General features: G+C 46.9%; 54 protein-coding genes and 1 riboswitch. Of the genes, 40 read left to right on the forward strand and 14 right to left on the reverse strand.

Translation table 11 applies throughout. The features are described from left to right. The 6 genes from JMA39_RS16220 to JMA39_RS16245 all read left to right on the forward strand — a co-directional run. The coding region (locus JMA39_RS16220) for a formate dehydrogenase subunit gamma (RefSeq protein ID WP_202722907.1) at positions 1-432 on the forward strand (432 nt) is incomplete at its 5' end. A gap of 926 nt (positions 433-1,358) precedes the next feature. Beyond that, positions 1,359-1,556 (forward strand): twin-arginine translocation signal domain-containing protein, encoded by a 198-nt coding sequence (locus JMA39_RS16225; protein ID WP_202722908.1) that lies wholly within the window; start codon positions 1,359-1,361, stop codon positions 1,554-1,556. Positions 1,557-1,574: 18 nt separating this feature from the next. Then, on the forward strand, positions 1,575-4,448 hold the full coding sequence (locus tag JMA39_RS16230; RefSeq protein ID WP_202722909.1) for a formate dehydrogenase subunit alpha: 2,874 nt from the start codon (positions 1,575-1,577) through the stop codon (positions 4,446-4,448). 29 nt (positions 4,449-4,477) lie between these two features. Continuing rightward, on the forward strand, positions 4,478-5,047 hold the full coding sequence (gene fdh3B / locus JMA39_RS16235) for a formate dehydrogenase FDH3 subunit beta (protein WP_202722910.1): 570 nt from the start codon (positions 4,478-4,480) through the stop codon (positions 5,045-5,047). Positions 5,048-5,127: 80 nt separating this feature from the next. Next, the gene (locus JMA39_RS16240; protein ID WP_202722911.1) at positions 5,128-6,111 is read left to right on the forward strand and encodes a formate dehydrogenase subunit gamma; all 984 of its coding nucleotides are present in this window, start codon (positions 5,128-5,130) and stop codon (positions 6,109-6,111) included. 258 nt (positions 6,112-6,369) lie between these two features. Further along, on the forward strand, positions 6,370-7,698 hold the full coding sequence (locus tag JMA39_RS16245) for a coproporphyrinogen III oxidase family protein (RefSeq protein ID WP_202722912.1): 1,329 nt from the start codon (positions 6,370-6,372) through the stop codon (positions 7,696-7,698). A 58-nt stretch (positions 7,699-7,756) separates the two neighbouring features. Here the strand turns inward: JMA39_RS16245 and JMA39_RS16250 are convergent, their stop codons facing one another. Then, positions 7,757-7,945: a hypothetical protein gene (locus JMA39_RS16250; protein WP_202722913.1), complete on the reverse strand. Its 189-nt coding sequence runs from the start codon at positions 7,943-7,945 to the stop codon at positions 7,757-7,759. Between the two features lie 316 nt (positions 7,946-8,261). Here JMA39_RS16250 and JMA39_RS16255 point away from each other — a divergent pair, with 316 nt between their 5' ends. From JMA39_RS16255 to JMA39_RS16270, 4 genes are all read left to right on the forward strand, one after another. Continuing rightward, complete coding sequence (locus JMA39_RS16255; RefSeq protein ID WP_202722914.1) at positions 8,262-9,104, forward strand: PfkB family carbohydrate kinase; 843 nt, start codon at positions 8,262-8,264, stop codon at positions 9,102-9,104. Positions 9,105-9,410: 306 nt separating this feature from the next. Beyond that, entirely contained in the window at positions 9,411-10,868 is a 1,458-nt protein-coding gene (locus tag JMA39_RS16260) for a sensor domain-containing diguanylate cyclase (protein WP_202722915.1), read from the forward strand. Positions 10,869-10,967: 99 nt separating this feature from the next. Continuing rightward, a complete protein-coding gene (locus tag JMA39_RS16265; protein ID WP_202723040.1) occupies positions 10,968-11,666 on the forward strand; it encodes an MOSC domain-containing protein in 699 nt (232 codons plus the stop codon). Positions 11,667-11,709: 43 nt separating this feature from the next. Then, positions 11,710-12,060 carry a DUF4870 domain-containing protein gene (locus JMA39_RS16270; RefSeq protein ID WP_202722916.1) on the forward strand — a complete coding sequence of 117 codons (351 nt, stop codon included), beginning with the start codon at positions 11,710-11,712 and terminating at the stop codon, positions 12,058-12,060. Positions 12,061-12,155: 95 nt separating this feature from the next. On the opposite strand, the gene JMA39_RS16275 is transcribed toward JMA39_RS16270, so the two are convergent. Next, entirely contained in the window at positions 12,156-13,805 is a 1,650-nt protein-coding gene (locus JMA39_RS16275) for an electron transfer flavoprotein-ubiquinone oxidoreductase (RefSeq protein ID WP_202722917.1), read from the reverse strand. Between the two features lie 257 nt (positions 13,806-14,062). Beyond that, positions 14,063-14,199, forward strand: a riboswitch (molybdenum cofactor riboswitch). On the opposite strand from JMA39_RS16275, the gene moaA (JMA39_RS16280) reads away from it, so the two are divergent. From moaA (JMA39_RS16280) to JMA39_RS16365, 18 genes are all read left to right on the forward strand, one after another. Then, complete coding sequence (moaA, locus tag JMA39_RS16280; protein ID WP_202722918.1) at positions 14,187-15,167, forward strand: GTP 3',8-cyclase MoaA; 981 nt, start codon at positions 14,187-14,189, stop codon at positions 15,165-15,167. It overlaps the preceding riboswitch by 13 nt. A gap of 82 nt (positions 15,168-15,249) precedes the next feature. After that, positions 15,250-15,774, forward strand: coding sequence for a molybdenum cofactor biosynthesis protein B (gene moaB, locus JMA39_RS16285; RefSeq protein ID WP_202722919.1), 525 nt, complete (start codon positions 15,250-15,252; stop codon positions 15,772-15,774). 74 nt (positions 15,775-15,848) lie between these two features. Continuing rightward, on the forward strand, positions 15,849-16,325 hold the full coding sequence (moaC, locus tag JMA39_RS16290; RefSeq protein ID WP_041411171.1) for a cyclic pyranopterin monophosphate synthase MoaC: 477 nt from the start codon (positions 15,849-15,851) through the stop codon (positions 16,323-16,325). Between the two features lie 8 nt (positions 16,326-16,333). Continuing rightward, the gene (gene moaD, locus JMA39_RS16295; protein WP_202722920.1) at positions 16,334-16,585 is read left to right on the forward strand and encodes a molybdopterin synthase sulfur carrier subunit; all 252 of its coding nucleotides are present in this window, start codon (positions 16,334-16,336) and stop codon (positions 16,583-16,585) included. Between the two features lies 1 nt (position 16,586). After that, positions 16,587-17,039 (forward strand): molybdopterin synthase catalytic subunit MoaE, encoded by a 453-nt coding sequence (moaE, locus tag JMA39_RS16300; RefSeq protein ID WP_202722921.1) that lies wholly within the window; start codon positions 16,587-16,589, stop codon positions 17,037-17,039. Positions 17,040-17,072: 33 nt separating this feature from the next. Further along, complete coding sequence (modA, locus tag JMA39_RS16305; protein WP_202722922.1) at positions 17,073-17,852, forward strand: molybdate ABC transporter substrate-binding protein; 780 nt, start codon at positions 17,073-17,075, stop codon at positions 17,850-17,852. Continuing rightward, entirely contained in the window at positions 17,852-18,532 is a 681-nt protein-coding gene (gene modB, locus JMA39_RS16310; RefSeq protein WP_202722923.1) for a molybdate ABC transporter permease subunit, read from the forward strand. Before modA ends, modB begins: the two co-directional genes overlap by 1 nt. Next, positions 18,513-19,628, forward strand: a complete 1,116-nt coding sequence (locus tag JMA39_RS16315) for an ABC transporter ATP-binding protein (protein ID WP_202722924.1) — start codon at positions 18,513-18,515, stop codon at positions 19,626-19,628. The genes modB and JMA39_RS16315 overlap by 20 nt, the downstream gene beginning before the upstream one ends. 121 nt (positions 19,629-19,749) lie before the next feature. Further along, complete coding sequence (locus tag JMA39_RS16320; RefSeq protein ID WP_202722925.1) at positions 19,750-20,100, forward strand: NirD/YgiW/YdeI family stress tolerance protein; 351 nt, start codon at positions 19,750-19,752, stop codon at positions 20,098-20,100. Positions 20,101-20,143: 43 nt separating this feature from the next. Beyond that, positions 20,144-20,665, forward strand: a complete 522-nt coding sequence (locus JMA39_RS16325; RefSeq protein WP_202722926.1) for a hypothetical protein — start codon at positions 20,144-20,146, stop codon at positions 20,663-20,665. Between the two features lie 3 nt (positions 20,666-20,668). Then, entirely contained in the window at positions 20,669-21,346 is a 678-nt protein-coding gene (locus JMA39_RS16330; protein WP_028766736.1) for a response regulator transcription factor, read from the forward strand. Positions 21,347-21,428: 82 nt separating this feature from the next. Next, positions 21,429-22,652: a sensor histidine kinase gene (locus JMA39_RS16335; protein ID WP_202723041.1), complete on the forward strand. Its 1,224-nt coding sequence runs from the start codon at positions 21,429-21,431 to the stop codon at positions 22,650-22,652. A 49-nt stretch (positions 22,653-22,701) separates the two neighbouring features. Continuing rightward, complete coding sequence (locus JMA39_RS16340; protein ID WP_202723042.1) at positions 22,702-23,391, forward strand: TIGR01621 family pseudouridine synthase; 690 nt, start codon at positions 22,702-22,704, stop codon at positions 23,389-23,391. Positions 23,392-23,586: 195 nt separating this feature from the next. Next, positions 23,587-24,066 (forward strand): pantetheine-phosphate adenylyltransferase, encoded by a 480-nt coding sequence (gene coaD / locus JMA39_RS16345; protein WP_202722927.1) that lies wholly within the window; start codon positions 23,587-23,589, stop codon positions 24,064-24,066. 6 nt (positions 24,067-24,072) lie between these two features. Beyond that, positions 24,073-25,572 (forward strand): capsule assembly Wzi family protein, encoded by a 1,500-nt coding sequence (locus JMA39_RS16350; RefSeq protein WP_202722928.1) that lies wholly within the window; start codon positions 24,073-24,075, stop codon positions 25,570-25,572. Positions 25,573-25,894: 322 nt separating this feature from the next. Beyond that, positions 25,895-26,626: a glycosyltransferase family 2 protein gene (locus JMA39_RS16355; RefSeq protein WP_202722929.1), complete on the forward strand. Its 732-nt coding sequence runs from the start codon at positions 25,895-25,897 to the stop codon at positions 26,624-26,626. 2 nt (positions 26,627-26,628) lie between these two features. Continuing rightward, complete coding sequence (locus JMA39_RS16360) at positions 26,629-27,294, forward strand: TVP38/TMEM64 family protein (protein ID WP_202722930.1); 666 nt, start codon at positions 26,629-26,631, stop codon at positions 27,292-27,294. Positions 27,295-27,328: 34 nt separating this feature from the next. Beyond that, entirely contained in the window at positions 27,329-29,050 is a 1,722-nt protein-coding gene (locus JMA39_RS16365) for an ArnT family glycosyltransferase (RefSeq protein WP_202723043.1), read from the forward strand. Positions 29,051-29,800: 750 nt separating this feature from the next. Here the strand turns inward: JMA39_RS16365 and mutM are convergent. After that, on the reverse strand, positions 29,801-30,616 hold the full coding sequence (gene mutM / locus JMA39_RS16370) for a bifunctional DNA-formamidopyrimidine glycosylase/DNA-(apurinic or apyrimidinic site) lyase (RefSeq protein WP_202722931.1): 816 nt from the start codon (positions 30,614-30,616) through the stop codon (positions 29,801-29,803). Between the two features lie 63 nt (positions 30,617-30,679). After that, positions 30,680-31,132 carry a hypothetical protein gene (locus JMA39_RS16375; protein WP_202722932.1) on the reverse strand — a complete coding sequence of 151 codons (453 nt, stop codon included), beginning with the start codon at positions 31,130-31,132 and terminating at the stop codon, positions 30,680-30,682. A 418-nt stretch (positions 31,133-31,550) separates the two neighbouring features. On the opposite strand from JMA39_RS16375, the gene JMA39_RS16380 reads away from it, so the two are divergent. Further along, positions 31,551-33,581: an Ig-like domain-containing protein gene (locus tag JMA39_RS16380; RefSeq protein ID WP_202722933.1), complete on the forward strand. Its 2,031-nt coding sequence runs from the start codon at positions 31,551-31,553 to the stop codon at positions 33,579-33,581. A gap of 652 nt (positions 33,582-34,233) precedes the next feature. Here JMA39_RS16380 and JMA39_RS16385 read toward each other — a convergent pair. Continuing rightward, complete coding sequence (locus JMA39_RS16385; RefSeq protein ID WP_202722934.1) at positions 34,234-34,449, reverse strand: hypothetical protein; 216 nt, start codon at positions 34,447-34,449, stop codon at positions 34,234-34,236. Between the two features lie 581 nt (positions 34,450-35,030). On the opposite strand from JMA39_RS16385, the gene JMA39_RS16390 reads away from it, so the two are divergent. Continuing rightward, positions 35,031-35,396, forward strand: a complete 366-nt coding sequence (locus JMA39_RS16390; protein WP_202722935.1) for a hypothetical protein — start codon at positions 35,031-35,033, stop codon at positions 35,394-35,396. 199 nt (positions 35,397-35,595) lie between these two features. Here JMA39_RS16390 and moaA (JMA39_RS16395) read toward each other — a convergent pair whose 3' ends face one another. From moaA (JMA39_RS16395) to JMA39_RS16420, 6 genes are read right to left on the reverse strand one after another with little or no spacing between them, the layout of a single operon-like run. Beyond that, the gene (moaA, locus tag JMA39_RS16395; RefSeq protein ID WP_202722936.1) at positions 35,596-36,582 is read right to left on the reverse strand and encodes a GTP 3',8-cyclase MoaA; all 987 of its coding nucleotides are present in this window, start codon (positions 36,580-36,582) and stop codon (positions 35,596-35,598) included. Positions 36,583-36,600: 18 nt separating this feature from the next. Further along, on the reverse strand, positions 36,601-38,400 hold the full coding sequence (locus JMA39_RS16400; RefSeq protein ID WP_202722937.1) for a bifunctional molybdopterin-guanine dinucleotide biosynthesis adaptor protein MobB/molybdopterin molybdotransferase MoeA: 1,800 nt from the start codon (positions 38,398-38,400) through the stop codon (positions 36,601-36,603). Positions 38,401-38,408: 8 nt separating this feature from the next. Then, a complete protein-coding gene (gene mobA / locus JMA39_RS16405; RefSeq protein ID WP_202722938.1) occupies positions 38,409-39,011 on the reverse strand; it encodes a molybdenum cofactor guanylyltransferase MobA in 603 nt (200 codons plus the stop codon). 46 nt (positions 39,012-39,057) lie between these two features. Beyond that, a complete protein-coding gene (locus JMA39_RS16410; protein WP_202722939.1) occupies positions 39,058-39,816 on the reverse strand; it encodes an ABC transporter ATP-binding protein in 759 nt (252 codons plus the stop codon). A gap of 5 nt (positions 39,817-39,821) precedes the next feature. Further along, positions 39,822-40,529, reverse strand: coding sequence for an ABC transporter permease (locus JMA39_RS16415; protein WP_202722940.1), 708 nt, complete (start codon positions 40,527-40,529; stop codon positions 39,822-39,824). Then, the gene (locus JMA39_RS16420; RefSeq protein ID WP_202722941.1) at positions 40,526-41,338 is read right to left on the reverse strand and encodes a substrate-binding domain-containing protein; all 813 of its coding nucleotides are present in this window, start codon (positions 41,336-41,338) and stop codon (positions 40,526-40,528) included. The genes JMA39_RS16415 and JMA39_RS16420 overlap by 4 nt, the downstream gene beginning before the upstream one ends. A gap of 280 nt (positions 41,339-41,618) precedes the next feature. Here JMA39_RS16420 and JMA39_RS16425 point away from each other — a divergent pair, with 280 nt between their 5' ends. Next, positions 41,619-43,001, forward strand: coding sequence for a sigma-54-dependent transcriptional regulator (locus JMA39_RS16425; protein ID WP_202723044.1), 1,383 nt, complete (start codon positions 41,619-41,621; stop codon positions 42,999-43,001). A 30-nt stretch (positions 43,002-43,031) separates the two neighbouring features. Next, on the forward strand, positions 43,032-45,170 hold the full coding sequence (locus tag JMA39_RS16430; protein ID WP_202722942.1) for a sensor histidine kinase: 2,139 nt from the start codon (positions 43,032-43,034) through the stop codon (positions 45,168-45,170). Positions 45,171-45,828: 658 nt separating this feature from the next. On the opposite strand, the gene JMA39_RS16435 is transcribed toward JMA39_RS16430, so the two are convergent. From JMA39_RS16435 to JMA39_RS16445, 3 genes are all read right to left on the reverse strand, one after another. Next, entirely contained in the window at positions 45,829-46,287 is a 459-nt protein-coding gene (locus tag JMA39_RS16435; protein ID WP_202722943.1) for a GNAT family N-acetyltransferase, read from the reverse strand. 112 nt (positions 46,288-46,399) lie between these two features. Further along, positions 46,400-47,059: a 7-cyano-7-deazaguanine/7-aminomethyl-7-deazaguanine transporter gene (locus JMA39_RS16440; RefSeq protein WP_202722944.1), complete on the reverse strand. Its 660-nt coding sequence runs from the start codon at positions 47,057-47,059 to the stop codon at positions 46,400-46,402. Between the two features lie 214 nt (positions 47,060-47,273). Beyond that, entirely contained in the window at positions 47,274-48,632 is a 1,359-nt protein-coding gene (locus JMA39_RS16445; RefSeq protein ID WP_202722945.1) for an isochorismate synthase, read from the reverse strand. Between the two features lie 452 nt (positions 48,633-49,084). Here JMA39_RS16445 and JMA39_RS16450 point away from each other — a divergent pair, with 452 nt between their 5' ends. From JMA39_RS16450 to JMA39_RS16485, 8 genes are all read left to right on the forward strand, one after another. Continuing rightward, positions 49,085-51,286, forward strand: a complete 2,202-nt coding sequence (locus JMA39_RS16450; RefSeq protein WP_202722946.1) for a TonB-dependent receptor plug domain-containing protein — start codon at positions 49,085-49,087, stop codon at positions 51,284-51,286. 17 nt (positions 51,287-51,303) lie between these two features. Beyond that, entirely contained in the window at positions 51,304-52,677 is a 1,374-nt protein-coding gene (locus tag JMA39_RS16455) for an ATP-binding cassette domain-containing protein (protein ID WP_202722947.1), read from the forward strand. Continuing rightward, a complete protein-coding gene (locus tag JMA39_RS16460; protein WP_202722948.1) occupies positions 52,667-53,347 on the forward strand; it encodes an energy-coupling factor transporter transmembrane component T in 681 nt (226 codons plus the stop codon). The genes JMA39_RS16455 and JMA39_RS16460 overlap by 11 nt, the downstream gene beginning before the upstream one ends. Next, positions 53,344-53,892, forward strand: a complete 549-nt coding sequence (locus JMA39_RS16465) for a core component of ECF transporter (protein WP_202722949.1) — start codon at positions 53,344-53,346, stop codon at positions 53,890-53,892. Before JMA39_RS16460 ends, JMA39_RS16465 begins: the two co-directional genes overlap by 4 nt. A 43-nt stretch (positions 53,893-53,935) precedes the next feature. Next, the gene (locus tag JMA39_RS16470) at positions 53,936-54,694 is read left to right on the forward strand and encodes a DNA-binding protein (RefSeq protein WP_202722950.1); all 759 of its coding nucleotides are present in this window, start codon (positions 53,936-53,938) and stop codon (positions 54,692-54,694) included. A 31-nt stretch (positions 54,695-54,725) separates the two neighbouring features. Beyond that, positions 54,726-54,944, forward strand: coding sequence for a hypothetical protein (locus JMA39_RS16475; RefSeq protein WP_202722951.1), 219 nt, complete (start codon positions 54,726-54,728; stop codon positions 54,942-54,944). Positions 54,945-55,186: 242 nt separating this feature from the next. Continuing rightward, entirely contained in the window at positions 55,187-56,371 is a 1,185-nt protein-coding gene (locus tag JMA39_RS16480) for an HD-GYP domain-containing protein (RefSeq protein WP_202722952.1), read from the forward strand. A 331-nt stretch (positions 56,372-56,702) separates the two neighbouring features. Beyond that, on the forward strand, positions 56,703-57,410 hold the full coding sequence (locus JMA39_RS16485; RefSeq protein WP_202722953.1) for a DJ-1/PfpI family protein: 708 nt from the start codon (positions 56,703-56,705) through the stop codon (positions 57,408-57,410). The last annotated feature ends 261 nt before the right edge of the window (positions 57,411-57,671 follow it).

Genomic DNA, 57,671 nt, shown 5'->3' on the forward strand with positions numbered 1-57,671 from the left:
CTTTGGGCTAAGAACCAGATGCCTAAGATGTATGACCTTAAGTGGATGATGGTTGTTGGTGGTTACATCAACTTCGGTCCATTTAAAGGTAAGCACCCTGACGCTGGTTTTGCTAACGCGGGTGAGAAGTTATGGTTCTGGGCATTCGCTGTGTTCGGTCTAGTGGTTTCAGCATCGGGTATGTTGTTGCTATTCCCGAACCTATTCGAGCCTAGCCGTACACTAAGCTTAGTGGCGCTAATTCTTCACTCTGTAGGTGCAATCATCATTACCGCTTTCTCAATCGTGCATATCTTTATGGCAACGGTTATGTCTGAAGGTGGTATGGAGTGTATGGTTTCTGGTTACTGTGATGAAACATGGGCAAGCCAGCACCACAATCTTTGGTTCGATGAGATCAAAGAAAACGGCACCCTTAAGTATAAAGATTAATACTCGCTTTATTATTGCCTAAAAAATGCCTCGACTCAGTCGGGGCATTTTTTTACTTAAAACCACGACCTTCTACCGGCTATTAGCGACGCTACGATAGTGCATATATGTTGCAACGCCTTATAGAACATCCAGCTCGCTATCCTTAGCCAACTTAACTTCTACAACCTGTGAATTGCGACTTCCTAGATGCTCATAAGGCATTCACTGAAAATGCTCTCTATCGACGCTCACTGGCTCTACTGTGATAGTGAATAGCAGTGCTGACCCAAGTGTCGGTAAATCCCCTAGAGCGAAGCATTACGCCCTAAGCTGCGCATAAAGAACAGATAGATAAAAGAGCGGCACCAAGAGCGGTAAAAACGATAACACTGCCAAGCGGTATCCACCTTGAAAATACTCAACAGCTTACGTTCGGTACTGTTGGCTGTGATGGTATTTGGTCATTAATTGTCGAGCCTCTTTACTGTTACAGCCAAGCAACAAACTAATGCTGAAAAACACCAAATATAGCTTTAGACGCTGGTTAATAGGTCTTTAGTGGTAACACGTGTTAATTAATGGTGTTATTGATGGTTTTATGTATAAGTTTATGATCACTGGTGGTTTTTAATGTTCGATCTGTTCGTTTTCTTCGGTTTTTTTTGTTGTTGGGCGTAAGTTTGGGTTTGGAAGTATGCGCTAGTTAACACTTTTGCTTTGATTTGGCCAAAATCAGAAGTTTAATCAGATTTGGATCAACTTTTCAGACATTGAAATTCTTTATATTACGCCGGCTATATTGGGGGTAGCTCTAATAAATATACACTTTTTACAATGTTAAGCGTTTGATTAACTAACGATTAACCTGCGTTGCAAGTCGTAGCGTTATTGGATCTATCTTAAGTGTTTATAAACAAAACTATTCCTTCCTACTAGGAGTGAAAATGAAGAAGCAACAGCCTGATCTGAACCGCAGATCTTTGCTGAAAGCATTGACTATTGGTGGCACCGCAAGTGTCGCTATCGCCGCTACTGGCGTAAGTGTTGCTCAAGCAAGTGAAACTAAAGTCAGCACAAAAAATGAAAATGGCTATCATGAAACTGCACATATCCGCAGTTATTACAATAGCTTACGCGGCTAGTCTAGGAGAATTTAAGCGATGAAGTTAACTCGCAAATCTAACGCGGCACCTACTGTAGAGAAAAAGACTCTAGGTATCAGCCGTCGTCAGTTTATGAAGCAAGCAGGTATCACATCTGGTGGTATCGCAGCGGCTTCTTTATTGGGCACAGGCATGATGCGTAAAGCTGAAGCCAAGGTTCAAACTGTTGCGCACGATGCACCAACTGAAATCAAGCGTACTGTATGTAGTGCTTGTGCGGTAGGTTGTGGTTTATACGCTGAAGTTCAAAATGGTGTGTGGACAGGCCAAGAGCCAGCATTTGATCACCCATTCAACTCAGGTGGCCACTGTGCTAAAGGCGCGAGCTTACGTTACCACACGCATTCATATAAGCGTGTTAAGTACCCAATGAAGCTTGAAGGCGGTAAGTGGAAGAAGCTTTCATGGGAACAAGCGGTAAGTGAAATCGGCGATAAGATGCTTGAGATCAATCAAACATCAGGTCCTGACTCAGTTTACTTCATGGGTAGTGCGAAATTCTCAAACGAAGGTGCATACATGTACCGTAAGTTTGCGGCAATGTGGGGCACAAACAACGTTGACCATTCAGCGCGTATTTGTCACTCAACTACAGTTGCCGGTGTTGCGAACACTTGGGGTTACGGTGCACAAACCAACTCTTTCAACGACATTCGTAACGCAAAAAATATCTTCCTGATTGGGGCAAACCCAGCAGAGGCGCATCCAGTTGCGATGCAGCACATCCTGATCGCTAAAGAGCGCGGCGCGACAATTACTGTTGCTGACCCACGTTTCTCTCGCACTATGGCTCACGCTGATATCCACCTACCACTACGTCCAGGTACCGATATTCCTTTGGTTTACGGTCTAATGTGGCACATTTTTGAAAATGGTTGGGAAGATAAAGAGTTCATCCGTACACGTGCTTATGGCATGGACAAGATCCGTGAAGAAGCTGCGCGTTGGACTCCTGAAGAAGTTGAAAACGTAACTGGCGTATCTCGCGATGCAGTTTATGCTGCTGCTAAGCAGATGGCGACTAACCGTCCAGGTACTGTTATTTGGTGTATGGGTGGTACTCAGCATCACGTTGGTAACGCTAACACGCGTATGTACTCTATCCTGCAGCTAGTGCTAGGTAACATGGGTGTATCTGGTGGTGGTACTAACATTTTCCGTGGCCACGACAACGTTCAGGGCGCAACGGATATGGGTCTGCTATTCGACAACTTACCAGGCTACTACGGCGTTGGTGAAGGCGCATGGCACCACTGGTCTCGCGTATGGGATCTACCATTCGAATCAGTTAAAGCACGTTTCGACCAAAAGCCTTACTTAGGTCGTAGCCCAATGACTACTCCAGGTATGCCATGTTCTCGCTGGCAAGATGGTGTGTTAGAAGCTAAAGACAAACTTGCTCAAAAAGATAACTTACGTCTAGCATTCTTCTGGGGTCAATCAGTTAACACTGAAACTCGTCAGATGGAAGTACGTGACGCATTGGACAAGCTAGAAACAGTAGTTGTTGTTGACCCGTACCCAACAATGGCTGGTGTTATGCACCGTCGTAAAGATGGCGTTTACTTACTACCTGCAGCAACTCAGTATGAGTGTGAAGGTTCAGTAAACAACTCTGGTCGTAGTGCACAGTGGCGTCAACAGGTTGTTGAGCCATTATTCGACTCTAAGAATGACCTAGAGATCATGTACCGCTTAGCTAAGCATGTAGGTATTGCTGACGCATGGACCAAGAACATCAAGGTTAATGGCAACATGCCTGACTCTGATGACATCATGCGCGAATACGCTAAAGGTATGCGTTCAGTGGGTTACACAGGTTGGAGCCCAGAGCGTATCCGTGCTCACACCATGAACTGGGGCGATTTCTCTTCTGAAACGCTAGAAGCTGCTGGCGGCGTGAACAAGGGCGAGACTTACGGTCTACCTTGGCCATGTTGGGGTACTCCAGAGCAGAAGCACCCAGGTACACAGATTCTATACCGCACTGGTATGAACGTTAACCAAGGTGGTGGTAACTTCCGTGCTCGTTTTGGTGTTGAACACGAAGGCGTGAGCATCCTAGCTGAAGATTCTGCTTCTGTTGATGCTGACATTCAAGACGGTTACCCACAATTTGATGACAAGATGCTGAAGCAACTTGGCTGGTGGGATGAACTAACTGCTGAAGAGAAAGCACTAGCTGAAAACCGTACTTGGGCTACTGACTTAGGCGGCGGTATCGTACGTGTTGCGCTAGCACACAACATGGTGCCATATGGTAACGCTAAAGCACGTTGTCGCGTTTGGACTTTCCCAGACGAAGTGCCGGTTCACCGTGAGCCAATCTACACTGCACGTCGTGATCTAATTGAGAAATACCCAACTCATAACGACATGCAAGTTCACCGTCTACCAACCTTGTACAAGACGTTACAAGACAAGGTTATTAGCGATGATCTAGACAAGAAGTACCCACTAATCTCTACTTCTGGCCGTTTGGTTGAGTACGAAGGTGGTGGTGAAGAGTCTCGTTCTTGCCCATGGTTGGCTGAACTTCAACAAGAAATGTTCATCGAAATTAACCCAGCTGATGCGGCAGATCGCGGCATTCGTGACGGTGATGACGTTTGGGTTGAAGGTGCTGAAGGCGGACGCATCAAGATCAAGGCGATGGTTACTCCACGTGTTGGCGCTGGTGTAACTTGGATGCCATATCACTTCGCGGGTGTTATGCACGGTGAAGATCTGCAATATCCAGAATCTGGTGGAATTAGCACTAAACCTTACGTAGTTGGTGAATCTTGTAACACGGTAATGACTTACGGTTATGACCCTGTGACTCAGATGCAAGAAACTAAAGCCACACTTTGTCAGATTGCTAAAGCTTAATTGCAGTATTAGCTAGGAGAATTGCCAGAATGGCTACAATGAAATTTTTATGTGATACCAAGCGCTGCATCGAGTGTAACGGTTGTGTCACTGCATGTAAGAACGAAAACGACTCTGCTCTAGAGTGGGGTATTCAACGTCGTCGCGTTGTGACTATCAATGACGGTGAGAAAGGCGAAGCCTCTATCTCTGTTGCTTGTATGCACTGTGATGATGCACCTTGTATGGCAGTTTGTCCTGCAAACTGTTTCTACAAGACAGAAGACGGCATCGTACTTCACGACAAAGATACCTGTATCGGTTGTGGTTACTGCCTATACGCTTGCCCATTTGGCGCGCCACAGTTCCCTAAATCAGGTGCTTTCGGTGCTCGCGGTAAGATGGACAAGTGTACTTTCTGTGCGGGTGGCCCAGAAGAGAACTTCTCTGAGGCAGAGCATCAGAAGTACGGTGCAAACCGTATCGCTGAAGGCAAGCTACCTATGTGTGCTGAGCTGTGTGCAACTAAAGCGCTATTAGCGGGTGATGCTGAGATTGTTTCTTCAATCTTCCGTGAGCGTGTTGCATACCGTGGTTCTAAAAACGCAGCTTGGGCTTAATCAACTTAGGTTGACTAATTTCCAGCGTACCCTGAGTGGCTCATTAACGTGAGCCGCCCAGTGGTAAAAGAGGACGTATTATGAACAAATGGTTAAAACACATAGGCGTTGCAATCGCACTGTTTTTCAGTGTGTCTGTTTTCGCTAATGCGACTGACAAAGTGGGTGACACCATTGAAGTGAACAACGGCCAAATCTGGGCTCAGCTAAAAGCGGGCGAAGAAGGTCGTACAACTTCAACAAGTGAGTTCCACGGTCAAGCAATCAACGTGTACGATTTACGTGTACTTGATTTGCGTAGTGATATTCTTGCTCCAGCAATGATGGCAGCCCTTTTCGGCATGATCATCATCTTTGTACTGTTTATCAAAGTGAACGGCATTTCTAAGCTTCACGGTGGTTACTCAGGCAAGCTGGTTTACCGTTGGTCTAAGTTTGACGTATCGATTCACTGGTTAGGTGCTATTCCTTGCTTGCTATTGATTCTGACAGGCTTAACGCTACTTGCTGGACGTTTCTTCTTCCAGCCGTACATCGGTGAAGGTTTCTGGGCTGGCCTAGTTAACGGTGCGAAGCAGATCCACGACATCATGGCGATCCCGTTCATGATCGGTTGGGCACTTATGACCGTGCTTTGGGCTAAGAACCAGATGCCTAAGATGTATGACCTTAAGTGGATGATGGTTGTTGGTGGTTACATCAACTTCGGTCCATTTAAAGGTAAGCACCCTGACGCTGGTTTTGCTAACGCGGGTGAGAAGTTATGGTTCTGGGCATTCGCTGTGTTCGGTCTAGTGGTTTCAGCATCGGGTATGTTGTTGCTATTCCCGAACCTATTCGAGCCTAGCCGTACACTAAGCTTAGTGGCGCTAATTCTTCACTCTGTAGGTGCAATCATCATTACCGCTTTCTCAATCGTGCATATCTTTATGGCAACGGTTATGTCTGAAGGTGGTATGGAGTGTATGGTTTCTGGTTACTGTGATGAAACATGGGCAAGCCAGCACCACAATCTTTGGTTCGATGAGATCAAAGAAAACGGTACCCTTAAGTACAAAGAGTAATCCTCTTTACACTTAATGCCTAAACACCTCAGCTATTCGTAGCTGGGGTGTTTTTATATGTGGATGGGCTTGTATGTTTTATGCGCAATCGCTAAAGTATGACCCGCTTAACAAAAAATCCTACATTTCATTGATAGGAAACGCTAAGTTATAACCTAATCACGTTTTATGCTTATTTAAAGTGCTAATTTTGCTCTCCGCTAGTGCATTCCAATTTTCCGATTCTTTTGTAATTAGCATTCTTCTATAGGAACTTTTATGTCTTCAATTATTTTGCCTGAAACTGCTCAACCATATAACGCGGATATCACCACACCTAACTGGATGATTAGCGGTATGGAAAAAGTCATGCAGTTTTATGTTGATCGCAATCTAAGACTGGACACAGTTTCGGCTGAGATGATGCCAAATCCAATTGAAGGCAAGAAGTACATGCTTTATGCCCATGTACCTTTCTGTCATACCCTATGCTCATTCTGCACGTTCCATCGCTTCCTGTTTAAAGAAGATAAGGCGCGTGCGTATTTCATCTCTCTGCGTAAAGAGATGGATATGGTTAAGGCGCTAGGTTATGACTTTGAGTCTATGTATATTGGTGGTGGCACTACAACCGTATTAGAAGATGAACTTGCGCGCACTATCGAGCATGCTAAAAAGTTATTCCCAAGTATTAAAGAAGTGTCTTGTGAGTCAGATCCACAGCACTTAGATAGCGATGGCTTTAAACAGCTTGAAGGCTTAGTGGATCGTATGTCTATCGGCGTACAGAGTTTTAACGATGACATTCTGACTATGACAGATCGCATCGAGAAGTTCGGCTCAGGACAGCAGACCTTCGACAAGATCATGGCGGCAAAAGAACTATTTCCGATCATCAACGTTGACCTTATTTTTGGCTTCCGTGGTCAGACAGATGAAGTGATCCAGCACGACTTGGATATGGCGTCACGATTAGACCCACGCCAAATCACCACTTATCCGTTGATGATCACTCACCAGACTCGTAAGAGCGTAAAGGGTAAGTTGGCTGCACCACATGGTGATATGGCGCGTCAGTACCGCCAAATCCTAAACAGTTTGAACGGTCAGTATAACCAGCTATCGGCATGGGCATTTGGTAAGGCGAATAACGAAGGCTTCGATGAATACGTTATCGATTACGACGAGTACTTAGGTGTAGGGTCAGGCTCATTTAGCTTCTTGAATGACACCCTATATGTAAATACCTTCTCACTACGCAAGTATCAAGAGCGTATCGCAAATGGCCAGATGGGAGTGGACCAGCAGAAGAATTATGGTCGTAAGGAAGTGATGCAGTACCGCTTCTTACTGGGTATGTTCTCTGGTCGTCTGTCGCGTAAGTATTTCCGTGAAACCTTTGGTGTTAATCTCGATACCGCCTTGTTCAAAGAGATGACTTCGATGAAAGCCATCGGCGCGATTAAGAATGATCCAACAGACCCAGATAAGCTGATCGTGACCGATAACGGTAAGATGATGGGACTACTGATGATGAAAGAGTTCTATTCGGGTATGGACAACGTTCGTGCTCAGCTACGTAAGCCACTTAAAGCTTGCGATATGTAAGGCTGTTATTAGCAATCGGGTACTCGCTAGCGAGTATTAGAGACTAAAAAGGGTGAAGCTATACAGCTTCACCCTTTTTTGCGATTAATGCTTGTAGCTTTTTGATATCTTGTTTTATCTGCAATATGTACTTATCGGAATATTGCAGCTGTTCAAATTCAATTAAACAAGCTTGGTAACGAGCCAGTTGTGCCTCTGGTGTCGCAGCAAACTCCCTTTGATCATGCATGCCAATAATTGAGTCCATTCAATTACTCCAACATCGATGTTTGACCATATATTACTTTCATAGGTTTAAATTTGGAGTATTTGCTATTGAATACCGAAACCTAATTATGCTGAGGCTTACTCTACCCTGTCAGTTGTTTATTTAACTTTCAGATAGTTAATTAATAAGGCCATACTTTAAAAGCAAGCCATGCCTGTGAGCGCTTACATTAGTTTGAGATATCGCTTACATCAATGACAATAAAGCTCCTTTATGGCACATGTTTAGCCTTGAGCTTGGAACCCGCTCATAAATCTCTTACTATCAGTTTAATTATCTTTCTTATCGAAAAGTTATGGCGAATATACTACTGGTAGCAAACCTCAATTGTGATCGTATTTTTTTGCTTAACCACCCTATTAAAACCGGTGGTCGATTTCACTATAAAGATGGTGGTCAGCGCTTAGGTGGCGGCGGTGCCAATACGGGGATTGGCCTCGTCTGGGCAGGGCATCAGGTATCACTGGTCACAGAGGTTGGTCGCGATGATGTGGGAGACTGGTTACTCGCCGAGGCCAGCACTCAAGGCATTAATTGCAGCCTGATCCAGCGCCGTGCAGGTAATACCTGTGAGATGTTGTTGATGATGACGCCGGATGGTGAGCGAACCATCATCAGACCCGAGCGACCTAAGTTCGAACTGCCATTGCCACCAAACTGGCATGATGTTGATGCTCTCTATATTAACTCCTCAACTGAAGGTGCAGCCAGCTGGTCTAAGACAGCCATGGCTCATTGCTTGGTGGTGGCACAGTTAGCCAAGGATGAGCGAGCGCGTCCCTGCCATGTGCTTATCGCGTCTTTGAGTGATATGCAGGACCGGTGTGACAGAGACCGCTGGACGTTTGCTAAAACCATTGCTGGTGACAATCTCGAGTACTTCGTGGTTACTGACGGTGAGAAGGGGGCGATGGTATATAGCGACGCAGGTTGTGAGCATGTTGCAGCTGTGCCTAGCCAAGTTGTCGACACTACGGGGGCTGGCGATGCTTATGCTGCTGGGCTTATTCATGGTTTAGTTAGCAACAAAGGTATTATCGAGTCCATGGAGGAGGCGGCCATTTGGTCAGGATTTGCGGTGTCTTGTAATAGTTCAATTCCTGGCAAGGGACTCAAAGGGTATTTAATCCCAGAGTAGGCTTTGTCGTGTCATGGCTAAGCCATATTAGAGTCATCAGCATGTCATCTTAGTGACATATAAGTGTCACCTTCTGCGCTTAGGATGTCAGTCAGACAATCTTTGAGTGTAGAGCTTCCGTTCCTAAGTCTTACACTGTGCCTCGCTTCTCCGGCGAGGCTTTTTTTGCTGCATTCGATAAGTATAAATTTCTACAATTACATAAAAGTCGATGCTAGCCACTTAGTTTTTAGTTATCATTCACAAAACGTTAACAATGCTTGCGTACTAATTCGCAATAGTTAGTTGATGTGATAGAGGCTGAGTATGAGCAATGGAGTTTGGAACGATAAAAAGCGCTTTATATGGATTCTCTCTCTATTGTTGCTAGTAGCTTTTGCGGTGACGAGCGGTATCAGTTACCAAGTAGCCCATGACTCATTAAGTGATCAGATTAAAGAGAATAATTTGCCGCTGACGAGCGACAATATTTACTCTGAAATTCAGCAAGATCTGCTTAGACCGATTTTTATCTCCTCATTAATGGCGCAGGACACATTTGTCAGGGATTGGACCATTAACCATGAGCAGACTCCGGAAAAACTGATCCGTTATCTTAAGGAGATCCAAGATAAGTACGGTACTGTCACTAGTTTTTTTGTCTCTGAAGCCTCACGCAAGTATTACCACTCTAGCGGTGTATTAAAACAGATAGAAGATATCGCCCCTGAGGACGCTTGGTATTTTCGTGTACGCTCTCTTCCCAAGCATGAACACTATGAAGTGAATATCGATACAGATACGGCCGATAAGAATCGGACAGTGATTTATGTTAACTACAAGGTGTTTGACTTCGATGGCAACTTTATTGGAGTGACAGGTGTTGGTCTGGCGGTCGAAAGCGTTAAACGTCTGATTGAGCTTTATCAGGCTAGATATAATCGCAGTGTGTACTTTACCGATAGGCAAGGAAACATCACCCTACACAGCGAGCTGTTCAGTGGCGGGGTTAGTCTACAAGTCAGCCCTGGGCTTAAAACCCTCGCCACCCGAATTCTTACGAGCCCAAGTACCTCTTTCTCCTATCAGAAGGCAGGGGAGACAGTCTATCTAAATAGCCGTCTAGTGCCTGAGTTCAAGTGGCATTTGATTGTTGAGCAACAGGAGGCCCAAGGTGAGCAAAAGCTGCTGACGACCTTCTGGGCTAATATAGGTTTAAGCCTGTTTATTACCTTAGGGATCTTGGTTATCGCCAATATGACCCTAGGCAAATATCAACGCAAACTAGAGCTGATGGCCTCAACCGATAAGCTTACTGGTATGGCTAACCGCCAAGCCTTTGAAGAGTACTTTGCCAAGTCTTTAGCTCAATCAGTATTAGAAAGTACGCCTATGTCGGTATTGCTGCTCGATATAGACCATTTTAAGAGGGTTAACGACTCCCACGGTCATAATATTGGAGACTTAGTTATTCAAAGCCTAAGTCAGCAGCTTAAGGCGCAGCTAAGAAGTGACGACCTCTTGTGCCGTTGGGGTGGTGAAGAGTTTTTGATCTTGCTACCCGGCTGTAGCTTAAGTCAGGCCAGTGAGGTTGCACAGAAGCTGAGAAAGCAGGTAGAGGAGCGGTTACTGACCGTGAATGGCTGTGAAATCAATGTCACTATAAGCTGTGGCGTGGCAGAGTGCCAAACATCAGAGAAGACAGAAGAGCTGATTAATCGTGTGGATATCGCGCTCTATCAAGCAAAAGAGCAGGGACGTAATCGAGTGGTCCTCTCCTATTAGTGGCTTGATTGTGGCGCTGACGCCAAGACTTGAGCTACGGGAGTTTTCTGTTGGCGATGATGTTAGGATAGTTTAAGTTTTTCAAGTGAGTAGATATTGATGGTACCTCAAACATTAGTCGAACAGATCTCTGGTTTATACCTAGGTGAAGCGGTAGTTGAGCTTGGAGGCGTGAGCTCTGGAATTAATCATAAGGTTAGAACTCGTGAACTGAGAGTCGCTACTCATGCTGTTGCTGGAGATAGTCAGGCCGATCCTAAGCATCATGGTGGAATGGAGCGAGTATTGCACCATTTCCCACGGGAGCATTATGGCCAGTATCGTCGTTGGGATTTAATGAATAGTTTTAAAGATGCGCCGGCGATGGGGGAAAACATCAGCACAGTTGGGTTAGATGAAACTCAGGTGAATATCGGCGATATCATCAAAATCGGTGAGGTGGAGCTGCAAGTGACTCAGCCGCGCTCCCCATGCTTTAAGCTCAATCTGCAGTTTGGCCATAATGACTTTGCCTTAGCCATGCAGCAGAGTGGCCGTTGTGGCTGGTTTTACCGAGTGCTAAAGCCTGGCACTATCTATGAAACTGATTCCATCGTGCTGAGTCAGCGCATAACCGATATCAGTGTTGCCGAGGCGATGCATCTCTATTTCTTACCTGAATTTAACGCTGAGCAATATCAGCGATTAGCCGATTGTGAAGGGCTTGCGGCTACCTGGGTGAATAGCCTGCAACGTCGCATCGAAAACAGGGTGATCGAAGATTGGCAGATGCGTTTGTACGGCCCCAAAAAACCATAAACTTTTAGCTGCGAATAGTAAGTAATTTCAAGGAGTGGAATGTATGACCCGAGACGAAAAGAATATGGGGGTATTGGTACACCTAGCGAGCTTTTCTGGTTACCTGATCCCACTTGGCAGTATTTTAGGCCCGCTTATCGTTTGGCTGATGAAGCGCGATGAGTATCCATTTGTGGAAAGTTGCGGTAGAAACTGCCTTAACTTCAAAATCAGTATCATTATCTACTTTATTATCAGCGGCATACTCATGTTTGTCGGAGTGGGCTTTATCCTATTCGGCATTTTAGCCATCTTCGATATTATAGTGACCATTGTCGCCGCGATTAAGGCGAGTGACGGCGTGAGTTACAAATACCCGCTAACGATAAACTTTATTAAGCCTAGAGCTTATTAATCATCTCTTTATAGCCATCGCGCTTAAATGAAAATGCCTATTGGAAATATCCGATAGGCATTTTATTTGGCTCTATATTTGGTTCTGCAATTAAACTACATGTTGGGGTAGTTTGGCCCACCGCCGCCCTCTGGCGTGACCCAAGTGATATTCTGACTTGGGTCTTTAATATCACAGGTCTTACAGTGAATGCAGTTCTGTCCATTTATGACAAACTTCTTTTCACCCGCTTCTTCGATGATCTCATACACACCAGCAGGGCAGTAACGCTGCGCAGGTTCATCATATTTCACCAAGTTCACCTCAATCGGGATGCGTGCATCCTTGAGGCGCAGGTGGCATAGCTGATCTTCTTCGTGGAAGGTATTAGATAGATAAACCGAAGAGAGCTTATCGAAGCTCAGCTTGCCATCTGGTTTAGGGTAATCAATCTTGCTGTAGGCGCTAGCCTCAGCCATTTGAGCGTAATCAGGCTTTTCGTCTCTTAGGGTGATAGGCAGCTTACCGTTGAACCAGTTTTGGTCAATAAAGTTAAACGCACCACCTAAGTAAGTGCCAAACTTATGCATAGCCGGACCAAAGTTGCGTGAGCAATATAGCTCCTCTTTGAGCCAGCTTTCATCGAACCTGTCTTGCAGGCAGTCGAGATCTTTACCCGGTTCAACACCGGCCATCATAGCCTGTGCCAGTGTCTCTGCCGCTAGCATGCCGCTTTTCATCGCCGTATGCGTCCCCTTGATCTTGGCAAAGTTCAGCGTGCCAGCATCACAACCGATAATCATACCGCCGGGGAAGGTCAGCTTAGGCAGTGAGTTTAGGCCACCTTTAGTAATCGCCCTTGCACCGTAAGCAATGCGCTCACCGCCAGTTAGCGTCTTGGCAATAACAGGGTGTGTCTTATAGCGTTGGAACTCATCGAATGGGCTTAGGTGTGGGTTTTTATAATTGAGATCGATAATTAAACCAACAGCAACTTGGTTATCTTCCATATGGTACATGAAGCCGCCGCCTGAGGCGCCCTCTGTGAGCGGCCAGCCGCCGGTGTGCACCACCTTGCCAAGCTCATGTTGCTCGCTTGGTACCGTCCAGATCTCCTTAAAGCCTAGACCGTAGTGTTGTGCTGTCTTACCGTTATCTAGGTGATACCTCTCGATAAGCTGTTTACCTAGGTGACCACGGCAGCCCTCACCAAATACGGTATATTTGGCATGTAGCTCCATACCTGGCTCATAGCCATCTTTGGGTTGGCCATCTTCACCGACGCCCATGTCACCAATTTGAATACCTTTAACACTGCCGTCTTCGTTAAACAGTAACTCGCTTGCAGGGAAACCAGGAAAGACTTCGACACCTAACTCTTCGGCGCGCTCGGCAAGCCAGCGACAAAGGTTACCGACACTGATGATATAGTTGCCTTCGTTGTGCATGGTTTTAGGAATAAGTGCATTAGGCATGGCGCGCGCATCGGTTGCAGAGCTGAGCATATGGATTTCATCATGCGTCACAGCTGTGAGCAGCGGAGCACTTTTTTCGCGCCAATCGTCAAACAGTTCATCGAGTACCTTGGGTTCGAATACTGCGCCTGACAAGATATGGGCACCGACTTCAGAGCCTTTTTCGACGACGCAGACCGTAAGCTCTTGGCCAGTGTCTTGAGATATTTGCATTAAACGACATGCGCTTGCTAATCCTGCAGGGCCCGCACCCACGATTACTACATCGAATTCCATCGATTCGCGTTCCATCAGATCACCTTTCCTTCTTATTTCCCCCGATGACAATAGCGGCAGTTGAACCAGCCTGACTATAAACGGGTGTTTTAATGTTATTAGCTCACCTTACCTTAAAATTGGTTAAGGGCACAGCGTTTCCAAGCTTATGCTGCAGATATTTTAAGCATTTTTTGCCGTGATAACTGTCACAAAAACTTTATATGTGTCGATTTTTGACGGCAAATGTTGGTTTTGGGGTATGGTTTGTCACAAAAATACGCCTATAATCAAGGCTGACGGTTCTCCGAGCTTCTTACCCTACGTCGAGACAGATACGGGTTTTTAGCCGTGGCAATAACGCCACCGGGGTGAGAAAAGAAATGATCTCACCTCCCCTTACTTGGAAAGGTGATCATGTCCCAACTACAAGACAACTTTGGTCGACGATTTCATTATCTACGTATGTCAGTTACTGACGTATGTAATTTTAAGTGTACGTATTGTCTCCCCGATGGCTACCGCCCAGACGGTAAGCCTAAATTCCTCGATCTCAACGAAATCGAGCATTTAGTCTCCGCTTTTTCAGAGGTAGGTACACAGAAGATCCGCATTACTGGTGGAGAGCCCTCTCTACGAAAAGATTTCACCGATATCATTCGTATCGTTAAAGACAACGATAAGATTAACACCATTGCTACCACCACTAACGGCTATCGTTTAGCTAAGCACGCTCAAGAGTGGTATGACGCAGGTTTAAGGCGCATTAATATCTCGGTCGATAGTTTAGACCCGAAAATGTTTTACCAGATCACTGGTGAGAATAAGTTTGATGAGGTGATGCGCGGTGTCGATGCGGCCCTAGAGGCGGGATTCGAGCGAGTTAAAATCAATGCAGTGTTGCTTAAGGGTCTTAACGACAAAGACTTACCACGCTTTCTGCACTGGATAAAACATACCCCAATCGATCTGCGTTTTATCGAGTTGATGGAAACGGGCTTAGGCCACGATTATTTCAAGGCCCATCATCTAGCTGGCAACGATATCAAGCAGCAGCTTGAACAGGCGGGCTGGCAGTTTGATGTACCAGCGGCTGACGATGGTCCTGCGCAAAACTTCAGTCATCAAGACTACCAAGGTCGCATCGGGCTTATCATGCCTTATGCGAAGAACTTCTGTGCTAGTTGTAATCGTCTGCGGGTATCGGCAAACGGTAAGTTACACCTTTGCTTATTCACTGAAAACGGCGTTGATCTACGAGACTTATTACAAACACCTGATCAACAAGCCGAATTGATTGAACGCTTGCAAGGTCAACTAGCACAGAAAAAAGAAACACACTTCCTGCATGACGGCATCACAGGTGTGACACAGCACCTCGCTTCTATCGGCGGCTAATTAAACTCTGATCTGACGCAATTTAGTTGCGTCAGAAGCTAGGTATAATTATCGCTATGACTCGAATAAATAAGAGACCATAATGGGACACTGCACTCAAACCCAGTTTACGGCGCTAAATATCGCTGTTTTAACCTTATCTGACACCCGCGATTTCGATTCGGATACATCTGGTGCCTTTCTTGAAAGCGCATTGCTTGAGGCAGGGCATAAGCTTGCCGAACGTCAGATTATCAAAGATGATAAATACCTGATCCGTTCGGTGTTGTCTCAATGGATCGCCTCCGATGATGTGCAGGTGATAATCACTACGGGTGGCACAGGCTTTACCGATAGGGACAATACCCCAGAAGCGGTTAAGCCATTATTCGATAGAGATATCGAAGGCTTTGGTGAGCTATTCCGTCATATCACCTATACCGAACTTGGCACATCGACCGTGCAGTCTCGCGCCTTAGGTGGCATCGCTAATAAAACGGCTATCTTCTGCCTTCCAGGCTCCACTGGTGCCTGTAAGACTGGCTGGAATAAGCTGATTAAAGAACAGCTTGATGCAACACATCGTCCTTGTAACTTTGTGATGCATGTGAAAAAAATCACCGAATAGGTCTCATCGAGCCCCGTTTTACGGTACTGTTTTACGGTACCTTGACCCATATTTTTAAAAAAGGCGTAAACCCAATGACCAATGCTTTTACCCATATCAATGCGGATGGTAATGCTCACATGGTAGATGTAACAGATAAGTCTGTTACCGAGCGTGAAGCGAGAGCCGAAGCCTATATTGAGATGGCGAGTGAAACCCTAGAGATGATCATGAGTGGCAGTCACCACAAAGGTGATGTATTTGCTACAGCTCGTATTGCAGGTATTCAAGCAGCAAAGAAGACCTCTGATCTTATTCCACTGTGTCACCCTCTGATGCTGACCAAGGTTGAGGTTGAGCTAGAAGCGCAACCTGAACATAACCGCGTATGGATCCGCAGTCTTTGTAAGCTTTCGGGTAAGACTGGCGTTGAGATGGAGGCGCTCACGGCGGCTTCAACGGCTGCACTGACTATCTACGATATGTGTAAAGCAGTGCAAAAAGATATGGTGATTTCTCAGGTTCGTTTAACAGAGAAACGTGGCGGTAAGTCTGGGCACTTTAAGGTATAGAGACCAATATGATTAACGTATTATTTTTTGCACAAATTAGAGAACTGCTTGGCACCGCTAGTGTGAAAGTTGAAGCGGGTGAACACACTCAAACAGCCGAAGGCTTGCGTGCAACCTTAGCGGCGACCGATGACAAGTGGGCCAAGGTAATGGCATCAGATAAGTTGCTAGTCGCGGTTAACCAAACCATCAGTCAGTGGGATACACCGATTGTTGATGGTGATGAAGTGGCATTCTTCCCACCAGTAACTGGAGGTTAAGATGATCCGTGTTCAGACCCAGGACTTTAATGTCCCTGAGGAATATCACTTAATCAGCCAAGATAACAGCGATGGTGCGGTAGTGACATTTGTCGGTAAGGTGCGTGACTTTAATGATGGCAGCGCAGTTACTGACTTAACACTTGAGCATTACCCTGGCATGACAGAAGCTGTGTTGAATCAGATTGAAGCCGAGGCGCGTGAGCGTTGGCCGCTAAACAAGGTGACCATTATTCATCGGGTTGGTGCCATGGCACTGGGCGAGCAGATTGTATTTATCGGCGTAACCAGTGCTCATCGCAAAGCAGCTTTTGCTGCATGTGAATTTTTGATCGATTTTCTTAAGACAAAAGCACCGTTTTGGAAGTTAGAAGCGGGTGATAAAGGTGCAAACTGGGTAGAAGCCCGTGATGCCGATGAACAAGCTGCAAAGATGTGGGATCAAAAGGCGTAAATTGGCGCCTTGGGATGCCAGGAGAACTGCTCAATGAAGTTTAGAGTTATGGTGCTTGCTCTGTTGCTACCTTTTTTAGCAATGAGCAAGGGTGTGCTAGCAGCACAAGATGTGCCAGCTATCGCGGCGGCATCGAGTATTAAGTTTGCCCTCGATGATATCGCCAAGCAGTTCACTCAAGAGACTGGCCGCAAAGTGCGGATCTCCTATGGCTCCTCAGGCAACTTTGTTGCCCAGATAAAGCATGGCGCCCCGTTTGAACTCTTTCTTTCTGCCGATGAGCGCTATATCAAACAGTTGACCCAAGCTAAGCAGACACCCGACGATGGTGTTGTGTATGCCGTGGGGCAGCTTGCGATTGCCGCACCTAAATCATCGCCATTAACCTTAGATCCCGATCTAGATGGGGTTAAGCAGTTAATGGACTCGAAGCAGTTAAAGCGTTTTGCTATCGCTAACCCTGAGCATGCTCCCTACGGTGAACGCGCCGAAGAGGTACTTAAAAAACTAGGCCTGTGGCAGCCGATTCAACCATATCTGGTGTTTGGTGAAAACGTGTCTCAAGCGGCGCAATTTGCAGTGAGCGGTGCCACTCAAGGTGGTATCGTTGCCTTGTCGCTGGCAGTGGCAAAGCCTTTTAAAGCGCGTGCTAACTACGTGATTATCCCACAAGAGTACTATACGCCGCTGCATCAGCGCATGGTGCTAACCTTGAAGGCTGGTGAAACGGCCAAGTTGTTCTACAGCTATCTACAGTCAGACGCTGCCCAGACTGTGTTTGCCGATTATGGCTTTGCGAGAGCGATAAACTAATGGATTGGGAAGCCCTATGGCTATCGATTAAGCTCAGTAGTGTGACTGTGCTTATTTTGATCCCGCTAGCAATTTTAGCGGGGCGTTTTCTGGCTTATCGCCATTTTCGCGGTAAGTCTTGGGTCGAAGCCTTAGTTATGGTGCCCTTGGTGCTACCGCCTACGGTTATTGGTTACTACCTGCTGGTGGGGCTCGGCAGCGAGTCTTGGCTAGGTCGGCTGTTAGAGCAACTCTTGGGTCACCAACTGGTATTTCACTTCTCAGGCTTAGTGGTTGCCTCTATCTTAGTCAATATCCCCTTTGCCATTCAGCCAATTCAACGGGCATTCGAAGCAGTACCGGAAGATGTGCGCGATGCTGCCGCTTGTTGCGGTATGAGCCGACTTAAGGTGCTATTTAAGATTGAACTACCCATGGTGTGGCCTGGCGTATTAACCGCCATGGTGCTCTGTTTTTCCCATGTATTGGGTGAGTTTGGCGTGGTGCTGATGATGGGTGGCAATATCGCTGGTGAAACCAAGACTATTGCCATCTCGATATACGATAGCGTACAGGCATTTGATTTTGCCAGTGCGGGCAATATGTCGCTGGTATTGCTGCTGTTTGCGATTACCGTGTTGGCGTTAACGACCAGCTTGTCTCGCCGCGTTGGAGGAAAGCATGTCGCAAAGCGTCGCTGATCTATACTGCCGTATTAAGCAGACTAAGCATATCAAGCTTGATGCGGAGTTTACCTGTAAGGCGGGTGAAGTCTTAGCGGTAGTTGGCCCTTCAGGCGGCGGTAAGTCGACCCTGTTACGTATGATAGCGGGCCTAACGCTCCCTGAAAATGGAGAGATCCGCTATGGTGATAAGCCATGGTTTGAGCGCGAGCAGAGCATACAATTAACTCCGCAGCAGCGTCACTTAGGTTATGTGCCACAGCATTTTGGATTGTTTCCTAATCTCACCGCTCTTGAAAACGTGGTAGCTGCACTGGATCATATCCCCAAAGCCGAGCGTGAAGCGCGTGCAAAGGACTGGCTTGAGCGAGTGAATCTACACGGTTTGCCCGATAGACTTCCGGCGCAACTTTCTGGCGGCCAGCGGCAACGTGTGGCACTGGCTCGCGCCTTGGCTCGTGAGCCTTCAGTATTGTTGCTTGATGAACCCTTCTCTGCCGTCGATAGAGAAACACGAGAGCGTCTCTATCTCGAACTGGCTCGTCTTAAAGAGCAGTTAGCAATTCCTGTCATCATGGTGACTCACGACTTGAATGAAGCCATGCTGTTAGCCGACAGCATGATCTTGATCAGCCAAGGTAAGATGCTACAGCAAGGTCGACCACGTGAAGTGCTGACCCGCCCACGGGATGAGGCTGTGGCTAAACAGATGGGTCTGCGTAACATATTCGATGCCCATGTGATTGCTCAGGAAGAGGAGCGACAGATCACTTGGCTGAAATTTGGTGAGCACCTGATCGCCAGTACTTATTTTGAAAGTCTAGATGTGGGGACTAAGGTACGCTGGGTGATCCCCAATCAAGGGGTGCGCTTTAACTCGATTAAAAAGGGGCGTTTGTGTCGCAGCTTCAATAAACTCGATATTACAGTCGACTCTATGCTGGTTATGGGGGAGACGGTGCGAGTGCTGGCAAGTGTCGTTGGTGTTGCACATAAGATCCATGCCGAAGTACCGCTGCATTTAGCCCAGAAACTGGAGTTAACGGTCGGCACGCAAACGACTGTCGCGCTCAAATCTGAGCTTATCCATATACTGGAAAAGTCGCCTTTTTAGCTGGGGATTATCGGCATTTCCCCATGCTTTAAGCATATGATCAAAGTTTAATCTTTGCTCCATCTAGATGTTATACACAATGACATAAACTAGGCTCATATATTGAGAGGAGTACTATTTTATGTCTAAAAAATTAACGGGTTTAATCATGTTGTCGGCGGTATTAACGCTTCCAGCTTTCGCAGCTTACAATGGTCCAGGCCCTGCGACTCAGGTGAAGACGGCATCTGATGCAGCTAAAGCCAAAGATGATACTCCTGTTGAACTGACAGGCTATCTAGTGCAAAACTTAGGTGATCAGAAGTACCTTTTCCGTGATGAAAGCGGTGATGTAGAGGTTGAGATCGATAACGCACTTTGGCGTGATATTGAAGTATCGGATGACACTAAGGTGAAACTTGTCGGTGAAGTAGACGATGAGTGGCAAGGTATTGAAATAGAAATTGACAGCATACGTCTGGTTTCTGAATAATCCTTTAAAGAAAGTGGTTTAGCGTTTTATTTTCGGAGGAGCCATGGCTCGCTGGCTAGTTGGTTTGTTATTAGTATCTGGTAGCGCGTTTGCTGGACAAGGCTTGTATTCAGTACTCTCTTCGGGAAGCTATCCCTTGCCAATAGAGATGATGCAGCAGCTTGAGCAGCAGCATGAAGGCGTGATCTCCGAATTTGAAGCGGAAATCGAGAACGGTGAATTGATTTATGAATTCAAGATGATCGATCCACAGGCAAAAACCATTACAGAATATGAATATCGTGCGATAGATGGTAGTTTGAAAGAGCGCGGGGTAGGGCGTCTAAAGAGTGATGATAAAGACGAACTGGCTGGCGTTCTTGTGCTGCAACAAAACGGTCTATCGTTATCGGAAATGTTAACCCTAGTGAATGAAGAAAGTAGCGGCCATATCGTTAAGGCTGAAGTCGATAATGATCTAGGGATCAGTTATATAGAACTTAAGATTCTCGATGTTGATGGTAAACGCCAGTTAGCCTTCGATATTGAAAACAAACAATTATTACCACTGCTCAAATGGGACTAGAACATGAAAATACTCATGGTTGAAGATGACGCGACTACCATCGAATATGTCGTAAAGGGATTTGTTGAGCAAGGGCACAATATAGAAACAGCAACAGACGGACACCAAGGTTTACTGCTGGCAACCAGCATGAAGTATGACCTAATCATTTTAGATCGCATGTTACCCCAGTTAGATGGTTTGAAACTGCTAGCGGCGCTGCGCGCCACTGGTAGCCAAACACCAGTGTTGATCCTGTCTGCACTTAGTCATGTTGATGAGCGCGTTAAAGGCCTACGTGCAGGTGGCGATGACTACATGACCAAGCCTTTTGCTTTCTCTGAGCTATTGGTTCGTGCTGAAAAGCTGATGCAGCGCGGTGAATCTCAGCCTACGATTACCGATCTCAATGTCGGTCCGTTGACCATAGAGCTGTTGACACGCAAAGTGACCCTAGATGGACAAGAGATCTTGCTGCAGCCAAAAGAGTTTCAGTTACTTAAGTACCTAATGGAACATGTGAACCAAGTGATAAGCCGTACACTGCTATTTGAAGCTGTATGGGATTACCATTTTGATCCACGTACCAATGTTATCGACGTGCATATCGCCAAGCTAAGACGAAAGTTTGAAGAGTTAGGCCATGGTGAGTTAATCGAAACTGTTCGAGGTGCTGGATATCGGTTACGCCAAGGGCATTAAGCCCTATCAGAGTAGTGCCTGGCGCATTACCATCATATTCTCAGCCCTAGTAACCGTCATTATTGGCACCTTGTTACTGGGGATGTATCGTCAGCTGATCAATGAACAAGAGCATCAGCTGGATCTACATCTCGACGCTGAAAAAACCCGCTATCAACAGATGGCGCTGACCCTAGATAGGCGCAGTTTTGCGACTCAGGTTCGCGCTGCCGACCCCAAAGTTGCCTTGATTGTTTGGCGCGACTCCACCGATCTTATCGGCTCATTGAGTATGATCCCCGAAGATATGCCTATGTTACCGGAGAAGCGAGAGTTTCCAGTATTTACTGGTGGGCCGGAGAAGCTACATATCTTAACTGGTGGCATGGTGATGACCCGCTACGGTCCTATGCTGATTGCGACCCGTGTTGATCAGCTTGGTGCCCTTATCGATAAGTTTACCAATGCAGCCATTACCGCGCTGATGCTGACCTTAGTGTTGACGTTAGCCTTGGGCTATCTGTTCTCTAAAGCTATTTTGCGCCGCTTGGTGCAGTACAACCGCTTAAGTAATCGAATTGAGCGAGGTCAATATTCGACGCGTTTGCCCGTGGGCTGGCGTGAAGATGAATTTGATATGCTTGCGCGGCAGTTTAATGGTGTGCTCGATGCTCTAGAGAAAAACCTCGCCGCTGTGCGTGGTGTGACCGATAACATCGCTCATGATCTGCGTACCCCGTTATCACATCTTCGTATTGGACTCGAGCAGTTACCGAGTAAGCCTACTGAGGAGCTTGAGGAGAGCTGTGCGATTCTCACCGAAGAGCTAGATCATTGTCTAGCGACTTTCGATGCCATGCTGTCGTTGACGCGCATCGAAGAGGGACAGCAAACACTGGAGCTGCAAGAGGTAAGCTTAATCGAACTTAGCCAAGATCTATTTGAGATGGCGGAGGCGATGGCGGAGTTTAATGAGCAGTCGTTAAGGCTTACCACAGGTGAAGAGTTCCAGCTCAGTGGTGATAAGTATCTGCTATTTCAGGCGTTATTTAATTTGGTCGATAACGCGATCAAGTACTCCGGAGAAGGCGCCGAGATCTGTATTTCGCAGAACCGCAATGTTATCTCTATCCAAGATAATGGCCCAGGGATCCCCGAGGGCTCTCGCGACAAGGTGTTCGAGCGTTTGGTGCGTTTAGATCCTAGTCGCCACCACAAGGGCACGGGCTTAGGTTTATCTATGGTGAAGGCGATTCTGTCACGACATAATGCTAAAATAGCGCTAACCGATAATCAGCCTGGCCTAAAGGTGATTATCACTTTTTAGCCTAGTGATGACTAAGCCGCTTCATGGCGTCTTAGCGGAAGCTCCATTTATGTATCAAGTCATTGCCGATGAGCGCGACTTTATCGTGATCAATAAGTCTGCCGAAGTGCATTTTCATAGCCAAGATGGCAGCGCTGGCGTTGTCGCGCAGGCCGAGGCAGATCTCGGCATTAAGCTTTACGCCGTACACAGGCTGGATACTCTGACCTCGGGGCTGATTATTCTCGCTAAATCGAGCGTAGCCGCTGCCGAGTTTACCCGTATGTTTTCAGCCCATTTAGTGCAGAAATACTATCTAGCGCTAGCAAAGGGCAAACCAAAGAAGAAGCAGGGCTGGGTCATCGGCGATATGGCTAAGTCTCGTCGCAGTATGCATAAGTTACTGCGTAGCACCGACAATCCTGCAATCACTCAGTTTTTCTCTCACTCGATTGGAGAGGGAGAACGACTATATCTGCTTAAGCCTCACAGCGGTAAGACTCATCAGCTAAGAGTGGCACTGGCAAGCATAGGTGTGCCGATCTTGGGTGATACTCTCTATGGTGGTGAAAGTGCCGATAGAGGCTATCTACACGCCTACAGCTTGCACTTTAGCTATCAAGGGCAAGAGTATGACTTTACCGCGCTACCCACTTCCGGACAGCTGTTTCAAGATACTGCCGTTAACCAGCAACTTAGCGTTTGGCAGCAGCCTCACCAATTAACTTGGCCAACGCTGAAAAAGGCGAGTACGAGTTAATAAGGTTATCTCTTTGTTTTTCAGGCTCTGAGATAAGTTAACAACTTGATGCACCCTGTCGCTTATCTCGGCTTTTGCATTCACAATTCACTCAATAACGAGTAGGATAGGGGCCTTAAAAAGTCCTAATCATTGGGCTATGAATTTCAAGGTAGTTCAGACTGCTAAGTTATAACTTTAAGGGTAGACTTTAACGTGCATAAGCGAGCCATATATCCTGGAACATTTGACCCAGTTACTAATGGTCATGCCGATTTGATTGAGCGTGCGGCAAATCTATTTGAGCATGTCATCATAGGCATTGCGGCAAACCCTTCTAAGCAGCCAAGATTTACCCTTGCAGAGCGAGTCGAGTTACTCAAAACGGTTACTGCACACCTAGATAATGTCGAGGTGGTGGGTTTTAGTGGCCTGTTGGTTGACTTTGCAAAGGAACAAAATGCCAGCGTGTTGGTAAGGGGCCTACGTGCGGTATCTGACTTTGAGTATGAATTTCAGCTAGCCAACATGAATCGTCGTCTGAGCCCTGATCTTGAGAGCGTATTTTTAACACCGGCGGAAGAGAATTCATTTATCTCATCGACCCTAGTGAAAGAGGTCGCGCTTCATGGTGGTGATGTGAGTCAGTTTGTTCACGTTGAAGTGGCAAACGCATTAACAAACAAGGCAAAGTAGTTGTCCATGCTTAAGTTTATCAAGTTTTATGCGGTTAGATTCCTATCCGTCTTAGCCTTAGCCTTCTCTGGGGCCAGCATTGCCGCACCTTGGGTCGATACCTCTGACATCTATCTCAGAGCCGATATCCAAGCTCTTGCCGATGCGGGTGTCATTACCGTTCCTGTTAATACCTATCCCTTGATGTGGTCAGGAATTGGTGGCGACTTGGCCAAGGTTGAGCCTTCGACGCTGAGCCCTGCATTGGTCGAGGCCTTTTCCCGTGTTAATTATTACTATCGCAATGCGGTCGATAATCGTGGCAATGTCAGCGTAAAGCTGGCGGCAGCGAGCGATCCGGCACGTTTTCAGCACTTCGGCTCAGACTATCGTGAGAAGGGTGAAGTCGCCACTTCTTACGAGTATTTAGGTGAAAGGTTTGCCTATAAGGTCTCGGCATCGGCGAATTATGATCCAGTAGATGGTAAAGAGTTTCGTTTCGATGACTCCTATCTTGCCATGGCGATGGGCAACTGGATGTTTACCTTCGGTGCTGTCGAGCAGTGGTGGGGACCTGGGTTTGATTCATCGTTACATAAGTCGAATAACGCGAGGCCAATGCCTTCGCTAATGCTGAGCCGCAATAATGCGCAGGCATTTGAGACGCCTTGGTTATCATGGCTTGGCCCTTGGACATTTACCGCTGGAGTCAGCATGTTCGAAGAGGAGCGTTATGCTCCCCACACGCTGTTATGGAATTTCCGCGGCTCTATTCGTCCGTTTAGACAGTTAGAGATTGGCTTATCTTGGACCACGCAATTTTGTGGTGAAGGCCAGGAGTGTAGCTGGGAAAGCGCATTTAAGTCGATCACCGGTCAGCGCGATTGCCGCGCCGATAACGTAGAAGAGTTTGGTTGCAGTAACTACGGCAACCAGATGGCGGGCTACGATATCCGCTTTAGCGACACTTGGTACAATGTGCCATTCGGCGTTTACTACGAGAGAACCTGTGAAGATGCTAAAAGCTCTGCACCATGGGATATCGTAGATTGTGGCTCGATGTTTGGTGCTGATACCCGTTTTAATCTAGATGGTCAGCAATATAAGTTGTTCCTCGAGTATACCGACACCATGGTGTTCTGTGGTGAAGATGAAAATGCCTTCAACTGTTTCTATGAGCACTCGACTTACCGCAGTGGTTCTCGTTACTACGGTCGCGCCTTAGGCAGCACTTATGACAGTGATGCTAATGTGTATGTACTTGGCTTGATTGGTCAGTTTGCTAACAGTAAGGGCTTCACCTCCTTGCTACGTTATGCACAGCTCAATAAAGATGGTAAAAGCCCGACCCATGGTTGGGCGCCACAGCCTCTTAAAGAGGACTTGCTGATGCTTGAACTCAGTTATCGTATGCCCATTTGGAAGGGAATGATGAGTGTTGGTGGGACAGTATCTCAATCTGAATTTGAGGTGCAAGAGAACGAAACGAATGCCACCGTATTCAGTACTTATGAGTACAAGTTCTAAGAAAGTTTAATAAGATAGCCAATGCCTAAGAAGCGTTGGCTTTTTTTTATTTCGATAGATTTTGAGTTCGGGGCTGCGGCTTAAGCACCTCTGGAGCTCAATTTACGCCCATTGACTAAAAATTACATCATTATGGGTTAGATTAAGCTAGTGTTTTTATTTTTGATTATCTGTACGTTACAACAGAAACTAAATTCGTTTCTGTTTTAAAGAGAGTCGGTGGTGCGAAGTAGAGGAAAGCTTTAATTTCCCTGAACTCATCGGCAATAAATTGAGCTCTTTGTAATGGTTTCAGGTCTAACAACTTTTTGGAGTAAGTATTTTGATTTCAGTCGTAATTCCTGCAAAAGACGAGCAAGCTAATATTGGCCCTTTAGTGGAAGAGATCCATCGAGCCCTAAAAGACAAGACGCCCTTCGAAGTGATTGTTGTGGATGACGGCAGTAACGATGATACCTTCGGAGAGTTGCTACGTACGGGCGAGCGCCTCGGTTGCTCGACTAAGGCGATTCGCCATGAAAAAAGCACCGGACAGAGTACCGCTCTGCATACTGGTGTACAGCATGCTAGTGGTGACATTATCGCGACACTCGATGCCGATGGTCAAAATGATCCGGCAGATATTCCTGCCATGCTAGATCTTATTCCAACCATGACCCATAACGACTTTTGTATCGCAGGTTATCGTAAAAACCGCAAAGATACTGCTTGGAAACGTTTCCAGTCTCGTGTGGCCAATAAGGTGCGCGACGGCCTACTCGGTGATGGCGTACCCGATACTGGCTGTGGTTTAAAGGTGTTTCCAAAGGCGAGCTTCTTGAAACTGCCCTATTTCGATCATATGCATCGCTATATCCCTGCACTTATTCGTCGTCACGGCGGAGAAGTTAAGGTATCAATCGTTAACCATAGAGACCGTATGGAAGGTGAGTCTAAATACACCGCATGGAATCGTGTCTGGGTGGGGATTGTCGATATCCTAGGGGTTATGTGGCTAAACCGCAGAACCCGTTTGCCTAATGTGGTGAAGACTGAGACTACACAGGCTCAATAGCGATGAAGCGTTTAGCTAAAACATTATTGGTCATCACCATACTGCTATTGCTGATGTTTGCTGCTCAGCAAGGCTTATTCGAACATCTGACCGATAGCAACTGGGTAGGCAATTACGTCGAAAAGAACGGTAATAGCGCCTTGGTGGTCGTGTTTCTTATGGGGGCTGCATTCACCAGTGTGGGGGGGCCTCGTCAAGTTATCGCCGTTGTATTTGGCTTCGCTTTAGGCGGCGTTTATGGGGCATTGCTGGGCACGGCATCGGCACTGCTTGGCTGTGTGATCACCTTTTATTTTGCCAGGTTGACCTTCAGAAGCAGCCTTAAGAAGCGCTTTAAAGATAAACTATTCCGTTTTGAGCGGCTGATAATCCATCGTACTTTTTTAAAGGTACTGATGATTCGATTACTGCCTATCGGTAGTAACGCTTTAACTAACTTATTGGCAGGCTCTACTCATGTGAGTGCGTGGAAGTTCTTTTTAGGTAGTGGCGTAGGTTACATCCCGCAGATGCTTATCTTTAGTTTTGCTGGTGCAGGCATAGGCTTGTCGGATCATAACAGTTTGATCATCAGCATAGTGCTGTTTATTTTCTCATCTCTGATTGGCGCTTACCTGTATAAAACTCGGCTGCGTAAACAGGTGGGTGAGATAGTTACCGATGAATAACAATCTATAACAACAAGGTTTAATCAAAATGATATTGAAATCGATGCAACAACGATTCAATAGCGATGACTATTATCAAGTGTTGAGTATGTTGCTGCTGTTTGCGGTAGTGATTCTACTGGTTGGAATAGGTTGGCGTTCGCCGTGGCCTGCCGATGAGCCGCGTTTTGCCGAAGTCGCCAGAGAGATGGTGGACTCGGGGCAGTGGTTTTTCCCCCAGCGTGGTGGTGAGTTTTATCCCGATAAGCCGCCAGTATTCATGTGGGCTATCGCACTATTTTACGGCTTAACTGGCAGCTTAAAGGTGGCCTTTCTGCTGCCTAATGCCTTAGCGGGCTTGTTAACGCTCTTTCTGGTTTATGACTTAGGTTCAAGGCTGTGGAATGTTCGTGTTGGCCGCAATGCCGCACTGCTGTTGATGTTAGCGCCTCAGTTCTTAATCCAGAGTAAGAATGCCCAGATCGATGCCATGGTGATGTGTTGGATCACCCTTGGCTGTTACGGCTTGTTGCGGCACTTTATGACAGGGCCTAACTGGCGCTGGTATTTTGCTGGCTGGGCATTTATGGGGCTTGGGGTAATCACCAAAGGTGTGGGCTTCCTGCCTTTGTTGATGCTTATTCCGATTATTGCTTATGCTCTTATCCAAAAAGATCTGTTTAAGGGACGCCTACAGTGGTGGTGCCTCGCAGGGCCACTGGCTATGTTGGCCGTGATCGCCTGCTGGTTGGTGCCTATGGTGTTGATAGTGCAAGGCCAAGGCACACCAGAGCTACTGCAGTATCAAAATAATATCTTGTTTAAACAGACGGGAGAGCGCTACGTCAACGCTTGGCACCATATTAAGCCTTGGTACTATTTCTTGGTCAGTGTTGTGCCTGTGATGTGGTTCCCGCTGCCGCTATTGTTTATTGCCCATTGGCAACGCTTTGTCGCTAAGGTCAAAGCCGACCCCGTGATTGCCATACTGCTAATTTGGGTGGTATTAGTACTGGTATTTTTCAGTATCAGCCCGGGTAAGCGTGGGGTATATATCCTGCCTGCTCTGCCAATGTTAGCACTAGCGCTCTCGGCTATTATTACTGGTGCCGATACCAAGCGCTGGTTTGAATGGGGTCTTACGGCTCTGCTGTGGATACTCGGTTTGGTATTCACAACTGCCGGTGTTCTAGCGCTTATTCATCACCCCGCCATCGTCAAGGCGATGGCCGATTATGCGGCTGATCTAACGCATATTGGTTACCTGTTGCTGACGGTGGGCATTATCTGGTTTGTCATCTTGGTGGCGCTACGTCACTCACAAGCTATGGTGAGAATGGGCATCAGCTTAGCCATGACTTGGATGGTGATAGGCACCTGGGGTTACACTATTTTAGAGCCAATGCGAACGCCGCAGGTCTTAATGGCTAATGTTGCAGAGGCGATAGGTCCCGATGGTCAACTTGGTCTCGTTAAATTCAAAGAGCAGTTTATTCTATTCTCTCCGGTGGATATCACCCACTTTAGCTACCTTGCCCCCCTTGAGCAGCAAGAGCGAAATGCATGGCAGTGGATGCATGAAGGAGATGAGCGCTATATCTTAGTTGGCGATCATCAAAAGCTGAGCTGTTTTGACTTTAGTGGCGCAAAGAGTATGGGCGTTGCTCACCGTGACAACTGGGTACTGTTAAGCAAAGATAATATGCTGCCAACTTGTGCAGAACCTGATAGACGATACCAATATTTCACGCCAACCCCAGGGCGATGGATGGAGTGATCTTAGGTTCTAGGAACAGCAAAGACGAGGGCGGGCTTCGCCCTGCGAGAGCGTGACTGCGTCACTTCTAGAAAAAGCTAAGACGAAAAAGCTGGTCCTAGGCCCTAGGAAAAACAGGCCTAGGAAGAGCAAAGACGGTATAAGCTGAGACGGAAAAGCAGGTCCTAGGCCCTAGGAAAAACAGGCCCTAGGAAGAGCAAAGACGGTATAAGCTGAGACGGAAAAGCAGGTCTTAGGCCCTAGGAAGAACAGGCCCTAGGAAAAGCAAAGACGGTATAAGCTGAGACGGAAAAGCAGGTCCTAGGCCCTAGGAAAAACAGGCTCTAGGAAAAGCAAAGACGGTACAAGCTGAGACGGAAACGCAGGTCTTAGGCCCTAGGAAAAACAGGCCCCAGGAAAAGCAAAGACGGTATAAGCTGAGACGGAAAAGCAGGTCTTAGGCCCTAGGAAGAACAGGCCCTAGGAAAAGCAAAGACGGTATAAGCTGAGACGGAAAAGCAGGTCCTAGGCCCTAGGAAAAACAGGCCCTAGGAAGAGCAAAGACGGTACAAGCTAAGACGGATGGGCTTCGCCCTGCGAGATCGTGACCTTGTCGCTTCTAGAAAAAGCTAAGTAACGATCACTGCTTATGCTTTTTGCTTTGGCTATTTCTAGCAGGGCGAAGCCCGCCCTCGAAGCGAAGCGCCCTAGAGCCTAGGTCCTAGAAGTGAGCTTGCGAACGCTCTCCTACCTTCGCTCTCGCACCTTCTTTTAAAGCTTTTGGCACAAGCTACAGAACACCGTTGCCCGTTGACCCAGTTTTATCTCGCTAAGTAGATGGCCGCATTGGCTGCAGGTCTCGCCGCCACGACCATAGACATGTAGCTTCTGGGCAAAATAACCCGGTTTGCCGTCTGCATTGGTAAAATCTTTTAAGGTAGTGCCGCCTTGCTTAATTGCACCTGCCAGAATCTGTTTTACTTCACTGACCAAGATTTCGATACGCTCGGCATCGACCTTACCCGCTTCGGCTTGTGGGTGAATCCCCGCAGCGAACAGCGCCTCATTGGCGTATATGTTGCCCACACCTACTACGATATGATTGTCCATCAAACACAGCTTTATCGCTTTCTTCTTATTCGCTAAGGCTTCCAGTAGGTAAGGGGCATTAAAGGCGTCTGTGAGCGGTTCAGGGCCTAGTTTTGACAGTAATGGGTGGGCTTGCTCGGGCAGTTCGCACCATAGCCAAGCGCCAAAGCGTCTAGGGTCATTAAAGCGCAGCGCCTTACCGCTGGCGAGCACAAGATCGATATGGTCATGCTTCTCTGCGGGCGTAGAGGCGGGCAGAATTCGTAAGCTACCTGACATGCCTAAATGCACTATGGTGGTACCCGCGTCTGTATCGATCAACAGGTACTTAGCGCGGCGACGCACGTTTCTAATTGTCTGGCTAATAATCTGTTTGGCAATCTCAGGAACGGGCCATCTAAGTGACGGATTACGGATGATTAAATCTGTCACTTTATTATCAATTAGATAGGGGGATACGCCTTGTCTGGTGACTTCAACTTCAGGGAGTTCCGGCATTTATTCTCTCTCTTTTCTTATTATGTTATCTCTATAACAGGGCGTGAGTTCAGTAGACTGTCGCTAGTTTGCTTGTGCTCGGATAATCGGTTTTAAGCTTTCTCGTAAGCTCGGTGGGATCTGATACCAATTACCAGCGGGTGACTTAAGCAAACCTTGCTCACTAAACATAATCCACAGCTGCGCATCGATAAGATCTTCCACTTGGATAACCAGTTCTATTGGCTCACCTGAAGTTTCAGGCTTATCTGCAAGGGCTGAAATATGCACTTGCTCCCACGCATTAGCCCACTCTAAACAGTTAAGCACCCTCTCGCTACACTGCCAACCGGACTGACGTTTTTGCAACCAGAACTCGCCGTATTGTAGCTGCGACAGAGGCGCAGACTTGTCGAATAGTGCCTGAGTTTGCATCGGTGTTTGCTGGCTATTTCTCTCGATGACAGTCAGGACAGAGATCATCAAAATAGATGCGAGGATGATGATGGTATTCCACTTCTTACGGGATAAAGCCATGATTGCTACTTCAGCTTTTTGTTTGATATGGGTATCTGATAAGTGTATCTGTTAGGTGCTGATTTCACAAATTTGGCAAGGGTTGGGTATCTGCTCTCATTTGGTTGAGAGTGAAGCCTATTATTTTCAAGCACAAAGCTTCGCTGTACTCACCGTGCCTAAGAAGTGTCTGCACATGCGCTGGCCGCAGGCCATTGGAACCACAGATGTTGGAAGGTACACCAACAGCGACCGAACTGTTCAAGCAACAGTCTGCCACCTGTGGTTTTATAAAGCGTAAAATCTGAGATTAAGAGCTCAGAATCAAGGGGTAGATACTCCACTGTTTAGCAAAATAAAATGTGAAATATTGTGGATATTCACCTATACCTATTGAGTGCTTCATTTTTATACACCTAAGCTTTATATGGAGATAGATATGGTGTCCTTCAATAGAATAATTGCTCTTGTCTTTTTAAGTTTCGTATTAACAGCTTGCGGTGGGGATGATGGCGATGGCCCTGTTTGTCCTAACAATGTTCCCTGTGAATTAATCAATGATAATGCTGCGCCTACAGCGGCTGTTACCTACGAGGTCTCTCTAAGCGTTACCGATGCCGAGGGTAATGAGATCTCATCTATCTCTTCCGTCAACCCTGGAAAGCTGGTTGCTAATGTTAGTGGGATCACTGAGCCCGTTATTGTTACCTTTGGCAGCACGCTAGGTGAGTTACCCATCACAACGGCAGTGACCGATGATGAGGGCAATGCCAGTGTGGTGATTTATGCGGGCAGTGATTTAGGAGCCGGAACGGTAACCGCAAGTCTTGTCTCGGGTGAACAAGACACGGCGATTATTGTTATTGGTGCCACTAATTTAGAGATGGGTAGCGGGGAGCCACTTCAGTCCGGTGTTGCGGAAGTGAGTACAGACTCGCTATCAGCAGGCGGCACCGCCAGTGTGTCGGTGATGATAGTCGATGAACAAGGGCAGCCTTTTATGGAGGCGATAGATGTTTTCTTTAGCTCTGGTTGCTCGTTACTGTCTACACCGTTAGCTGAGATGAGCTCGCCCGTGATGCTAGTCAAAGGCGTTGCTACCAGTACATACCTAGCAAAGGGCTGTGTTGGTGACGATACCATCAATATCAGTGCCAATGCCGGAGGAATAAACCTGTTCGCAACCGGAAGCATTAATGTTTTGGCGGCTGAAAAGGGCAGTATTGTATTCGTCTCGGCGACGCCGACTAATATTGGTATTTTAGGTTCGGGTAGGGATGAATCATCAACAGTGCTGTTTAAGGTGCTGGATACCAATGGTAACCCGGTCAGTAATGCGGCGGTGAACTTTGCTTTGAATACCGAAGTCGGTGGTCTAAAGATACAGCCTACGCAGGCGAGCACTAATGGCAGCGGTATAGTCCAAACGATAGTGACCTCTGGTACCGTGGCGACTCCGGTAAGGGTAACGGCAACTATCGACAGCAGCGATCCACTTCTATCCAGTCAATCTAGTACCCTAGTGGTATCAACAGGAATCCCAGATCAAAATAGTTTTTCACTTTCTGCAGAGATCTTGAATCCTGAGGGTTGGAGCTATGATGGTGAGCAGGTGAAGATCACTGCTCGACTAGCCGATGCATTTAATAACCTTGCACCCGATGGCACCGCAGTTTCATTTGTCACCGAAGGTGGGGCAATCGGCTCTTCCTGCTTCACTGAAAATGGTGAGTGTAGTGTGACTTGGACGAGTCAGCATCCACGTCCATTAAACGGTCGCGCAACGGTGACGGCAACAGCGATTGGTGAAGAGTCTTTCCCTGACTCTAATGGTAACGGTCGTTTCGATGCCGCCGAGATGACAGCCTTTTTGGCGCAAGATGTAGCGGGGCGCTCTAATGATATGGATGAGGCCTTTAACGACTACAATGAAGATGGTGTCTTTAATGAGGATGGGTTAGAGGAGTTGATAGACTTCAATGGTGACGGAGCGTTTACCGCACGGGACCAGCTTTATAACGGCGTCTTGTGTAGCGAGCCAGCCCATAGTGGCTGTGCTGACGGCATCTCTAACTCTAAGTCCATCAATGTGCGAGGTAGTCTAGTTTTGATCATGTCGGGAAGTACCGCATATGGTAGCGATATTATTGTAATAGACAGCTCAAGCGATAACGGCGATGGCGTATTGGACTTATATGGCAAAGAGACGGGGCAGGTTTCACTGACAATAAAAGATCTCAATGATCAGCAGATGCCAGCAGGAACTAAGGTGAATATCAGCGCAACGGCGGGGACGGTCGTGAGTAAGAGCAGCTTCGTTTGGCCTTCGACCAATGCTCCTGGTGGGCTAAGTTTCGGTATTCTGGTGAAAGGTGAAGATGCAGTTAATTCTGGTGCGTTACTCATCGAGGTGGAAACACCAAATGGAGTCGATACTTTAGTGGTCACTATCCCAATCACTATTCATTAGTTATGAGTCTTTTTTTGATAACCATAAAGGGTGCTTATAGGACCCTTTTTTATTGTGTTTTCAAGCTGCGCTTGGGCTTTAAGTTAACAATTAAAGTAGTGGTGCTTCGCTCTACATTGGTAGAGCATCAGGCTACGCCTGACCAAAGTCGTGGGATTCCATCCCACATTTACAGCTAACCAAGCTACGCTTGATAAAGGTCGTGGCTTTGCCACATATCAGGCAAAGCCTGATCTTTAAGTTAGACTGCGTCTAACAATTAACGTCGTGGCGCTTCGCCCACACCCGAGCCAAGGGGGAAAGCGCTTGTCCCCGCTCTTGATTTCAAAAGAAGAAACCCTCAGCGCCCCAGACGAAGTTGTTGATCCTCATACTTATGGATAAATCACTAGCGCTTCCGATGGGGCATCCTGCCCCGCGAAAGCTAACCCGACATCCATGTCGGGTTCACGTGACTCTGGTTTATAAAGAGTTTCCAACGTATTTCGGCAACTTCGACGGGGAAATTGGTGTTTTCTGTACTCTCTTAGTCGCCGGTTTCGATGTTTTTTGCTTTTTATAAGGTTAACGCAGAGGTTGAAAGATTGTGCTTTTCTAACCCAGTGCAGATGCGGCCGTGACCATCCATGACATGGACGTCATGGCCGAGCCTTCAGGGATGGACTTGCTGCGTGTCACGGAAGTGTCTGCACATACGCCTGCCGCAGGCAATTGGAACCACGGGTGGTGGATTTGATGTTCGATAGGAACAATCAAGCTGCGCTTGATAAAGGTCGTGAGCTTCCAGCTCACACTCGGCCAAGAGGGGATCAACAGCAATCCCCTCTTGGATCACTCCTGCCGCCCCAACGAAGTTGTTGATCCTCATACTTATGGATAAATCACTAACGCTTCCGATGGGGCATCCTGCCTAGCGAAAGCTAACCCGACATCCCTGTCGGGATCACGTGATTTATTCCAACGTATTTCGGCAACTCCGATGGGGAAACTGGTGTTTTCTGTGACTATAGGAAGAACCTCTTGGGCTTTTACTTTTATATTGAGAACTCAGAACTGAAAATTTTGTGTTTTTCTAACCCAGTGTAGATGCGGCTGAGGCCGTCGAAAACATGGATGTTTTCGTTGAGCGGTCAGGGATGACGACAAGCGAGCCTCAGAAGTATCTACACATACGCCTGCCGCAGGCCATTGGTTGCAGCAGTATAGGCAGTGAATAATGACAATATTAGAGATAGAAATAGTAACAGTTAAGCTGCTGTAATCGCCTTATCCAACACATATAAAATCGCATCAACAATACTTTGAATTATTTAATATTGTCTTTCAAAACATTAGGTTGTATTTTAATTGGGAGTGTTGTCAACACGCATAGATAATATGTGCGGTGTAGATATTTATGTTATCCGTAGTGTTGTTCAATAAGCAGCTATAAGACAAGGTGCCGAAAGTATGATGGAAATAATGAAGTATGTTTTAATATCAATTTGTATGGTTATTTTAACTGGCTGTTTGAGTAATGCTGCGGATAGTGCCACGCCAGCTCCAACAAATTTGACTGGGATATACAAAGCTGGATTTTTTGGGGGCTCAATTACATGGGAGATTTTTGAAGATGGAACAGGTATCGCATGTGAGCAAAGAGTTAGTATGGATGAAGATACTAAGTTAAGAGACTTAGTCGTGAATGGTTCAAAAGCATACGACGTTTTTGAGTTTGAAATTTCCAACGTTACCCGACAGGGGTTTCATGCTGAAGGTGTAAGCGACTTAGATTTCAAGCGAATCTCTAAGTTACCTATCTCTTGTAAATACTAGGCTATAACAAAGCTGCTTTGGCGGATATCATAACTAGGTAAGCTGCTCATGCTAAGCGGAGTGATACAAAAACAAAACCCGACATTTGCGTCGGGTTTTATGTATCTAGCGTACAGCTAACTCCAAGCTAACAGTTAACGACTGTGGTAACAGAAACCACCGCAGCAAACCAAGCGAAAAATAACTGTTCAAGCAACAGTTAACCTCCGGTTGCATTCATAAACCGCAAGATCTGCGTCTCACCATTTGGGTCGAAATGGTGCTCCTTAGGCTTGTGCTTGATGCCTTCCAGAATCGCTGTCTTTAGCTTTTCGATGTCACCGGGGAATTCACGCACGATGGCTTTGAGATCCACCGAGTTTTCGTTGCCTAAACAAAGCAGCAATTTACCCTCTACGGTGACACGGACGCGGTTACACTCATGACAGAAGTTATTGCTGTGAGGCGAGATAAAGCCCACATGAATGTCGCTGCCGGGCATGGTGTAGTAACGGGCTGGGCCGCCTGTGCGTCGATCTGACACGATAAGCGGATAACGCTGTTGGATGATCTCTTGGATCTCTTTGCTACTGCAATGACGGCTGCGCTTACGTTCGTCGATAATGCCCAGTGGCATCTCTTCGATAAAGGCGATATCGAGGTCACGCTCGCGGCAAAACTCGATTAAATCTAAGACTTCATCGTCGTTTTGACCACGCAAGATCACCGCATTAACCTTGATCTTTTTAAAGCCGGCGGCGATGGCGGCGTCGATACCAGCGATGACGCGGTCGACTTTGCCGTTACGGGTCAGCTTAGTGAATAAGTCAGGCTTTAGGGTGTCGAGACTGATGTTGAGTCGGTTTAGGCCCGACTCATGCATCTCTGCCGCGAAGCGGGTCAGGCGTGAGCCGTTGGTTGTCATTGACAACTCTTCAAGTCCCGGTAGCTTGCCCAGTAGCTTCACTAACTGATCGCAGTCGGTACGTACTAAGGGTTCACCACCTGTTAGGCGGATCTTCTTAACCCCGAGCTCGGTAAAGGCTTGAGCGACCCAGGCTAACTCTTCGAGGCTGAGCACATGCTCACGGCCCAAAAAGCAGGGGTCTTCACTCATGCAGTACACGCAGCGAAAGTCACATCGGTCAGTGACGGATAGTCGCAGGTATTCTACCGTGCGACCAAAAGTGTCAACAATTAAGCTCATACTACTACCTACATGACCCTAGAGGAGGTCGGCAAAAGGTTGAATGTAAACTGTGTCACCTGGATTTAACTGATCATCTTTTTCACCAATCACGATGAGACAGTTTCCTTTCACCATAGAGCTAAGCATCCCTGAGCCCTGAGCACCGGTTGTGGTTACATGTAACTTGCCGTCAGCACCTAAGTGATAGATACCGCGGGTAAACTCTGTACGACCTGTACGGCTGCGAAGAGCCTTGTCGGTAATGGCTGGTACCATTGTGTGGCTCCAGTTCTGCTCGCCTGCAAGTTTGCGAATTGCTGGCTGTACAAACTGTAGGAAAGACACCATCACGGCAACAGGGTTGCCCGGTAAGCCAAAGAACAGTGAATCATCGATTTGACCAAAGGCTAGCGGACGTCCCGGACGCATGTTGATACGCCAGAAGTTAATCTGTCCCACTTGCTCTAGTACCGTCTTAATGTAATCGGCATCGCCAACGGATACACCGCCGGAGCTGATCACGATATCGGCCTGTGCAGCGCCATCTTTTAGCGCTTGAGCCAGTGCCGCTTCAGAATCTTGAATGATGCCTAAGTCGATCACTTCACAGCCTAACTTTTTCGCCATCGATTTGATTGTGTAGCGGTTAGAGTCGAAAATACAGTTGGCTTTTAGTGGCTCACCTGGCTGGCAAACTTCATCGCCGGTTGAGAATACGGCGATCTTAGGACGCTTGAATACCGGTAGCTCACCAAAACCTAATGAGGCTAACAAACCTTGCTCGGCAGCATGTAAACGGCTGTGAGCGGCAAGAGCTGTGGCACCCTGTGCAATATCTTCGCCCGCTTGGCGGATATGTTGCCCTAGGCTCATTTCGCCTTCGAAGCGCACTTCACCGTCTTGCTCGTTAGCAAGCTCACGCAGCTGCACCGTATCGGCGCCTGCAGGCATAGGGGCACCCGTCATGATGCGTACCGCTTCACCGGCTTGGATAGTACCTGCATAGGCGTGGCCAGCCATGATTTCGCCAACCATCTTATAAGAGGCATTGCTGTCATTGCTTAGCTTGAAGGCGTAACCGTCCATCGCCGAGTTAGTATGCTGGGGCACATCGACAGGAGAGATGGCATCGCTAGCGAGCACGCGATTCTCTAGCTCATCAAGCTCGACCGCTTCAGTCGCGGTGATAGGCTTTACGTAAGATAGGATCTTATCGATACCTTGGCGTACAGACAGGGTGGTGCTGGTATCTAACTCACAGCCGCAAGTCGGTGCCATCGGCAGGTCGATTGGGCAAGGCTTCCAAGCGGCAATGTATTCACTTACATAGTCAGCGATTTGGTTAACATTGTTGATATCTAGACGGCGTAGCTCACTTGGGAGTTCGGTATCGTCGCAGCAGGCGATAGCTTGGATATTATCATCATGGGTATGGATGAAAGGCTTGCCGTGAGCGGCGCGGTGCAGTTCTATCTTGGGAAGTTCGAGCTTTTTAAAACCTTCGACGAGGACGATGTCGACCTTGTCGGCTTCAATCTGTTTTAGCAAATGTGGTAATTCAGGGTCGCCATCTTTGGCGTCTTCGGTCATTAACGCCCAGCGTACATGGGAGGCAACCAACATCTGCTTCGCGCCGGCTTTACGCATTTCGTAGCTATCTTTACCGGGAATATCGACATCGAAGTTGTGATGAGCATGCTTAATGACTGCGAGTCGCACACCGCGGCGATTAAGTTCTGGGATTAATTGCTTCAATAATGTGGTCTTGCCTGTGCCACTGTAGGCACAGAATCCGAGTACAGGAATAGGTAACGGATTAGTAAAAGGTATGCTCATTTACACCTCTAGTGATTTTTTTCATTAGCTATGGCTTCGCCAAGCTGCTGTTTTTGTTCTGGTGTGTTTACGTTTACAAACGCATTTGGCTGATCTGAAAACTCAGCGACGACATAGTGATGCTTGGCATACCAAAAATCGATTTTGCGTTCACCGGCATCTAAAAATGCCTTCATGGATGCGCGTAAACTCGGCTTAAGTAACATAACCACAGGTTGCTCTCGCTTGCCATCGCTAGCAACTGCAAGCTCTGCGTCTTCAGCCGTTAATTTCGCTAGCATTCTAGCGACTAAATCTGTCGGTAACAGTGGGCAATCGCAAGGAACGACTAATAAGTAATCCGCTTGGGTGTTGCTCATCGCGGTGATCATGCCTGCTAATGGGCCTAAATAGCCGGAATCTTGGTCACTGATCACGTTAAAACCAAACTCAGAATAACGGTTTTGGTTTCGATTTGCGTTGATCAGGATCTCCTTAACTTGAGGTCGTATCCTATCGATTGCATGTTCAATCATGGGGCGATTTTCTAGTTCGACTAAACCTTTATCGTTTCCACCCATGCGTCTGGCCATGCCGCCAGCAAGAATTACTGCATCAACCTGTGCTGTCATCACTGTTATCCTATTGTTTATTGCAGTTTTTTAGTTGCTAATGAATTTACCCAATCGACACATTGAGTCTGGTTGAGACATCGATGTGAGCATTAGCCATATCTTGATTGGCACTGATATTACCGCTTGTAATTGTCTTATCGCAAATTAGCCAAGCATGATCGCATACTTTGGTTAGCATGCAAGTCTGGTGGCTACTAATTAGCATGCCTGTGCCTTGCTGCTTTAGGTCGGCAATCATCTGTAACACTAAGTGTTGAGAGTGCTTATCCATATTGGAGGTCGGCTCGTCTAGCATCAATAGCTTCGGTTGGATAACCCAGGCTCTGGCGATGGCTAAACGTTGTTTTTCGCCACCGGACAAGCTCGAGGCGGCCTGAGTAAGCAAGTGGCGTAGCTGTGCCTTGTCTATCGCCTGCTCGATACGGGCTTTGAGAAGTTGTTTATCTGTACTTAAAAACCTTAACGGATAAGTCAGGTTATACATCACACTACCTTCGAAAAGATAAGGATGTTGATGCAGATAGATAGCCTTGCCAGTAATAGAGTTGCTGCGCCACCAAGGGGCGACCGAGAAGCCTTGCGCTTGAATCGTTCCCGCCGTCGGTTGGATAAAACCTGCGAGCAGCTTCATCAAGGTGGTTTTACCGCAGCCGTTATCACCTTGTAGGTGGATCACGTGGTTTTGTTCAAAAACTAGCTCGTCAGCACTAAACAGATGCTTATTTTCGAAGCGCATCTCGAGATTTCTAGCGATGATTTTTGCTTTGGCTCTTGTATCAGTCGTGGTATTGAACGTTGCCATCTGACTTAATGACTCCTCGGCTCGGCTTTGCCTCTTAACGTACCGAGAGCAAAGTTTAAAATCAGTGCTAGGACGAGTAGCACTAGTCCCAGTGCAATCGCTTGTGCAAAGTCACCTTTACTGGTTTCTAAGGCGATAGCGGTTGGAATGTTACGTGTCACCCCCGCGATGTTGCCGCCGACCATCATCGAACAACCAATTTCAGTCAAAATACGACTAAACGCGGCAACAATGGCTAATAATAGTGGAACTTTAAGCTCTCTGCAGACTGCCCATATCGCACTTAATGCTGGCGCGCCTAAGGTGCGAGAGGTTTCCCATGCCCTGCGGTCAACACTAGTAAAGGCGGCTTGGCTCATGGCGACAAGTACCGGGGCGCAGATAAGCATCTGGCCAAGAATCATACCTTTCTGAGTAAACAGCCATTTCAGATCCCCTAAAGGTCCCATACGGGTCAGTAGCAGATACACCAGTAGGCCTATCACAACCGTAGGAATGGATTGTAGGGTTTGAATAAGATTGGTGACTAACCAGCGGCCAGGGAAGCGAGTAAAGGCCAATAGAAAGCCCAGCACCATAGAAGGCAGCAGCGTGATCGCTAAAGCCGCAAATGATACTGAAAAAGAGACGGAGATAATGGACCACACTTCGGGGTCCAATGAAAACAGCAGGCTTAATGCCTGCTGTATTAGGGCTAACCAGCCTTCATTCATTCGCTATATGTTGCCTTGAACAATTGTTCTCCCTGAACCTTATAGTTATTGATCATGCCTTGCGCTTCAGCGCCGATCAGCCAGTCGCTCAATGCTTTAGCACCTTTGTGGTTTAGCGTTGGGTACTTGCTTTCACTGATAAGTATGATTTGATAAGGGTTAGCTAGTGCTTTACCGCCATCAAAATCTACTGCTAGATCTATTTTACCTGAATAAGCAACGAAAGTGCCACGGTCAGATAGCGTATAAGCTTCTAATTCGCTAGCCATAAGTAGAGTCTTGCCCATACCTTGACCAACAGCTGTGTAGCCTTTGAAGTCTGGAGTGATGTTAGCGTTTTTCCAGATGAGTAGTTCTTTCATGTTGGTGCCAGAGTTGTCACCACGTGAAATGAAAGGTACGCCAGATTTTTCGATTTTAGCAAAAGCTTCTTCAGCTGTTTTGCTCGAACGGATTTTAGCTGGATCGTTCTTTGGGCCTAGAATAACGAAATCATTTTCCATGATACCGCGAGGTAGACGGCCGTAACCTTCTTCAACAAACTTAGCTTCAGCACCTGGAGCGTGAGTCATAACAACATCAACGTCACCTTGGCGAGCTAGCTTAAGCGCCTTACCTGTACCCGTTGCGATAACTTGTACTTGGTAGCCTGTTTCAGCTTCAAACTTTGGCAGTAGGTTCTTTAGTAGGCCTGAGTTTTCAGTACTTGTTGTTGTCGCAAGTTTGATAACTTCGTTAGCTTGGGCTGGCATACCAACAACTAGCGCAGCGGTAACCGCAAGACCAATAACGCGTTTAAGGTTTAGCATTTTTACTCCTTGGAAAAAATAAAATAGGCCACTCGATACCTGAGCACCTGTTTAAAAATAGAATTCAGTGCTCATGAAAAGCAAGTTTGATGCCAGCCTTTAATTTGGTTATTTCAGTTCACATTTGTAACGCTTGTGTGATCCTTGTCCCATGAATGATAAAAAAAGCGCAGACATTATGTCCCAAGGTCGCGATTACATGGTTCATAGTGACCTATTTAGACGGGTTCGGTGATAGACTTGTCCCATAATGAGTCAAAATGTCCCTCCATCAGACAGGGTGGGACAGAGAATGAATAATATGAAGCCACTTCCTTCTGCTGTATCTGTATTGATTGTCGATGATGAACCGGGCATGCGCAGCTTTTTAAAGAAAGCGTTAGCGAAGAAATTTGCCTTAGTTGAAACCGCTTCGAGTGTTGAAGATGCGGAGCAACTGCGTTCTCGTTGTCATTTTGATCTGCTTATTGTCGATATTCGTCTTCCCGGTCGCTCAGGAATCGAGTGGCATGAGGCGCTAAACGATCAAGAGAGGCGCTCAGATATCATCTTTATGACAGGCTATGCCGATATGGATGTGGCGATAAAAGCGCTGCGTGCTGGTGCGTCTGATTTTATTATGAAGCCGTTCCATCTCGAACAGATGATGAAGGCGGTCGACCGCTGTATTGAGCGTCGCTTGTTGAAGCGTGAGAACTTGATGCTACGCCGTGAGGTGTCATTCAATCAGTCCTCGACCATTATTGGCCAGAGTGATGCCATGACCGAAGTGAAGCATGTGATCGAGCGTGTAGCGCCGACCAATGCGGTGGTCTTGATTGAGGGGGAATCTGGCACAGGTAAAGAGCTGGTGGCCAGACAACTGCATATTCTCAGTGGTCGACAAGGTCCCTTTGTGCCAGTTAACTGTGGTGCAATTGCGCCAGAATTATTAGAGAGTGAACTATTCGGTCATTCGGCAGGATCTTTCACTGGCGCTAAGGGTAACCGAGAAGGTCTATTTAGTTTCGCCTCTGGCGGCACCATCTTCCTCGATGAAATTGGTGAGATGCCGCTGAAGATGCAGACCGCTTTGCTGCGTGTGCTCGAGCAGCGCACCATTCGTCCTGTGGGCAGCGAGAAAGAGATCAATATTGATGTGCGCGTATTGGCGGCGACGAACCGTAAACTGTCGGAAGAGGTCGAAGCGGGTAACTTTAGGCGTGATCTCTATTATCGCCTCAACGTGCTCGATATCGTGATCCCACCTCTGCGTGAACGCCCTGAAGATATTGTTGAGCTAACTCATCACTTTACCTGCCAGTTAGCGGCAGAACTTGGCGTAAAAGAGGTCGTTTGGAGTCATGAAGATCTATTAAAGCTGCAGCAACATGAATGGCCAGGTAATATCCGAGAGCTGCGAAATATGATTGAACGCTGTATCCTACTGGGCAAACCACCTGCCGAGTACTGGAAAGTGCAGCCAAAGACCGAAGCGGTCGGTGAGTCAGGTTATCCGCTACAGTGGGCGCTAAAAGATGTCGAGCGTGACCATGTGACTCGCGTCGTTGACATGCATGGTGGTAATAAATCTGCCGCGGCAAGGGATCTTGGTGTATCACGCAAGACTCTAGATCGTAAGTATAAAGAGTGGTTTGGCGGCGAAGCCGACAGAGAAGAATAATAACAGTAAGATAATTCTTGGGGAGTTTAGGTGTCTTTTTTTTCCAATATGTTTGGTGTTAGTTGGCAGCAGATGCAGGCGAAGGTTCGCTATCGTATCTTGATTCTGACCTTGTTGCCTATTTTGCTAACCCTTGTAAGTTTGGTTTTTATTACCATCTATTGGAATATAAGCTACACGGGCAAACAGCTATTTATGAAGGTCAAAGCCGATTTGACTGTGGCAAATAGCACCCTAGTGACCGTGCAAACAAACCAAGAGAATCAGCTAGAGTTAGTGATGGAGTCTTGGCAATTCCAGAATGACTTTAGGCAATTAGGCAATGACTCGAGCGAACAGCGAGAGAACTTACAGACAGTACTAGATCAGGCGAAGAAAGACCTTAATTTGGACTTTTTACGTTTAGTTAGTGTGTCTGAGGCCGCAGCCGATCCCGATCTAAGGCAGATGTTGCCACATATCGAAGGGCTTGCGCCGTTTTCTGGGCTAATGGTGCTCGAGCCAAGTCGTTTATCTCGCATCGATCCGGCGCTAGCCGAACGAGCCGAGGTGAGCGTAATAAAGACCATGCGGGCGCAAGAACCGAGTAAAACGGAAGAGAAGCGTGGCCTGTTAAGTCGTAGTCTATTTCCCGTTGCCGATATGAATGGTAACGTTGCTTGGTACTTAGATGGCGGCATCATGCTTAACCGTGATACCCGCATCGTCGACCATATTCGTGATCTCGTGTACGACAAGGGGACTCTACCTGAGCGCTCAATCGGTACCGTGACGATCTTCCTCGATAATATTCGTATTAGCACTAACGTGCCACTGCACTTCTTCCCACAAGGTGATGATCAGCAAGGCCGTGCCTTAGGTAGCTTAGTATCGGAGGAGGTGCGTGAAAAGGTGCTTATTCAAGGACTATTATGGGTCGATAGGGCTTTTGTTTTTAACGACTGGTTTATCTCTGCCTACTCACCACTTGAAGATATTAACGGTAAGCGTATCGGTATGATCTATACCGGTTTTTCTGAGTCACCCTTTATCCATAACTACTTACTCAATATTATTGAGCTCGGTACTATCTTGATGCTGGTGTTGCTGGTATCGGGTTGGTTGGTATACCGTGGTGCCTATAGCCTATTGCAGCCGATTGAACGTATTCATCATGTGGTAAAAGCGGTGCAATCGGGACGCAACTTACGCATAGGTTCACTAGGGTTAGATAGCGACAATGAGCTTTCTAATCTTGCTGAACAGTTTGATCGCATGCTGGATCTATTGCAGCGGCGTAATACTCAGATCCAAGCAGCAGCCGAGCAGTTAGAGGTCAAGGTTGAGGAGCGTACTCGTAGCCTGCAGGAGAAGACCGAAGAGCTACAAGCTAACGTTGCGCTGTTGAATGAAACAAGGCAGCAGTTGGTGATTAACGAGAAGCTAACCGCGTTAGGTGAACTTACTGCCGGTATTGCTCACGAGATCAATAACCCAACGGCGGTGATCCTGGGCAATATGGAATTGCTTAAATATGAACTAGGCGATAGAGCCGAGGATGTTGAAGAAGAGATCGAGTTGGTTATTCAGCAGGTGGGTCGGATCAGCACCATTATTCGTAGTCTTCTGCAGTACAGCCGTCCGGGCGAATTTAATGCACCGCTTGAGATGCACCAGATCACACCGATTATCGAAGAGATGTTGGTACTGGTTAGACACTCGATTCAAAAGCAGCAGGTGGTGCTCAACCAAGAGCTTAACGCCAGCTATCCTATTCAAGTCAATCGTCCTCAGCTACTACAGGTATTGATTAACCTAGTAGTTAACGCAGCTCACGCAATGAATGGTAAGGGACAGATCTGGATCCGTACTTATGACTGGGTGCAACATGGTGAGCCGATCGGGGTTAAGATTGAGGTTGAAGATGAAGGTAAGGGGATCCCAGAAGAGGAGCTTAACCGCATTTTCGATCCGTTTTTCACCACTCGTAAGGACGGTACTGGCCTAGGATTATCGCTTAGCTACGGTATTATTAAGCGTATCGGGGGCACTATTGAGGTGAACTCTACGGTAGGTAAGGGCAGCCTATTTACCATCGGCTTATACCATAAGGCTATCGAAGATCAGAGCAATACGCCTTACGAAGGTTTGCAATTTAGCGGTAAGCACAATGATATGTCAAAAGACTAGTCACTGATTGGTATTCAATAAAGCAAACTGAGTGTGGGCAGTGCTGAATAGCTTGCCCATTCGCTGCTTCTAATCTCTTCTCTATTTCTCAAGATAGTCATTGAATTTCAGGCAAAAAATAGCCGAGATAGTATCTCGGCCAAAAGAGTGTGTGAGCAATGTCGTGCTTTGCATAAAACAGACTCTAACTTGCAGGAGATGAGATGCCTTTAAGTTACTTACGAGTTCTTGAATGCGTGTGAATAGTAATCATTATCATTTGCGGTTGCAAGTATATACAGTAAAAAAAGTGCTACTTTTTGCTATAAATTAATTATTTGCATTAAAAACAGGGTATTACGTTTGCCTGTTTACATGGTAAACCCGGCTTGCAAGTTGAAATATGACTTAGTGTGAATTTAAGACAAAAAAAAGCCAGGATAAAATCCTGGCCACTTAAGAGTGTGTGAGCAATGTCGTGCTGTAATACCAATAATAATTTAAGACTATCATTGGCATAAAAAACTCATTTAACAAATCGAGATGATGAGAACTTTATTTGTTAACCCGAGTTTTGGAACGCAAGTTAACAATAATCATTCTCATTTGGGTTTGCAAGTTTTATTACACGATTTTAGTAAATTTACTCACCTTGGTTAATCTCATACAAATATCAGTGCTAGAACTGTTTCTGTAAGTGCAGCTTATTCTGACTGTGATTTTGTGCATCGTTGATCATCGCGGTGATCTGATATTTGCTACTGATAAGCATGTTCAACATTGCTGGAAAGCAGTTACGAGTCTTAACATCGATACGTTGGTAGCCTTGCTCTTTAGCCCATTTCTCTTGGTATTCAAGTAGACTCTTAGCTAAACCTAGGCCACGGAAATCCGGTGTAACACCACCTAACCAGCTGTAAAACACCTGATCGTCTGTCTGATAGCCAAGCTTAAAGCCTGCAATCTCACCCTCTACTCTTGCGATAAGCAATAATGCTGGGCCTGCGAGTAAGCGTGTAGCGATCTCTTGGCTAGCATAGCCTTGCTCGAATTCAGGAATGCTTGCATAGCTTGTTTGGATCAGTTCGAGGACTTCTGGGGTGAACTCGGTAACAGCTTCAATTTCAATGGTGTACATTTTAATTTCTCAATAACTTCGCCAGTTCACCCTGTGATACAGCCAAACCAATAGGCTTAAAGGTGAACGAATTGGCGAAATTATAACAGGTCAGTCCAGTAGTTGTTAAGCTTTAAATGGCTGTTTCACGCGCACTGTTGTGTAAGATCTTATCTTGTAAGAACTTTAATAACAGGCCATAGGCAGGTAAAAATAGGCCTAAGCTCACTATCAATTTGAAACCGTAGTCAACGGTGGCGATTTCAGGCCAGTGTGTTGCCATAAACTCGTCTGTTGAAGCGTAGAAGGCTAGACCAAAGAACACGATCGTATCTATCAGGTTACCGACTATGGTTGATGCAGAAGGAGCAACCCACCAAGATTTGGTTTCTCTGAGCTTGGCAAATACAAAGATATCCATCAGCTGGCCAACCAAGTATGCCGCGAAGCTAGCGAAAGCAATTCGGAACACAAAACTGTTGAACTCCAGCAGGGCCTCGGCGCCTTGGAAGCTTCCTTGGTGGAACACTACCCCCATCAAATAAGAGATGATCAGTGCCGGTAACATGGCGAGGAAGATAATTTTTCTTGCTGCTTGCTGGCCGAATATTCGCACCGTTAGATCTGTGGCTAGATAGACAAATGGAAAGCTAAATGCGCCCCATGTGGTATGGAAGCCAAATATCTGAAAGGGAAGTTGTACAAGGTAGTTACTCGCACAAATAATAACAATATGAAAGCCTGCTAATAGCAGTAATGCACGGCGAACCTGTGCAGGGGTCAACATCAACATCTTGTGGCCTTTTTAAGTAAATCGGGCGGGGTTAGGGAACCCGCAATAGCAAACATCGCTATAATTTTACAATTTTTGGTTAAACAAAGTGGTTCGTCCCCTACTTAATATAGGGGCGCAAATTATAGAGCAGTTTTTTATTTGAGCAAGTGCAAATCTCAGCACGCAGAGTAATTTTTGCGTGCTGAGCTTGATGGGTATAGGTTAGGGAGTGTTATAGCTCAGTCAAGATAGACAAAATCGTGGTGAGCTTGTTTTCTAACTCGGTCCACTCTTTATCGGCTTCAGAGCCCGCCACTATGCCTGCGCCAGCAAATAGATTGATACGACCGGGCTCAATTAGCGCGCTACGAATCGCGACGGCGAATTCGCTTTCATACTTATTGAAATAACCACAAGCACCAGCATACCAGCCTCTAGCATAGCCTTCCTGCTGACGAATAAAGTTCATTGCCGACTCTTTTGGCAGGCCGCCAACCGCTGGTGTTGGGTGCAGTGCCTGAATAACCTGAAAGTCACTCACACCGGGCTTGAGTTCGGCACGAATAGAACGGTGCAGATGCTGAATATGGCTCAGTTTAAATACCGTTGGTGTCTCGTCGGCACCCACATAGTTGCTAAGGGGGTTGAGCACATCAACAATATGCTGTCTAACTAGCTGATTTTCGTGGCTGTTCTTCGTATCATCCAGCAGTGCTTGCGCCAATGCTTTATCTTCTTCCTGATTTAGGCCACGAACCGTAGTGCCTGCAAGCGCCTCGGTAAACAACTCTCTCTGGCGGCGGCGATACAAGCGTTCCGGCGTGCAGGAGATAAAGGTACTTTCAGGACTAAACTGAAAACCAAATTGAAAACTGTTTGGATTACGCCCCTGCCAGCAGGCAAGTAGCATCCAAGGGTCCACCTCTTCATTGATCTCAAGCTGAGTCAGTCTAGATAGCACAACCTTAGGGGTATCTTCGATAAACTTCGGATGGGTCACCCGGTTGACTAGCTCGCTCCAGCGATATTTATCGGGTCTATCACTACGTCCCATGAGTGCCACTTTGTTAGGCGGGGTGAGCGGCTTGGGTGGATCTAATTTCTGTAGTGATAGTAGAGCATTATCAATCTCTTCAGCGAAGCAATTCTCGCTAAAGTTGAGATTAACTAGCAGTCTATATTCATTGCCACTGCGACGCAGTTCTATGCGTGGTAGCACAAAATGAGCCTTGCCAAACTCTGGCCAGCCTTCATTCTTGCGATCGAAAGCGACACCACCGTAATAGCGGATCTCTTGATTGCTGGTCAATGCGCGCTGTTTTTGATATTCAGCTGCAAGTTCGATGTCATCGACATCTTCACCGAAGTAAAAGTCTTTACTGCAGCCGATGGCGGCGACCTCTTCTTCGGTATCGCGTCCCTTCCAATAGACTCTCGGGTAGGTTGTTTGTGCCGCTAACCAGGCTATAACTGGGATCGGCGAAACGACAACAGACAGCTGTGCAATTGGGTCGCTGTTTGGTTGGAGAGTAAAGGATTTGATTTTGTCGGTTAAAGACTTAATAGCTTGAGGCAGCAGGGGGATGGTCAATAAATACTCCAAACAAATATCATAAGGGCTTGCTTAGAGGTAGCCGCCTCTAACCGGGATACACCCAACGCACTATTGGTAATAAGAATCTTTACCACAAAGTAATAGTCTGAACATACAGTGTCAAGTCGATTGCTCTGCCTGTGTGAACTGTCACTGACTATTTTATCGACATGCTTTAGATTTGCTCAGAAAGCTAATCAATATCGACCGAGTAAATAACGGTTTGTTGAAATCAAAGGTCAATGTGAGTTTTTAAATATGTGATATCTATGACCCCTTTTGTCCCTTAGGTATAAAAGGTGGGTCAATCTGTCTGTCTCTTGTAGTCGTTCCTTTCCTGAATGTTCAAATTAGTCGATCTAAGTTTGTTTTATGATCTTATTTGCTTGAGTGATAAGCGGTGCTTTTTAAAAATACCGCAAATTATATCGTTAGGATGATGAGATTCGATGAAAAAACAACAAAAAGTGCTGAAAGTATCCACATTAGCATTAGCAATGACTCTGGCCTACCAAGCTCAAGCTGATGACCTAGAAAGAGACCCTATTCTTAATGTAACCGAGGTGATTGTAGTACAGGGTGAACGTGCTTCAGTGACTGAAGCGGCAACCACTCATTGGAGCCTAGATGAGGAGATGATCAAGGCTTCTGGGGCCCAGACTCTAGATCAAATCCTCAGAAATGTGCCAGGGATCTATGTCAGAACGGGTGGTCAAGGTACTCCACGAGTCGATATCCGTGGTTTTAAGGCTCGTCATGTGATCTATCTGATCAATGGTGTACCAGCAAACGATGCCGAAGATGGTCAATTTGATCCAAGCTTAATTCCAACGGCACAAGTTGCTTCTATCGAAGTTTCTGTCGGTCCATCATCAGTTCTCTATGGGCCAGGCGGTGCGGGTGGTGTGATTAATATCATCACTAAGCAGGGCGATAACGCACCTGCTATCTCTGGTCGTTTAGAGGCGGCAAAGGATAATACCTTTAACGGTGATATTAGCGCCGCAGGCAGCGGCGATAACTGGCAAGGCCTAGTGAACTACTCGCGTCAACAGACCGATGGCTGGCCTATGTCTAGCGACTACAAAGACACCGAATATCAGCAAGGTGATGTGCGTGAAAATGCCGATAAGACTCTGAATAACTTCTACGCCCAAGGTAGCTACCTGATTAACGACAATACTCAGTTGATGGCCAACATGAGTATCCGTGATGGTGATTGGGGCAAGCCAAGCCGTGATGGACGTGGTACTGGTAGTGTTAAGTTTGAGCGTGTCGATGACTACCAAGCAAAAACCTTCCAATTAGGTGTTGCCCATAAATTCAATGAGATGTTTACCTTGCGTGGTTTTGGTTACCACAACCAAAGTGATGTATTAGAGACTCAGTATAAAGACAAAACCTATCAAGCCATTAAGGCTCAGCAAGATGGCCGCTCTACCGTTCAAGGCGCTAACTTACAGTTTATCTCTGACTTAGATGATGCAGGACTATTGACCACGGCAGTGATCGCCGAGAAGCAAAGCTGGGAATCATATGCCATAACGTCAAATGAAGCTGCTGCTTATAGTGGTGGTAACGGCAGCGGTGGCGGTACTGGCGGTGGAACTGGTGGCGGTAGCGGAGGTGGAACTGGTGGCGGTAGCGGAGGTGGTTCTGGTGGTGGCAACGGCGGTGGTACTGGTGGCGGTAACGGCGGTGGTACTGGTGGCGGTAACGGCGGTGATACTGGTGGCGAAAGCGGCGGTGGTACTGGCGGTGGCAGTGGCGGTGGTTCTGGCGGTGGCAACGGTGGTGGCAACGGCGATGGTAACTTCGACGATTCATCTTGGTTGTATACCGCAGCTTTGGAATACCAATATCAAGGGCATAACTACGGTGTAACCCTAGGTGGTGCTTTCCACGATCAAGACCGTCTCAATGAGTCTGAAAACGACTATTCGGGTCAGCTATCGGGTTACTGGCAAGCGCTAGAAGATACGCGCATTAATATGGGCGTTGCTCGTAAGGTACGTTTCCCATCGATGCGTAATCTGTATGCACAATCTTCAGGTAACGCCGAACTGCAGGCTGAGACATCGCAGCACTATGAGCTTGGACTACTGCAGCAGCTTGGTCACTCAACCGAGTTGAATGTAGCGGGTTATTACACCGATGCCGAAGACTATATTGCTAAAGATCTCGATGGCGTGTACCAGAACATGGGTCGCTACGGCTTTAAAGGTGTCGATGTTCAGCTTGAAAATAACAGCTTCGATAACCTGTCGATGACGGTATCTTACAGTTTCTTAGATACTGAAGATAAGAGCGCTGAAGAGGCTATGCAGACCTTGGAATACCGCCCTAAGCATCAGGTTCGTTTCCAGGCTGAGTATGTATTGCCATTTGAGATGCGAGTTAACTTAAATGTTGAGCGCATCATGGATCAGGTGTACTACGCACAGCAGAAAATCGGTGGCAACAAAGTCTTGGTTGAGCAGTCGCTAGAAGACTACACCTTAGTAGATCTTAACTTAGTGCAGCCGCTAATGGGCGATAAGTTAGAGCTATACCTGAGAGCAACCAACCTACTCGACGAAAACTACGACCAGAGTGAAGCCTTACCACAGGCTGGTCGTCAGGTGTTTGTCGGTATTAACTGGCAGATCTAGTTTCGTCGGGGGATATTATGAAACTCATAGCGCTAGAAGGGATTCATTTTGGCTATGGCTCGAACCAAAGCGAGATCTTGGATGATCTCAATTTGGTTGTTAATTCGGGTGAATGCCACTGCATTAACGGTCCAACGGGGTGTGGTAAATCGAGCCTGTTGCACCTACTCGCTGGTGGGCTATCTCGGCCTTATGAGGGGGACGTATACCGGAGCCCCTCATTGTTGGTCGGTTTAGTCATGCAAGACCCCAATGTACAGATTTTACGTCAAACAGTGGGGGCTGAAATTGCCTTTGCCTTAGAGAACTTAGGTGTTGATGCCGATCTCATGATTGAAAAGGTGCAGCAGTCACTAAGGCGAGTCGGACTGTATATCAGTCTTGATACCCCGGTAGAGATACTGTCACTAGGGCAAAAATATCGCTTAATGATGGCGGCACAGTTGGTGTTCAAACCCACCCTGTTACTGCTAGATGAACCTTGGGCACAGCTCGATGACAGTGGCGTACGTGAATTGCAGAGTGTCTTAGCGTCCCTGCTTGATGACGGCGTAGCAATTGTCATGGTCGAACATAATCCCAGTGCATTCGCTAGCTTAGTTAATTACCTATGGCGGTTAGAAGAGGGCGCTTTGAAGGTTGGCTCAGATGAGCTACTGAAAACTGTTGTAGATAAACAAAGCCTTATAAAGATTAAGCGTGAGACTCGTATTCATAGTGGAGAGAGCCTAGTTACCATTCAGCCTCTACATTTCCGCTTTATCGAGCAAGAACGCCTATTCGACTGTGTTGAGACCCTGTCTCTGTATAGCGGCGAGATTGTGGCTCTGGTGGGTGATAACGGTGCAGGTAAGAGTAGCTTACTGAAAACCCTTGCGGGAATTCAGGCTAATATCCCGAGTTTTCCTATCTCGGTATTGGGTAAGCGGCCGAAATTAGGTATTTATGGCGCAGAGCTAGGTCTGCTAATGCAGCGCCCAAATCGTCAGCTATTTGAGCAAAGCGTGCTGGCTGAGCTGCAGTTTAGTCTGAAGCGTTTCAAACAACCGCTATCTCGGGCTGAACAGATGCTACAAAAGTTGGAAATGACCCATTTAGCTCATTGCTCACCGCATAAGTTGTCCTATGGTCAGCAACATACGATCGCCTTAGCTTCGCTGGTATGTCTGCAACCTAGAGTCTTGCTGCTCGATGATCCCTTTGCCGGATTGGATCGACAGCACGTGCACAAGGTGGTGCAATTGCTACAACAGTTGAGTGCTCTTGGCTGTGCGATCTTACTGACCAGTCACCGAGAGCTGCCGTTTTTGGAGGTGGATCGTTACTGGCTGATTGACTCTGGGCAATTAAGGGATGGCGCCCGCGTGATAGAGCAAGCGAATGTTGGCTAAGCACGGCGCACATCGTAGGGCCGATAAACATGCTGGCTCACTGTTAAGTGCGACTCAATATTGCGCCTTAGCGCTGTTGCTGAGTCTGGTGTTATCCAGTAGTGCCTTTTTTCTACCGAGCAGCGCCTTAGGCGCACTGATCGCCATCGACCTGTTATTGGTCATTCATGGTTTATACCTAAAGAACAAAATCACCGCCCTGCTGAAAGTTGGGGCCGCGCAATTAGCCCTGACTCTGCCGCTTTACTATCTGTTACACGGTGAAGCTCAGCTGCTTGATGGAGTTATCGTCGTGTTGCGTGTGTTTCTCGCCATGCTACCGGGGTGGTGGCTGTCGAGTACCCAAAGCCCCGAGCGGCTCGGAGAAGTACTGAGTTGGGGGCTCCCAGCAAAGTGGGCCTTCGTTATCGCAGCATCTATTGGCTTACTGCCCTATATGCTGCAGGAAACCAAAGAAATATATGCCATTCAGTGCCTGCGTGGAGCCAATATCACGCCTAAGGCGCTGAGAAATCCAAAGAATTGGCCAGAACTTGTCTATTGCGTGTTGTTACCCGTGTTGATCCAGCTGCTGAAGCTGTCAAAACAGATGGCAAAGGCAGCCAAGTTACGTCACTTCGGAAAAGTTAATAAGCCAACCCACTGGCCTTCATCAAGAGAGGATAAATGAAATCACCATTCGATCTACAAGACGCTCTATTTATAGGGTTTTGCGCTACCTTGCTGGTAGTTATAAAAAGCATGATGCGTCTCAAGCTTGGCTTGAGTGGTCACTCCATGTTTCTGATGACCTTCTTTTATCTGGTGTGTTACGGCGCGGTTGGTCGAGTCGGTGCCATCACTGCCTGTGGCTTCTTGGCTGGCCTCGTCGCCATGATGCTCAGTGTCGGTAAGGGGGGGCCACTTATTCTATTGAAGTTTGGTTTGCCTGCCTTGGCAATGGATATCGCTTTACTGCTGATGGCGGGACTATTTAGCCTACGTTGGCAGTGCATTATTTTAGGCTTGGTGGGCTGTCTTGCTTGGGCTGCTAAAGGCTGGATTGGTAACTTGCTGGCGGGGATGAGCACTCAGGTGGCATTAGTGCAGTTTGGCATTAGTTTTCTTCAAGGCGGCGTGTTTGCGATAGCGGCTGCGCTGTTAGTGCCGAGTGTGCTGCAGCGATTACATGCCCATGACTTGCTGCATCGAAGCCAGCTCGATAACGATAAATAGATTTGAATGCCAAATAGAATAAATAACAGATAAAGGGTAATTGATGAAAGCATGGTTAATATGTATTGATGATACAGATGATATTGGTACTAAGGGAACGGGGGAGATCGCCGAGGAGATTGCCGAAAAACTCACCTTATCTCAAGCGGAACTGCTCGACAGCAACTGTCCACGATTCGTGACCCGTCACCAGCTTTTTGTGCATCCCGACATTCCTTACACCTCCCACAACAGCGCTATGTGCTTTAAGGTTGAAACGGCATTGAGTTTCGATGAGATCAAGGCTATCTGCGTCGCTCATCTTAAGCAGGAGTCGGCAGCGGCGTCGGATCCGGGGCTCGCCATCTTAGATCTCGACTCCGATTACGATATTAAGCGTCTAATCGCTTTTGGCCAACAGGCCAAAGTCGAGGTGAAAACTAAGTCTCAGGCCTATGTACTTGCGAAAGAGCTGGCTATCGACCTGAGTGAGCATGGGGGCACGGGGCAAGGGGTCATTGGTGCATTGGCAGGCTTAGGTTTACGTCTAAGTGGTCAAGATGGCCGGGTAAAAGGGCAATTTAAACTCGTCAAGCGGCAGAGTGAGTCAGACGAAGTGCAGCTGTCTGTGGCGCAAGTGCTAGCTCTTACAGGTTTACAGGCGGTGATCAGCCTCGATGGCGAGATACTCGCTGACGAACAGCTGCTTAACCTCAGTGGCAAAATAAAGGCAGTCTATATCCAACACCAGTTTGCGCTATTGGTGAGTCAAGAAGATGGCCGCTGGTTGAATGCGACTAAGCAGCAGTTAAAGCCGTATTAGTTTTTACAGGATAAGGGATATAGGAGGGAGTATGCAGCAGTGGTTTACTCAGGTAGATGGTCTATGGCAGTTCAAGTTTGGCGTAGAAGACCATCCCTTCGCTCGTGAGGCTGCGGCAAGTTGCCAAGTATTTTTAAGTGATGATGAAGACGAACATACGGATAATGTTCTACGCTCTTGTTATAACTGTATGTACCGTCGTTGGCAGCCGAGCAGCTTCCAGTGTTATAAAAGCCGCGCTAAACCTTAGTACTAAGTGCGTTAACCATTTGTGGTTTTTATTGGCGTTTGCAGCTAATTTGTTGTGCATTAGCGTGCATTAATTAACTTTGTCTATGGTGATTTAACAGCGCTCGGAATAGAATAGCCAACTTCTCACAAAATATAAAAATGGCTCGGTGTAAACTGAGTCACTGCATAAAAGCACTGTGAAGAGTACAGTTGAATATTGTCACTGTAATTTAGGCTAGTCATCCGGGGACCTAAGAGATAATGGGTGATTCAATTGAATCAAGCAACTTAATAAAAATACCTGTCGCCAAATTGAAGGTGGGTATGTTTGTTGAGGCCATCGACAAAAATAAGAGTCTAGTTAACATCGCTAATGCCGGCCAAATTCGTAGCGCTGAGGCGATACTTAGGCTACATAAGAGTAATGTGACTCATGTGTGGGTCAATGGCGAGCGCTCGTTGCCGGAGTTAGGTTTGGGTAGGGTCGCATCTGCGCCTAAACCTGTGATAAGAAAAGTCAGTATTGAACGTGCCACGACTCAGAAGCAGGCAAAAGAGCTAATTGTCGAGGCTAAAGATCTCATCCAAAAAGTGCTGTCTGAAACATTTGAAGGTAAGGCCGTAGAGGTTGAGCCGTTCGAGGCGTTGGCTGACAGCATGATTGAGTCAGTTATGCTCGATGCCGATGCGCTAAAATGTGTTTCCGCTTTACGCTCCAAAGACGCCTACCTACTTGAGCACTCGATCAATGTTGCCTTCTTGCTAGTGACGTTCGGACGCTATCTGAACTTCGATGCTGACATGCTGCGACAAATCGCTATTGGTGGTATTTTACACGATATCGGTAAGATCAAGGTCGACAGTAAGATTTTGAATAAACCCGGTAAGTTAACCCCTGAAGAGTTTGAGCACGTGAAACTACATCAGACTTATGCGGTTGAGATCATGGGCCAAACTAAAGGCCTATCTCAGATCAGTAAAGATATCAGCTTGATGCACCATGAGAAACTCGATGGTAATGGTTATCCGCTAGGGTTAAAAGGTGAACAGATCCCGATTCATGGCCGTATGAGTTGTATTGTCGATATCTTCGATGCCCTGACTGCAACCCGTTGTTATAAAGAGGCGATGAGTCCGGCATCGGCATTTAAGATCTTACTGGGCATGACTCCAACTCATTTAGATCAAGGACTCGTCTACGAGTTTATCCGCTGTATTGGTGTCTATCCGGTTGGTTCATTAGTGCAGCTGTCCGATGGCCGCATCGGTATTGTCTGGGAAGCTAAGGGCCGAGATGTGCTGCATCCTAAGGTGAAGTGTTTCTATTCGGTGAAGCATAAATGCTACACCCAGGTGGAGATTGTCGATCTGCTCAGATCGCCACTGAATATCGAGAAGGGCGTATCGCCAAGTAGCCTAGAGATAGACCCCACGCCTTTTTACTAAATTTGTCTATTGATATAGCAAGCGCTGAGTCTAACTTAGCGCTTTTTTGTATCGCTATATTCGAGGTAAAGCAAAGAAGTTCTGCGGGGCTGGCTTTATGCTTTTTCTAGCAGGCAACATGTTGGCGTCCTCGTAGGTACGCAGTACCGTTCTAGAAGCGAACTTGAGAGCGCTCTATATTTAGAGGAATATTTCTCCCATTTATCCTCAAAGCTTGAGCCAGTTCTATTTTTGATGAACGGAAGATGTTTTAGCTGAATTATCATTGAATTAATCTTTTTCTCCATAGACTAAGTCAGCACAAGATATTGAGATTGATGGGGAACAAATCGTGCAACGTAGACAGTTTATAAAAGGGGCTTCGCTGATGTTGGCCGCGGGTGTTATCGCACCAAGGACACAGGCAAAGTCGACAACAGACTCCTCGCCGTTCCAAGCAGGAAAATATCGAATACTGGCATTGGTATTCGATGATTACGAAACCTTAGATCTGCATGGTCCAGTAGAGATGTTAGGCCATATGCCCAATGCGGAGATCAAGCTGGTGGCAGCCAAAGAGATAGTAAAAAGCTACCAAGGGCCGCGTGTGGTCGCCGATTGCCTAACAGCCGATACCTATGAGTGCGATCTGTTGTTAATTCCAGGTGGGTTAGGGACTCGTACATTAGTGAGCGATACGGCATTGCGCCAATGGCTAATTAAGCAGGTTGCTCGCAGCCAAAACGTGTTTACCGTCTGTACAGGCACTGCGCTGCTGGCTATGACCTCAGTCCTTAATGGGCGCAAAGCCACCACCAATAAAATGGCTTTCGAGTGGGTGACATCACTGAACGATAACCCACAATGGCAGCCCAAAGCGCGTTGGGTATACGATGGTAAGTTTTTAACGTCATCTGGGGTGTCAGCAGGTACCGATGCGGCGCTGTTTTGGGTTAAACACTTGCATGGTGAGCAGGAAGCGAGGCGGATTGAAACTTTAACCGAGTACAGCTGGAATCAAGATGCCAGTAACGATCCCTATGCCGTGGTTCATAAATAGCCGTCTTTTACTCGTTTGTTGTAAAAGAGTTTTATAAGTAAATCATCTAGCCTTATCCAATTAAGCTATTAATTAGTAATAAAGGATCTTGGCGGCTTTTAGCTTGAGCACCAATAATAGTGATTCATTTAACTTGCCTAAGAGGGGAGATTACATTGAATAACTGGTTAATATTATTGTGTTGCGCAGTGTTAATTGCAGCCTCTTTACTGACTAGCGGCCTCACACGTGCCTTAATAGATTTAGGTGCGTTTAGTTGCT

The sequence above is a fragment of the Shewanella schlegeliana genome (assembly GCF_016765635.1).
GTDB lineage: Bacteria > Pseudomonadota > Gammaproteobacteria > Enterobacterales > Shewanellaceae > Shewanella > Shewanella schlegeliana.

Coding starts and splice junctions, on each gene's coding strand:
- JMA39_RS16225 (WP_202722908.1), top strand. CDS start 1,359: ATGAAGAAGCAACAGCCTGATCTGAACCGCAGATCTTTGCTGAAAGCA.
- JMA39_RS16230 (WP_202722909.1), top strand. CDS start 1,575: ATGAAGTTAACTCGCAAATCTAACGCGGCACCTACTGTAGAGAAAAAG.
- fdh3B (WP_202722910.1), top strand. CDS start 4,478: ATGGCTACAATGAAATTTTTATGTGATACCAAGCGCTGCATCGAGTGT.
- JMA39_RS16240 (WP_202722911.1), top strand. CDS start 5,128: ATGAACAAATGGTTAAAACACATAGGCGTTGCAATCGCACTGTTTTTC.
- JMA39_RS16245 (WP_202722912.1), top strand. CDS start 6,370: ATGTCTTCAATTATTTTGCCTGAAACTGCTCAACCATATAACGCGGAT.
- JMA39_RS16250 (WP_202722913.1), bottom strand. CDS start 7,945: ATGGACTCAATTATTGGCATGCATGATCAAAGGGAGTTTGCTGCGACA.
- JMA39_RS16255 (WP_202722914.1), top strand. CDS start 8,262: ATGGCGAATATACTACTGGTAGCAAACCTCAATTGTGATCGTATTTTT.
- JMA39_RS16260 (WP_202722915.1), top strand. CDS start 9,411: ATGAGCAATGGAGTTTGGAACGATAAAAAGCGCTTTATATGGATTCTC.
- JMA39_RS16265 (WP_202723040.1), top strand. CDS start 10,968: ATGGTACCTCAAACATTAGTCGAACAGATCTCTGGTTTATACCTAGGT.
- JMA39_RS16270 (WP_202722916.1), top strand. CDS start 11,710: ATGACCCGAGACGAAAAGAATATGGGGGTATTGGTACACCTAGCGAGC.
- JMA39_RS16275 (WP_202722917.1), bottom strand. CDS start 13,805: ATGGAACGCGAATCGATGGAATTCGATGTAGTAATCGTGGGTGCGGGC.
- moaA (WP_202722918.1), top strand. CDS start 14,187: ATGTCCCAACTACAAGACAACTTTGGTCGACGATTTCATTATCTACGT.
- moaB (WP_202722919.1), top strand. CDS start 15,250: ATGGGACACTGCACTCAAACCCAGTTTACGGCGCTAAATATCGCTGTT.
- moaC (WP_041411171.1), top strand. CDS start 15,849: ATGACCAATGCTTTTACCCATATCAATGCGGATGGTAATGCTCACATG.
- moaD (WP_202722920.1), top strand. CDS start 16,334: ATGATTAACGTATTATTTTTTGCACAAATTAGAGAACTGCTTGGCACC.
- moaE (WP_202722921.1), top strand. CDS start 16,587: ATGATCCGTGTTCAGACCCAGGACTTTAATGTCCCTGAGGAATATCAC.
- modA (WP_202722922.1), top strand. CDS start 17,073: ATGAAGTTTAGAGTTATGGTGCTTGCTCTGTTGCTACCTTTTTTAGCA.
- modB (WP_202722923.1), top strand. CDS start 17,852: ATGGATTGGGAAGCCCTATGGCTATCGATTAAGCTCAGTAGTGTGACT.
- JMA39_RS16315 (WP_202722924.1), top strand. CDS start 18,513: ATGTCGCAAAGCGTCGCTGATCTATACTGCCGTATTAAGCAGACTAAG.
- JMA39_RS16320 (WP_202722925.1), top strand. CDS start 19,750: ATGTCTAAAAAATTAACGGGTTTAATCATGTTGTCGGCGGTATTAACG.
- JMA39_RS16325 (WP_202722926.1), top strand. CDS start 20,144: ATGGCTCGCTGGCTAGTTGGTTTGTTATTAGTATCTGGTAGCGCGTTT.
- JMA39_RS16330 (WP_028766736.1), top strand. CDS start 20,669: ATGAAAATACTCATGGTTGAAGATGACGCGACTACCATCGAATATGTC.
- JMA39_RS16335 (WP_202723041.1), top strand. CDS start 21,429: ATGTATCGTCAGCTGATCAATGAACAAGAGCATCAGCTGGATCTACAT.
- JMA39_RS16340 (WP_202723042.1), top strand. CDS start 22,702: ATGTATCAAGTCATTGCCGATGAGCGCGACTTTATCGTGATCAATAAG.
- JMA39_RS16350 (WP_202722928.1), top strand. CDS start 24,073: ATGCTTAAGTTTATCAAGTTTTATGCGGTTAGATTCCTATCCGTCTTA.
- JMA39_RS16360 (WP_202722930.1), top strand. CDS start 26,629: ATGAAGCGTTTAGCTAAAACATTATTGGTCATCACCATACTGCTATTG.
- mutM (WP_202722931.1), bottom strand. CDS start 30,616: ATGCCGGAACTCCCTGAAGTTGAAGTCACCAGACAAGGCGTATCCCCC.
- JMA39_RS16375 (WP_202722932.1), bottom strand. CDS start 31,132: ATGGCTTTATCCCGTAAGAAGTGGAATACCATCATCATCCTCGCATCT.
- JMA39_RS16380 (WP_202722933.1), top strand. CDS start 31,551: ATGGTGTCCTTCAATAGAATAATTGCTCTTGTCTTTTTAAGTTTCGTA.
- JMA39_RS16385 (WP_202722934.1), bottom strand. CDS start 34,449: ATGAGGATCAACAACTTCGTTGGGGCGGCAGGAGTGATCCAAGAGGGG.
- JMA39_RS16390 (WP_202722935.1), top strand. CDS start 35,031: ATGATGGAAATAATGAAGTATGTTTTAATATCAATTTGTATGGTTATT.
- moaA (WP_202722936.1), bottom strand. CDS start 36,582: ATGAGCTTAATTGTTGACACTTTTGGTCGCACGGTAGAATACCTGCGA.
- JMA39_RS16400 (WP_202722937.1), bottom strand. CDS start 38,400: ATGAGCATACCTTTTACTAATCCGTTACCTATTCCTGTACTCGGATTC.
- mobA (WP_202722938.1), bottom strand. CDS start 39,011: ATGACAGCACAGGTTGATGCAGTAATTCTTGCTGGCGGCATGGCCAGA.
- JMA39_RS16410 (WP_202722939.1), bottom strand. CDS start 39,816: ATGGCAACGTTCAATACCACGACTGATACAAGAGCCAAAGCAAAAATC.
- JMA39_RS16415 (WP_202722940.1), bottom strand. CDS start 40,529: ATGAATGAAGGCTGGTTAGCCCTAATACAGCAGGCATTAAGCCTGCTG.
- JMA39_RS16420 (WP_202722941.1), bottom strand. CDS start 41,338: ATGCTAAACCTTAAACGCGTTATTGGTCTTGCGGTTACCGCTGCGCTA.
- JMA39_RS16435 (WP_202722943.1), bottom strand. CDS start 46,287: ATGTACACCATTGAAATTGAAGCTGTTACCGAGTTCACCCCAGAAGTC.
- JMA39_RS16440 (WP_202722944.1), bottom strand. CDS start 47,059: ATGTTGATGTTGACCCCTGCACAGGTTCGCCGTGCATTACTGCTATTA.
- JMA39_RS16450 (WP_202722946.1), top strand. CDS start 49,085: ATGAAAAAACAACAAAAAGTGCTGAAAGTATCCACATTAGCATTAGCA.
- JMA39_RS16455 (WP_202722947.1), top strand. CDS start 51,304: ATGAAACTCATAGCGCTAGAAGGGATTCATTTTGGCTATGGCTCGAAC.
- JMA39_RS16460 (WP_202722948.1), top strand. CDS start 52,667: ATGTTGGCTAAGCACGGCGCACATCGTAGGGCCGATAAACATGCTGGC.
- JMA39_RS16465 (WP_202722949.1), top strand. CDS start 53,344: ATGAAATCACCATTCGATCTACAAGACGCTCTATTTATAGGGTTTTGC.
- JMA39_RS16470 (WP_202722950.1), top strand. CDS start 53,936: ATGAAAGCATGGTTAATATGTATTGATGATACAGATGATATTGGTACT.
- JMA39_RS16475 (WP_202722951.1), top strand. CDS start 54,726: ATGCAGCAGTGGTTTACTCAGGTAGATGGTCTATGGCAGTTCAAGTTT.
- JMA39_RS16480 (WP_202722952.1), top strand. CDS start 55,187: ATGGGTGATTCAATTGAATCAAGCAACTTAATAAAAATACCTGTCGCC.